Source organism: Mycobacterium sp. DHQP2018-32-09 (assembly GCF_058148405.1).
In genome coordinates this window covers 1-47,209 of sequence record NZ_JBYVYK010000048.1, presented here as the reverse complement: position 1 = coordinate 47,209, position 47,209 = coordinate 1, and the positions used below count along the sequence as shown (strand labels likewise).

Annotated in this window: 42 protein-coding genes and 1 tRNA gene; 11 read left to right on the top strand and 32 right to left on the bottom strand. The window is 67.2% G+C overall.

Annotation, left to right across the window (positions count from 1 at the left end; genetic code table 11):
- Positions 1-372 precede the first annotated feature (372 nt).
- Positions 373-1,626, bottom strand: coding sequence for a UDP-N-acetylglucosamine 1-carboxyvinyltransferase (gene murA / locus AC30CM_RS21165; RefSeq protein WP_490118875.1), 1,254 nt, complete (start codon positions 1,624-1,626; stop codon positions 373-375).
- A 71-nt stretch (positions 1,627-1,697) separates the two neighbouring features.
- Here murA and AC30CM_RS21160 point away from each other — a divergent pair, with 71 nt between their 5' ends.
- Complete coding sequence (locus tag AC30CM_RS21160) at positions 1,698-2,297, top strand: cob(I)yrinic acid a,c-diamide adenosyltransferase (protein WP_490118874.1); 600 nt, start codon at positions 1,698-1,700, stop codon at positions 2,295-2,297.
- A gap of 3 nt (positions 2,298-2,300) precedes the next feature.
- On the opposite strand, the gene AC30CM_RS21155 is transcribed toward AC30CM_RS21160, so the two are convergent.
- The 16 genes from AC30CM_RS21155 to fadD1 form a co-directional block, all read right to left on the bottom strand.
- Positions 2,301-2,747, bottom strand: coding sequence for a DUF2550 domain-containing protein (locus AC30CM_RS21155; RefSeq protein ID WP_490118873.1), 447 nt, complete (start codon positions 2,745-2,747; stop codon positions 2,301-2,303).
- 6 nt (positions 2,748-2,753) lie between these two features.
- On the bottom strand, positions 2,754-3,119 hold the full coding sequence (locus tag AC30CM_RS21150; protein WP_490118872.1) for a F0F1 ATP synthase subunit epsilon: 366 nt from the start codon (positions 3,117-3,119) through the stop codon (positions 2,754-2,756).
- A gap of 45 nt (positions 3,120-3,164) precedes the next feature.
- The gene (atpD, locus tag AC30CM_RS21145) at positions 3,165-4,595 is read right to left on the bottom strand and encodes a F0F1 ATP synthase subunit beta (RefSeq protein ID WP_490118871.1); all 1,431 of its coding nucleotides are present in this window, start codon (positions 4,593-4,595) and stop codon (positions 3,165-3,167) included.
- A gap of 41 nt (positions 4,596-4,636) precedes the next feature.
- Entirely contained in the window at positions 4,637-5,566 is a 930-nt protein-coding gene (locus AC30CM_RS21140; protein WP_490118870.1) for a F0F1 ATP synthase subunit gamma, read from the bottom strand.
- 26 nt (positions 5,567-5,592) lie between these two features.
- Entirely contained in the window at positions 5,593-7,239 is a 1,647-nt protein-coding gene (atpA, locus tag AC30CM_RS21135) for a F0F1 ATP synthase subunit alpha (RefSeq protein WP_490118869.1), read from the bottom strand.
- Positions 7,240-7,309: 70 nt separating this feature from the next.
- Complete coding sequence (locus AC30CM_RS21130) at positions 7,310-8,641, bottom strand: F0F1 ATP synthase subunit B/delta (protein WP_490118868.1); 1,332 nt, start codon at positions 8,639-8,641, stop codon at positions 7,310-7,312.
- Positions 8,642-9,142, bottom strand: coding sequence for a F0F1 ATP synthase subunit B (locus AC30CM_RS21125; protein ID WP_490118867.1), 501 nt, complete (start codon positions 9,140-9,142; stop codon positions 8,642-8,644). It lies immediately after the preceding gene.
- Between the two features lie 9 nt (positions 9,143-9,151).
- Positions 9,152-9,406: a F0F1 ATP synthase subunit C gene (locus AC30CM_RS21120; protein WP_163924093.1), complete on the bottom strand. Its 255-nt coding sequence runs from the start codon at positions 9,404-9,406 to the stop codon at positions 9,152-9,154.
- Positions 9,407-9,486: 80 nt separating this feature from the next.
- On the bottom strand, positions 9,487-10,257 hold the full coding sequence (gene atpB / locus AC30CM_RS21115; protein WP_490118866.1) for a F0F1 ATP synthase subunit A: 771 nt from the start codon (positions 10,255-10,257) through the stop codon (positions 9,487-9,489).
- A 22-nt stretch (positions 10,258-10,279) separates the two neighbouring features.
- Entirely contained in the window at positions 10,280-10,726 is a 447-nt protein-coding gene (locus AC30CM_RS21110) for an ATP synthase subunit I (protein WP_490118865.1), read from the bottom strand.
- A 280-nt stretch (positions 10,727-11,006) separates the two neighbouring features.
- Positions 11,007-12,188, bottom strand: coding sequence for a glycosyltransferase family 4 protein (locus AC30CM_RS21105; protein WP_490118864.1), 1,182 nt, complete (start codon positions 12,186-12,188; stop codon positions 11,007-11,009).
- Positions 12,189-12,215: 27 nt separating this feature from the next.
- Positions 12,216-12,878: an L-threonylcarbamoyladenylate synthase gene (locus AC30CM_RS21100; RefSeq protein ID WP_490118863.1), complete on the bottom strand. Its 663-nt coding sequence runs from the start codon at positions 12,876-12,878 to the stop codon at positions 12,216-12,218.
- Between the two features lie 45 nt (positions 12,879-12,923).
- Positions 12,924-13,790, bottom strand: coding sequence for a peptide chain release factor N(5)-glutamine methyltransferase (gene prmC, locus AC30CM_RS21095; protein WP_490118862.1), 867 nt, complete (start codon positions 13,788-13,790; stop codon positions 12,924-12,926).
- Positions 13,787-14,854 (bottom strand): peptide chain release factor 1, encoded by a 1,068-nt coding sequence (gene prfA, locus AC30CM_RS21090; protein ID WP_490118861.1) that lies wholly within the window; start codon positions 14,852-14,854, stop codon positions 13,787-13,789. Before prfA ends, prmC begins: the two co-directional genes overlap by 4 nt.
- A gap of 89 nt (positions 14,855-14,943) precedes the next feature.
- A complete protein-coding gene (gene rpmE, locus AC30CM_RS21085; protein WP_490118860.1) occupies positions 14,944-15,168 on the bottom strand; it encodes a 50S ribosomal protein L31 in 225 nt (74 codons plus the stop codon).
- 165 nt (positions 15,169-15,333) lie between these two features.
- Positions 15,334-16,932: a fatty-acid--CoA ligase FadD1 gene (gene fadD1, locus AC30CM_RS21080; protein WP_490118877.1), complete on the bottom strand. Its 1,599-nt coding sequence runs from the start codon at positions 16,930-16,932 to the stop codon at positions 15,334-15,336.
- Between the two features lie 123 nt (positions 16,933-17,055).
- On the opposite strand from fadD1, the gene AC30CM_RS21075 reads away from it, so the two are divergent.
- On the top strand, positions 17,056-17,679 hold the full coding sequence (locus AC30CM_RS21075) for a TetR/AcrR family transcriptional regulator (RefSeq protein ID WP_490118859.1): 624 nt from the start codon (positions 17,056-17,058) through the stop codon (positions 17,677-17,679).
- Positions 17,680-17,762: 83 nt separating this feature from the next.
- On the opposite strand, the gene rho is transcribed toward AC30CM_RS21075, so the two are convergent.
- From rho to argS, 6 genes are all read right to left on the bottom strand, one after another.
- Entirely contained in the window at positions 17,763-19,862 is a 2,100-nt protein-coding gene (gene rho / locus AC30CM_RS21070; protein ID WP_490118876.1) for a transcription termination factor Rho, read from the bottom strand.
- A gap of 451 nt (positions 19,863-20,313) precedes the next feature.
- Positions 20,314-21,258: a homoserine kinase gene (gene thrB, locus AC30CM_RS21065; RefSeq protein ID WP_490118858.1), complete on the bottom strand. Its 945-nt coding sequence runs from the start codon at positions 21,256-21,258 to the stop codon at positions 20,314-20,316.
- A 43-nt stretch (positions 21,259-21,301) separates the two neighbouring features.
- Positions 21,302-22,393 carry a threonine synthase gene (thrC, locus tag AC30CM_RS21060; protein WP_490118857.1) on the bottom strand — a complete coding sequence of 364 codons (1,092 nt, stop codon included), beginning with the start codon at positions 22,391-22,393 and terminating at the stop codon, positions 21,302-21,304.
- Complete coding sequence (locus AC30CM_RS21055; RefSeq protein ID WP_490118856.1) at positions 22,390-23,712, bottom strand: homoserine dehydrogenase; 1,323 nt, start codon at positions 23,710-23,712, stop codon at positions 22,390-22,392. Before AC30CM_RS21055 ends, thrC begins: the two co-directional genes overlap by 4 nt.
- Positions 23,709-25,130, bottom strand: a complete 1,422-nt coding sequence (gene lysA, locus AC30CM_RS21050) for a diaminopimelate decarboxylase (RefSeq protein ID WP_490118855.1) — start codon at positions 25,128-25,130, stop codon at positions 23,709-23,711. Before lysA ends, AC30CM_RS21055 begins: the two co-directional genes overlap by 4 nt.
- Entirely contained in the window at positions 25,131-26,780 is a 1,650-nt protein-coding gene (gene argS, locus AC30CM_RS21045; RefSeq protein ID WP_490118854.1) for an arginine--tRNA ligase, read from the bottom strand.
- A gap of 157 nt (positions 26,781-26,937) precedes the next feature.
- Between argS and AC30CM_RS21040 the strand changes: the two genes are divergently transcribed.
- Positions 26,938-27,013, top strand: a tRNA-Arg gene (locus AC30CM_RS21040).
- Between the two features lie 1,072 nt (positions 27,014-28,085).
- Here AC30CM_RS21040 and AC30CM_RS21035 read toward each other — a convergent pair.
- From AC30CM_RS21035 to AC30CM_RS21025, 3 genes are all read right to left on the bottom strand, one after another.
- Complete coding sequence (locus AC30CM_RS21035; RefSeq protein WP_490118853.1) at positions 28,086-29,756, bottom strand: AAA family ATPase; 1,671 nt, start codon at positions 29,754-29,756, stop codon at positions 28,086-28,088.
- 879 nt (positions 29,757-30,635) lie between these two features.
- Positions 30,636-30,845, bottom strand: coding sequence for a hypothetical protein (locus tag AC30CM_RS21030; protein ID WP_490118852.1), 210 nt, complete (start codon positions 30,843-30,845; stop codon positions 30,636-30,638).
- A 4-nt stretch (positions 30,846-30,849) separates the two neighbouring features.
- Positions 30,850-32,037 carry a hypothetical protein gene (locus AC30CM_RS21025; RefSeq protein WP_490118851.1) on the bottom strand — a complete coding sequence of 396 codons (1,188 nt, stop codon included), beginning with the start codon at positions 32,035-32,037 and terminating at the stop codon, positions 30,850-30,852.
- Between the two features lie 238 nt (positions 32,038-32,275).
- Between AC30CM_RS21025 and AC30CM_RS21020 the strand changes: the two genes are divergently transcribed.
- From AC30CM_RS21020 to AC30CM_RS20990, 7 genes are all read left to right on the top strand, one after another.
- Positions 32,276-32,509, top strand: coding sequence for a helix-turn-helix domain-containing protein (locus AC30CM_RS21020; protein WP_490118850.1), 234 nt, complete (start codon positions 32,276-32,278; stop codon positions 32,507-32,509).
- Entirely contained in the window at positions 32,506-32,727 is a 222-nt protein-coding gene (locus tag AC30CM_RS21015; RefSeq protein WP_490118849.1) for a hypothetical protein, read from the top strand. Before AC30CM_RS21020 ends, AC30CM_RS21015 begins: the two co-directional genes overlap by 4 nt.
- Positions 32,724-33,491 (top strand): hypothetical protein, encoded by a 768-nt coding sequence (locus tag AC30CM_RS21010; RefSeq protein ID WP_490118848.1) that lies wholly within the window; start codon positions 32,724-32,726, stop codon positions 33,489-33,491. The genes AC30CM_RS21015 and AC30CM_RS21010 overlap by 4 nt, the downstream gene beginning before the upstream one ends.
- A gap of 248 nt (positions 33,492-33,739) precedes the next feature.
- The gene (locus AC30CM_RS21005) at positions 33,740-35,917 is read left to right on the top strand and encodes an AAA family ATPase (RefSeq protein WP_490118847.1); all 2,178 of its coding nucleotides are present in this window, start codon (positions 33,740-33,742) and stop codon (positions 35,915-35,917) included.
- A 313-nt stretch (positions 35,918-36,230) separates the two neighbouring features.
- Complete coding sequence (locus AC30CM_RS21000) at positions 36,231-36,758, top strand: hypothetical protein (protein ID WP_490118846.1); 528 nt, start codon at positions 36,231-36,233, stop codon at positions 36,756-36,758.
- On the top strand, positions 36,751-37,665 hold the full coding sequence (locus AC30CM_RS20995; RefSeq protein WP_490118845.1) for a hypothetical protein: 915 nt from the start codon (positions 36,751-36,753) through the stop codon (positions 37,663-37,665). Before AC30CM_RS21000 ends, AC30CM_RS20995 begins: the two co-directional genes overlap by 8 nt.
- Before the next feature lie 199 nt (positions 37,666-37,864).
- Positions 37,865-38,329, top strand: coding sequence for a hypothetical protein (locus AC30CM_RS20990; protein ID WP_490118844.1), 465 nt, complete (start codon positions 37,865-37,867; stop codon positions 38,327-38,329).
- On the opposite strand, the gene AC30CM_RS20985 is transcribed toward AC30CM_RS20990, so the two are convergent.
- The 5 genes from AC30CM_RS20985 to AC30CM_RS20965 all read right to left on the bottom strand — a co-directional run bounded on the left by AC30CM_RS20985 (position 38,326) and on the right by AC30CM_RS20965 (position 44,516).
- Positions 38,326-39,498 carry a tyrosine-type recombinase/integrase gene (locus tag AC30CM_RS20985; RefSeq protein ID WP_490118843.1) on the bottom strand — a complete coding sequence of 391 codons (1,173 nt, stop codon included), beginning with the start codon at positions 39,496-39,498 and terminating at the stop codon, positions 38,326-38,328. The genes AC30CM_RS20990 and AC30CM_RS20985 overlap by 4 nt on opposite strands.
- 313 nt (positions 39,499-39,811) lie before the next feature.
- Positions 39,812-41,977: a xanthine dehydrogenase family protein molybdopterin-binding subunit gene (locus tag AC30CM_RS20980; protein WP_490118842.1), complete on the bottom strand. Its 2,166-nt coding sequence runs from the start codon at positions 41,975-41,977 to the stop codon at positions 39,812-39,814.
- A complete protein-coding gene (locus tag AC30CM_RS20975; RefSeq protein ID WP_490118841.1) occupies positions 41,974-42,951 on the bottom strand; it encodes an FAD binding domain-containing protein in 978 nt (325 codons plus the stop codon). The genes AC30CM_RS20980 and AC30CM_RS20975 overlap by 4 nt, the downstream gene beginning before the upstream one ends.
- A 3-nt stretch (positions 42,952-42,954) precedes the next feature.
- Positions 42,955-43,581 (bottom strand): (2Fe-2S)-binding protein, encoded by a 627-nt coding sequence (locus AC30CM_RS20970; RefSeq protein WP_490118840.1) that lies wholly within the window; start codon positions 43,579-43,581, stop codon positions 42,955-42,957.
- Between the two features lie 119 nt (positions 43,582-43,700).
- Positions 43,701-44,516: a formate/nitrite transporter family protein gene (locus AC30CM_RS20965; RefSeq protein ID WP_490118839.1), complete on the bottom strand. Its 816-nt coding sequence runs from the start codon at positions 44,514-44,516 to the stop codon at positions 43,701-43,703.
- 137 nt (positions 44,517-44,653) lie between these two features.
- Between AC30CM_RS20965 and ctaD the strand changes: the two genes are divergently transcribed.
- Positions 44,654-46,384, top strand: a complete 1,731-nt coding sequence (gene ctaD / locus AC30CM_RS20960) for an aa3-type cytochrome oxidase subunit I (RefSeq protein WP_490118838.1) — start codon at positions 44,654-44,656, stop codon at positions 46,382-46,384.
- Between the two features lie 15 nt (positions 46,385-46,399).
- Here the strand turns inward: ctaD and AC30CM_RS20955 are convergent.
- Positions 46,400-47,209, bottom strand: an 810-nt coding sequence (locus AC30CM_RS20955; protein WP_490118837.1) for a lytic transglycosylase domain-containing protein, incomplete at its 5' end; no start/stop codon positions are given.

Sequence of the window (47,209 nt, the reverse complement as noted above, 5' to 3'; positions counted from 1 at the left end):
CCAGCGTTCGTCCTGAGCCAGGATCAAACTCTCCAAACAAAAACCCCCAGGCACGAAAACCCAGGCAGAATTCGAATCAGAAAAATCCGATCACAAACAACAGACACCAAAACTGGCATCCAAAAAAGCCACACCCTAAACGGGAAAAAGAGTGCGGCAACAAACAAAAACCACCAAACACACTATTGAGTTCTCAAACAACAGACCTGCTTTTCCCCCTGTTTTGGGGCAACCACTCCAGTTTACTACACGCTCTGGAGAGGAGTCAAGCCCCGGCTCCGTTCCGGAGTGGTCCGGGCCGCTGGGCTTGAAGAGAACATTACATGCAGATGGCGAAAGCTCCAAAACGCCAGCTGAGAGCCCGATTTCGAGCTAGGGCACGCGCTCGATCTCCGCCCCGAGGGCCACCAGGTTCTCCACGAACAACGGATAACCGCGATCGATGTGGAACACGTCGTGCACCTCGGTGTCGCCGTCGGCGACAAGGCCGGCAAGCACCAGCCCCGCCCCCGCGCGGATGTCGGACGCCCACACCGGGGCACTCGACAGCTGCGGCAACCCCCGCACCACGGCGTGATGACCGTCGGTCCTGGCGTCGGCACCCAGCCGGATCATCTCCTCGACGAAGCGGAACCTCGCCTCGAACACGTTCTCGGTGATCATCGACGTACCGTCCGCCACACATGCCAGGCCGATCGCCATCGGCTGCAAATCCGTCGGGAACCCGGGAAACGGCAAGGTCGCCACGTTGACGGCCTTGGGCCGCTCGTACTGCACGATCCGGAACCCGTCGTCGTGCTGGGTCACCGTCGCGCCGGCGTCGTGCAGCTTGTGCAACACCAGCTGCAGGTGCTGCGGATCCACACCCGTCACCGCGATGTCGCCCTGCGTCATCGCCGCGGCGATCCCCCACGTCGCGGCCACGATGCGGTCGCCGATGACGCGGTGCTCGGTGGGATGGAGCTTGTCGACGCCCGTGATCACCATCGTGTGGGAACCCGCCCCGGTGATCTGCGCACCCATCTGGGTCAACATGTCGCACAGGTCTACGACGTCGGGCTCGCGGGCCGCGTTGTGGATCGTCGTCACTCCGTCGGCAAGGACGGCCGCCATCAGGATGTTCTCGGTGGCCCCGACCGACGGGAACTCGAGTTGGATCTCGGCGCCGTGCAAGTGGTCGGCCTCGGCCACCACGCAGCCGTGCTCGATGTTGCATCGTGCCCCGAGCTGGCGCAGCCCCGCCTGATGCATGTCGAGCGGTCGCGACCCGATCGCGTCACCTCCGGGGAGGGCCACCTTGGCCTTCTTGCAGCGCCCCACCAGCGGACCCAGTACGCACACCGACGCACGGAACTGCCGCACGGCGGCGAAGTCGGCGTCGTACTTCAGCTCGTCGGGAGACGTGATGGTCACCGTCGAGCCGTCGAGTTCGACCGTCGCGCCCAGCCCCCGCAGGACCTCGGCCATCAACGGCACGTCGAGGATGTCAGGACAGTTGGTGATGGTGCTGACACCCTCGGCCAACAACGCTGCAGCCATGAGCTTCAACACGCTGTTCTTGGCACCGCCGACGGCCACTTCCCCCGCCAACCGACAGCCGCCGGTCACCACGAAACGCTCGCTCACGCAGGTCAGTTTAAGCCAGCCGGGTACCGGTCGGAGCCCGTCGAGCCCGTGCACGGCGGTACGGTTCAGCCATGGCAGTGCACCTGACCCGCATCTACACCCGCACCGGCGACGACGGCACGACCGGGCTCAGCGACTTCAGCCGAGTGTCGAAGAACGACCCCCGACTCGAGGCGTACGCCGACTGTGACGAGGCGAACGCCGCCATCGGGGTCGCCGTCGCGATGGGGAATCCGAACGTGCGCGTCGCCCACGTGCTGCGCCACGTCCAGAACGACCTGTTCGATGCCGGCGCCGATCTGTCGACACCGGTGGTGGAGAACCCCGAGTACCCCCCACTGCGCGTACGCCAGGAGTACGTCGATCGCCTCGAGCGGTGGTGCGACGAGTTCAACGCGCCGCTGCCCGCACTGAATTCGTTCATCCTTCCGGGCGGGACGGCGCTCTCGGCGCTGCTGCACGTGGCGCGCACCGTCACCCGGCGCGCCGAGCGCTCGGCGTGGCGCGCGGTGGAACACCACGGCGAATCCGTGAGCGTGCTGCCGGCGAAGTACCTCAACCGGCTGTCCGACCTGCTGTTCATCCTGTCGCGGACGGCGAATCCCGACGGCGACGTGCTGTGGCAGCCCGGCGGACCGACCACCGAGACCGCGGACGACGCCGCCGAGTGATCCTCAGTCGGGCCTGCGGCGCGCGCGGGACGACGGGCGCGACTCGAGCCATGACGTGAACGCCGTCAGCGCGGCACGGTCCAACGCGATCTCATAACCCCGACGCCGCTCCGGGCCGGCGTCACGCAACTCCAGGACCACGATCTCGTGGCTCATGATGTCGAATTCGTCGCCGCGCGGCGAACGCCGGGCGATCACCTCCAAGCCGCGGCGCGGCAGGCGCCGATCCGGCCACCAGCGGAAGCTCGACAGCCGGTAGAACCCGGCCTCGCCCCCGCGGTACCGCATCACCCCGTGCCGCCAGCCGTGTCCGCCCACGGCGGGGACGTCTCGCAAGATCGCCGCGGTCCCACCCACCTGCCGGAGCTTCCACAGCCGGTAGAACAGCGCCGCCACGACCAGCAGGAGCACACCGACGAGCGCGACCATGAACAGCATGGACGCGCTCATCGGCGCCTAGTCGATTTGGCCAAGGGCGCGCAGCCGTGCCCTGCCCCATGCCGCCGTGCGCTCGTCGTCGGACTCGGAGTCCTGCTTCGCCGCGTCGGCGTCGATCTCGTTCTCGAACTGGGCGTTCTCGACGAGGATCCGCACGGCTTCCTCCGTCACCGACAGGAAGCCACCGTCGACCGCGATGCGCAGATCGTCCTCGCCCTCGCGTTCGACCCGGACCATCGCGTCGTCGACCAACTGCGCAACCAAGGGGATGTGCCGCGGCAGGATGCCGATCTCGCCGGCGGTGGTTCGGGTGAACACGAACGTCGCGTCACCCGACCACAGCTCGCGCTCCACCGCGACGATCTCCACGTGCAGTTCGGCCATGTCAGACCATCCCTTCCCGCGCTGCTCGCGTCAGCTCGATCCGGATCACAGCTTGGCGCCGAGGCTCTCGGCCTTCTTCGCCAGATCGTCCAGACCACCGATGAGGAAGAACGCCTGCTCGGGCAGATGATCGAACTCGCCCTTGGTGAGCTTGTCGAACGCCTCGATGGTCTCCTTCAGCGGGACCGTCGAACCCGGCTGGCCGGTGAACTGCTCGGCCGCCATCATGTTCTGGCTCAGGAAGCGCTCGATGCGACGGGCGCGCTGCACCAGCTGCTTGTCCTCTTCGGCGAGTTCGTCGATACCGAGGATCGCGATGATGTCCTGCAGGTCCTTGTAGCGCTGCAGCACGCGGATGACTTCCTGCGCCACCCGGTAGTGCTCGTCGCCCACCACGGCGGGGTCGAGGATCGTCGACGACGACGCCAGCGGATCCACGGCCGGGAAGATGCCCTTCGAGAACACCGTACGAGACAGCTCGGTGGTGGCGTCGAGGTGCGCGAACGTGGTCGCGGGAGCCGGGTCGGTGTAGTCGTCGGCGGGCACGTACACGGCCTGCATCGAGGTGATCGACTTGCCGCGGGTCGAGGTGATGCGCTCCTGCAGCTCACCCATCTCGTCGGCCAGCGTGGGCTGGTAGCCCACGGCCGACGGCATGCGGCCGAGCAGCGTCGACACCTCGGAACCGGCCTGCGTGAACCGGAAGATGTTGTCGATGAACAGCAGCACGTCCTGGCCCTGCTCGTCGCGGAAGAACTCCGCCATGGTCAGCGCCGACAGGGCGACGCGCATACGCGTGCCGGGCGGCTCGTCCATCTGGCCGAACACCAGGGCGGTGTCCTTGAGCACGTTGGCGTCGGCGAGCTCGACCCAGAGGTCGTTGCCCTCACGGGTGCGCTCCCCCACGCCGGCGAACACCGAGGTACCACCGAAGTTGCGGGCGATGCGGTTGATCATCTCCTGGATGAGCACCGTCTTGCCCACGCCGGCACCACCGAACAGCGCGATCTTGCCGCCGCGGACGTACGGGGTCAGCAGGTCCACGACCTTCAGACCGGTCTCGAGCATCTCCGTGCGGGGCTCGAGGTCGGCGAATGCCGGCGGCTTGCGGTGGATCGACCAGTGGTCGAAGTCCTTGCCGTAACCGGGCTCGTCGAGGCAGTCACCGAGCGCGTTGAACACGTGCCCCTTGACGCCGTCACCGACGGGCACCGAGATCGACGCACCGGTGTCGCTCACCTCGACGCCGCGGACCAGACCGTCGGTCGGCTGCATCGAGATGGTGCGCACCAGGTTGTCGCCCAGGTGCTGCGCCACCTCGAGGGTCAGGGTCTTCGCCAGGTCGCCGTAGGTGATGTCGGCGTGCAGGGCGTTGAACAGTTCGGGGACGGAGCCGCGGGGGAACTCCACGTCGACCACGGGGCCCGTGATGCGCACCACGCGACCCGTCGTCGTCTTCTCAGCGGTAGCAGTCATTTCCTCTTCGCTTCCTCAAGGGGCCTGTCTGGTTGTTAGGGCTAGCGGGCGTCGGCGAGAGCGTTTGCGCCGCCGACGATCTCGCTGATTTCCTGGGTGATCTGGGCTTGGCGCTCGCGGTTGGCAGCCAGCGTCAGCGCCTTGATCAGATCGTCGGCGTTGTCGGTGGCCGACTTCATGGCGCGGCGTCGCGACGCCGACTCCGAGGCCGCCGCTTCGAGCAGTGCGGCGTAGACGCGGGTCGCCACGTAGCGCGGCAGCAGCGCGTCGAACAGCGACTCGGCGTTCGGCTCGAACGAGAACAACGTCTGCGGACCGTCTTCCGGCTTCTCGTCCTCGACGTACTCGATCACCATCGGCGCGATCCGGCGGGCGACGGCCGACTGCGACAGCATGGACCGGAACTCGGTGAACACGATATGCAGTTCGTCGACGCCGAGGATGCCGTCGGCACCCGCGTCGTCGCCCTCGTCGTCGACGCCGGACATGAACGCCGACACCAGCGTCTCGGCGATCTCGCGCGCGTTCTCGTACGTCGGGCGCTCCGAGAACCCGGTCCACGACTCCACGACGTCGCGGTTGCGGAAGCTGAAGTAACCCAACGCCTTCCGACCCACCACGTAGAGCTGGGGATCCTTGCCCTCTTCCCGCAGGAGCGAGAAGAGTTCCTCCGACTGGCGCAGCACGTTCGCGTTGTAGGCGCCGCACAGCCCGCGGTCCGAGGACACCACCAGCACGCCGGCGCGCTTCGGGTTCTCCCGCTGCACCAGCAGCGGGTGATCGAGCGCGCTGGCGCTTGCCAACTCGGTGAGCATGCTGGTGATCTCGGTCGAGTAGGGCCGAGCCGCTTCGACTCGGGCCTGCGCCTTGGCGATCCGCGACGTGGCGATCAGCTCCTGGGCCTTGGTGATCTTCTTGATCGACCCGGCGGAACGGATGCGCCCGCGTAGCTCGCGCAGTGTTGCAGCCATCTAGCTCTCCAGACCCCTTCGGTGTCTTACTTCTTCGGCGCCGGCTTGCGGACCTTGACGGATTCCTTCTCGACGTCGGCCTCGTCCATCGCCTCGGCCTCGGCCTCGTTGACGGCGACCGAGCTGCCGTCGCTGGCGGCGAAGCCCTTCTTGAACTCGTTGATCACGTCGGCCAACTTGTCGGCGGTCTCGTCCGACAGCTTCTTGGTCTCGCGGATCTCGGAGAGGATGCCGTCGTGCGACGCCTTGACGTGCTCGAGCAGCTCCGCCTCGAACCGGGCGACGTCCTCGACCGGCACCGAGTCCAGGTGACCCTTGGTGCCGAGGAAGATCGCGACGACCTGGTCCTCGACCGGGTACGGGGTGTACTGCGGCTGCTTCAGCAGCTCGACCAGGCGGGCGCCGCGGTCCAGCTGGGCCTTGGAAGCCGCGTCCAGGTCGGAGGCGAAGGCGGCGAACGCCTCCAGCTCGCGGTACTGGGACAGCTCCAGGCGCAGCGAGCCCGCGACCTCCTTCATGGCCTTGATCTGCGCGGCGCCACCGACGCGCGACACCGACACACCGACGTTGATGGCCGGGCGCACACCCTGGTTGAACAGGTCGGACTCCAGGAAGCACTGGCCGTCGGTGATCGAGATGACGTTGGTGGGGATGAACGCCGAGATGTCGTTGGCCTTGGTCTCGATGATCGGCAGCCCGGTCATCGAACCACCACCCAGCTCGTCGGACAGCTTCGCGCAACGCTCCAGGAGCCGCGAGTGCAGGTAGAACACGTCGCCGGGGAACGCCTCGCGGCCCGGCGGGCGACGCAGCAGCAACGAGATGGCGCGGTAGGCGTCGGCCTGCTTGGACAGGTCGTCGAACACGATGAGGACGTGCTTGCCGTCGTACATCCAGTGCTGGCCGATGGCCGAACCGGTGTAGGGCGCCAGCCACTTGAAGCCGGCGGGATCCGACGCGGGGGCCGCGACGATGGTGGTGTACTCCATGGCGCCGCCCTCTTCGAGAGCGCGCTTCACGGAGGCGATCGTGGTGCCCTTCTGGCCGATCGCGACGTAGACGCAGCGCACCTGCTGCTTCGGGTCGCCGGTCGCCCAGGCCTCACGCTGGTTGAGGATGGTGTCCACGCACACCGCGGTCTTGCCGGTCTTGCGGTCACCGATGATGAGCTGACGCTGACCACGGCCGATCGGGGTCTGGCTGTCGATGGCCTTGATGCCGGTCTGCAGCGGCTCGCCGACGCCCTGGCGTTGCACCACCGACGGGGCCTGCAGCTCCAGCGCGCGACGGGTGTCGCTGGCGATGTCGCCCTGGCCGTCGATCGGCTGGCCGAGCGGGTTGACGACGCGGCCCAGGAAGGCGTCGCCCACCGGCACCGACAGCACCTCGCCCGTGCGCTTGACCTGCTGGCCCTCTTCGATCTTCCCGAACTCGCCGAGGATCACGGCGCCGACGCTGTGCTCGTCGAGGTTCAGTGCCACGCCCAGCACGCCGCCGGGGAACTCGAGGAGTTCCTGCGTCATGACCGAGGGCAGGCCCTGGACGTGAGCGATGCCGTCACCTGCGTCGACGACCGTGCCGATCTCTTCGCGCTCGGTATCGGCGGTGAACGAGGATACGTAGTCCTCGATGGCACCTTCGATGTCAGCAGCGGAGATTGTCAACTCTGCCATGGTTCTTCGTCTTCCTTGCTAATCGGGGTCTTGGGGGTCGGTGCGTGCCGGCTCGCCGCGCGAGCGCTCGTCAGTCCGGCAGTTGCGTCTGAGCGGCTGCCAGGCGGGAGGCGATGGAACCGTCGATCACCTCGTCGCCGACGGCGATCGAGAGACCACCGAGCAGCTCCGCGTCGACGTGCAGTTGCACGGAGACGGGGTGACCGTAGATGCGCGACAGCACGTCGGTGAGCCGCGTCCGCTGCGCCTCCGACAGCTCGGCCGCCGCGGCGACGTGCGCCACGACCTCGTCTCGTCGGGCCACGGCCAGCTCGGCGAGGTCGATGACGGCCTCGTCGGCGCGCTCGCCGCGCAGCAACGCGACGGTCTGGCTCAGCAGGGCCTTGGCGACCACGTTGACGTCGGCGCCGAGCACCTTGTGCAACAGCGCAACTCGGCCGTCGGCGGGCGTGGTGTAGTCGCTGAGCAGCGTGCCCAGCTTCGGCTCGGCGTCCAGCGCCCTGCCGAACTGGAACAGCTGGTCTTCCACGGCGTCGATCTCACCGGTGGTCTCGGCCCGCTTCAGCAGGGCGAGGCGCGCGGTGTGCTCGACGCCATCGATCAGATCGGACTCGGCCGACCACCGCTGCGAAGCCGCGGTGCGCACCAGCTTGAGTGCGGCGTCGCCGATCTTGCCCGACAGCAGTCGGTCGACCAGGGCCACCTTGGCCGCCGCGTTGTCCGACGGCTCGGCCAGGTGCCGGTTGAGTACGGGCTCGGCCACCAGCACCTTGACCACCGATGCCAGGTCGTCGGCCAGGGAGGAGAGCCCGTCGGCGTCGAGACTGCCTGCCGTCGAATCGAATTCCGACGTCAGCGCCGCGAGCGACTCCCGGCTGGAGGCACGCAGTCGAGACGACGCGCCGGTCTCGATGACGAAGCTCGACGGCGCCATCTGGTCCAGCTCGTCGAGGAACCGGTCCACGGTGGCCGCCCTGGCCGCGGGATCGGACACGTGGCTGCGGACCAGGTCGCCCGCCTTCTGCACCGACTCGTCGCCCAGACCCATGCGCAGCTCACGGATGAGCTGCTGGCGCATCAGCTGAACCTGCTGTGCTCCCTGTGCCTTGATCCGCTCGGCCTCGACGCCGGCCTGCTCGGCCAACTGTGCGGCGATGCGCTCGGAGTCCTGACGGGCCTCGTCGGTCACCTTGGCCGACTCGGCCCGGGCGTTCTCGAGCGCCTTTGCGTGCATCGCATCGGCATCGGCGAGCTTGCGGCTGGCCTCTGCGCTCTCGGCCAGTGCCGCCCGCACGGCGTCCTGCTGCTTGCGCATCAGATTCCGCACGGGGGGCACCACCCACTTCACGAGGATGAAGACGATGACGGCAAAGCCGATCAGCTGCCCGATGAAGGTCGACATCTAGCGGCTCCCACCTGATTTCACGTCGACGCCCAAGATCCGGCTGGCGAGCTGCTCGGAAAGGCCGTCGACCGACGACTGCAGTTCAGACCGTGCGGTCGAACCCTGTTGTGACAACTGCTCATCCGCGGCACGGACGGTTTCGGCAACCTCGCCGTTGGCTTCGCTGCGCTTTGCCTCGACGACCTGCCGACCCGCGTTGCGGGCCTCGTCACGGATCGCTGAGGCCTCGCTGCGGGCTCCGGCCATCGCCTCGTCGTAGTCCGCCTGTGCGGCGGCCACCTGCTCGGCCGACTTCCGGTTGTCCGCGGCGGTCTTGGCCAGCATGGCCTCGCGCTCGGCGAGGACCTTGCTGACCGGCGGCACTACCCACTTCGCGATCACGCCGAGCGTGATCAAGAAGATGAGCAGGATGACGAAGAAGGTGCCGTTGGGGATCAGGAAGTTACTGGTCCCGCCACCTTCTTCGGCCGCCAAGAGGGATGTGGTTACGTCACCCATGCCGGTGGATTACTGCAGGCCCGGCGTGGCGAAGACGAACAGCGCCATGAACGCCAGGTTGATGAAGTACGCGGCCTCGACCAGACCGACGGTGATGAAGAACGGCGTGAACAGCCGGCCCTGGGCCTCGGGCTGCCGCGCGATGCCGGAGATCAGCGCATTACCGGCGATGCCGTCACCGATACCGGCGCCGATCGCGCCGCCACCCATGATCAGACCGCCGCCGATCAGCGCGCCCGCCGTGATGATGGCGTTGGGATCCATTCCTTTTCCTCCTTGGTTTCTGGTGGCTCAAACCACCAGGTCTGTTGTCCTACTGGGTCGAGCAGGTCTTCGGTTGTGGGCTAGTGCCCGTCGTGTTCGAGTTCCATCGACTGGCTGAAGTACAGGATGGTCAGCAGCGAGAAGATGAACGCCTGGATCAGGCCGACGAAGAGGTCGAACGTCTTCCAGATGGCGTTGGGCAGCCACTGGATGTACCAGGGGAACATCGCGATGAGCGCGACGAGGATGCCACCGGCGAAGATGTTGCCGAAGAGTCGCAGGGCCAGCGAGATCGGCTTGGCGAGTTCCTCGACGATGTTGATGGGCGCCAGGAACGCGACGTGGCCCTTCACGACCTTGACCGGGTGGCCGACGATGCCGCGGCGCCAGATGCCCGCGGCGTGGTAGCAGATGAACACGAACAGCGCGAGCGCCAGCACGAAGTTGATGTCGGAGGCGGGCGGCTTGTACAGCTCGCCCGCGGCCCCGTCGGAGCCGCCGTACTGCAGCGGCAGCACCGCCAGCCAGTTCGAGATGAGGATGAACGCGAACAGCGCGACGGCCAGGGGAAGGACGAACGGCGCGACCTTCATGCCGATCGAGCCCTCGATCTGCTGGCGCATCTGGATGGTCAGGGCCTCCCAGAACAGCTGGATGCCCGACGGCACGCCCGTCGACGTCACCTTGGCCTTCAGGACGAACGCCAGGGCGATGATGATGACGGCGGTGATCGCGGTGGCGAGGATCGTGTCACCGTTGAACGTCATGCCGAACATCTCGAACACCATCGTGTGGTGTCCGACGTGAATGGCGGCGCCACCTTCCTCGGCGGCGAGGACGGTCTCGGTCATGGTCCCTGTCATGTAGGTCAGCTCAATCCTTCGATTCCGTGTCGAGCACGTCGAGACCCTGGCTGCGGATCTTCCGCAGCACCGGGATGCTGGTACTCATCACCAGCAGGGCCTGGAAGATCGCCAGCCCGAAGAGCACGGCGATGCCCCCGTGGGCCTTGAAGACCAATGCGATGGTCAGCGCGACGGCGGTGATGATCAGCAACCGGGTCGCCGAGTTCACCGCCATCTTCTTCTTGAGTGGGTGGTCCTCGGCGGTGATCGACTCGACCGCCCGCCGCACTAGCAGCGCATTGAGCAGGCCCAGCCCCAGGCCCACGCCGAAGAAGACGCCGAACAGGGCGGTGTCGACGAACGCGGAGGCGACCACCGCGACGGCGGTCAGGGCGAGGCAGACGAGGGAGAGCCGCACCGGACGGAACGCGACGGCCGGGAACACGAACGGCGCGTCTGCCGCTGGCGTGGTCATCGCGTCACCTCGTTCCCGCTGGCACGGAGGGCCGTTCCCTGGGTCGAGAAAATGATCCGGTGCCGTGCCCGACGAGCGTATCGAAGGGCGACGGGCGCGCTGGAATCACCCAAGGGGTAGCTCCCTTATGTCGGTCGTGAGTCGGCGCCGATCGGCTTCGCGGAAGTCGATGGGCCGGGCCGGCAACCCGTGAGGCTTCGGGTTCTGCGAGTAACGTACCACACGGTCAGCAGGCCAAACGAGGGTCTACTACTTTTCGTCGTACAACCCCGCGCCGCACCTAGTCTGCGATGTCGCCGGGAACCTCGCGGCCGCGTTTCAGCAGCGGAATGAGGGTGACGACGATGGCCACGACGATGGCGGCGAGCATCACCGCCCCGGTGTAGCGCGGGTCGAAGAAGATGGTGCTGGCCGCACCGAGCGCGACGATTCCCACCCATAGGTAGATGAGCAGGACGACGCGTCGGTGCGAGTGGCCGATCTGCAGCAACCGATGGTGCAGGTGCATCTTGTCGGGACTGAACGGGCTCTGCCCGGCGCGGGTGCGGCGCACGATGGCCAGCAGCATGTCCAGCGCGGGCACGAACATCACGGCGACCACGAGCAGGAACGGTGACAGCAGCGCGAAGACGTCGCGGGCCCCATAGGCGTTCTGCGAGATGGGTCCGGCCGCGGTGGTCGAGGCCGCCGCGAGCATGAGGCCGATGAGCATGGAGCCGGAGTCGCCCATGAAGATGCGGGCGCGGTGGAAGTTGTGCGGCAGGAAGCCCAGGCACGCGCCCGCGAGCACCACCGAGATCACGGCGGGCGGGTAGAACAGCACGTCTCCCCCGTGGTCGCGCAGCAGCCCGACCGAGAAGATGCAGATGGCCGCCGCCGTGATCAACCCGAGGCCGGCGGCGAGCCCGTCCAGGCCGTCGACGAAGTTCATCGCGTTGACGATGGACACCGTCAGCGCGAGCGTGAGCAGGATCGAGGTCACCTGGTCGAGCACGATGGTGCCGACGCCGCCGATCGGGATGTAGAGCACGCTCCAGGCCACGCCCATGGTGACCAGCACGCTCGCGGCCGTGATCTGGCCGGCGAACTTCGTCAGCGCGTCCAGGCCCCACCGGTCGTCGATGAGCCCGATCGCCATGATCAGCCCGCCGGCGACCACGACGGCGGGCATGCCGGACGAGTACACGAAGCCCCGGGTGAGGGCCGGCAGCTGGGAGGCCAGCAATACGGCGCAGGCGACGCCCACGTACATCGCCAGGCCGCCCATGCGCGGCGTGGGCTGCAGGTGGACGTCGCGCTCTCGCGGATAGGCCACCGCGCCCCACCGGGTGGCGAGCGCGCGCACCCAGCCGGTGGCGAAGTAGGTGATGATGGCGGCGGTCAGGCCGACGAGCGCCAGCTCCCGCAGCGGGACGCCGGCACCGCGATCCGACAGTGCGAGCAGCCCTTCCACTTGGTGCACCGTACTCGACGTTCCTGTGGCCGCCGGTCAGTCGGCGCGCGGCGCCAGCGACTCCGCGTCGACGCCGAGGACCGCGGCGACGGCGGCGGCCGAGACGGGTCCCTCGCGCAGCACCCGCGGGGTGGCCGACGTCAGGTCGACGATGGTCGACGCCGCCTGCTTCGCCGACGTCCCGGCTTCGAGGTACACCTCGACGCGCTCGCCGAGCTGGTCGCGGGCCTCCGCTGCGGTGACCGCCGCGGGACGTCCCGAGACGTTCGCGCTCGACACGGCCATGGGCCCGACCTCGCGCAGCAGGTCGATGGCCACCGGGTGCAGCGGCATCCGCAGCATGACGGTGCCGTTGGCGTCGCCGAGGTCCCACTGCAGTGACGGCGCCTGGCGTACCACCAGGCTCAGCGCGCCTGGCCAGAACGCCCGGATGAGTTCTCGCGCGCTGGCGGGCACCGAGTAGACGAGTCCCTCGATGGTGTGCCACGAGCCGACGAGCACGCCGACCGGCATGTCCCGACCGCGCCCCTTGGCGGCCAGCAGCGCGGCCACGGCGGAGCCGTCGAACGCGTCGGCGCCGATGCCGTACACCGTGTCGGTGGGCATGACCACCAGGCGGCCTCCCTTGACCGCGCTCACCGCAGACGCCAGGCCCGCGGCGCGTTGGTCGGGGTCGGTGCAGTCGAAGAGTTCCGTCACGGTTGCTCCTGCAGCAGGCGCTCGTCGATCACGACGTCTAGCTTCTCACTCCGCCCGGACGGCGGTGACGAACCGGGGTCGCCCGGTGAGGTCGTGGCGCGACGTGACTTCGGTGAACGCCCCGGTGCGCTCGAAGATCGCGACGGTCGCCGCGGCGGTGGTGTCGTCGTGTTCGACGCCGATGCGGCCGGTCCCGGGACGCAGCAGTCGCGCGGCGTTGACCGCCATGGGTCCGATGACGCTCGCTCCGTCGGGACCGCCGAACAGCGCGTGGTGCGGATCGTGATCGGCGACCTCGGGTTCCAGGACGGCACCCTCGGGGATGTAGGGCGGGTTGGCCACGATGAGGTCGACGGCGCCGTCGTACTCGGCGAGCAGGTCGGGCGAGGTGACGTCGGCGGCGACGATGCGCACTCCGGTGCCCGCGGCGTTGCGCCGCGCGTACTCCAACGCGCTGGGCCAGTCGTCGACACCGATGATCGTGGCGGCGGGTGTGAGGCCTGTCGATGGGTGGGCCAGCGCGATGGCCAGGGCACCGGACCCCGTGCACAGGTCGACGATCAGCGGTTGCGACGGAAGTGGTTGTGTCAGCGCCCATTCCAGCAGCGCCTCGGTCTCGGGTCGCGGCACGAACACGCCGGGACCGACGTCGAGTTCGACCGGGCCGAACGCCGCCGAGGCGACGAGGTGCTGCAGCGGGATGCGGCGCGCCCTGGCCGCGACGATCTCGGAGAAGCGCGCCTCGAATCCGGCGTCGGGCACGGTGAGGAACAGCCGGCCGCGGTCGACGCCCGCCACGTGCGCGGCGAGCGACTCGGCATCGTGGCGGGCGCTGTCGATGCCGGCGTCGGCCAGCGTCCGGGTGGCCGACGCCACCCACCGCCGCAGCGCCGTCGCGTCGGGCGTGGTCACGCTTCCTGCAGGCGGGCCTGCTTGTCGGCGGCGGCCAGCGCGTCGAACAGCGGGTCCAGGTCGCCGTCAAGCACCTGGTCGAGGTTGTGCGCCTTGAAGTTGATGCGGTGATCGGCGATGCGGTTCTCGGGGAAGTTGTAGGTGCGGATGCGCTCGCTGCGGTCGACGGTGCGGATCTGGCTCGCCCGGTCGGCGGACGCGTCGGCCTGCGCCTGCTCCTCGGCGAGCGCCTGCAGCCGGGCGGCGAGCACCTGCATGGCGCGGGCCTTGTTCTGCAGCTGCGAGCGCTCGTTCTGGCACGTGACGACGATGTTGGTGGGCAGGTGCGTGATGCGCACGGCGGAGTCGGTGGTGTTGACGCCCTGCCCGCCCTTGCCGGAGGACCGGTAGACGTCGATGCGCAGGTCGGACTCGTCGATCTGCACCTGCTCGACCTCGTCGGGCTCGGGGTAGACCAGGACGCCTGCCGCGGAGGTGTGCACGCGGCCCTGCGATTCGGTGACCGGCACCCGCTGTACGCGGTGCACGCCACCCTCGAACTTCAGCCGCGACCAGACGCCGTCGGCCGAGTCGCCCTTGCTGGCGATGGTGATCGTCGCGTCCTTGTAGCCGCCGAGGTCGGACGTGGTCTCGTCGAGCACGGTCACGGTCCAGCCGTGACGCTCGGCGTAGCGGATGTACATGCGGGCGAGGTCGGCGGCGAACAGCGCGGACTCCTCGCCGCCTTCGCCGGACTTCACCTCGAGGACCACGTCGTCGGCGTCGTGCGGGTCGCGCGGCGCCAGCAGGTCGGTGAGCTGACGGTCGAGTTCGGCGACCCGACTCTCGAGGTCGGGCACCTCCTCGGCGAACGACGCGTCGTCGGCCGCCAGTTCCTTGGCGGCGTCGAGGTCGCCGCGGGCGGCCTCGAGCTTGCGGTAGGTGGCGACGATGGGTGACAGCTGCGCGAAGCGGCGACCGACCCGGCGCGCGGCTGCGGCGTCGGCGTGCAGCGCAGGGTCGGCGAGCTGGCTCTCCAGGCTGGCGTGCTCGTCGAGGAGCACGTCGATCTTGTTGTCACTCATGGAAATGCCTCCGTGCGTCGCGTCCGATGCCAACGAGAACGGCGCCCGTACCCAACGCGGAGCGTCGGGAGCGGGCGCCGTCGTCGGGACTAGCTACCGGAGCCGGCCTTGCGCTTGCCGTAGCGCTTCTCGAACCGGGCCACGCGGCCGCCGGTGTCGAGGATCTTCTGCTTGCCGGTGTAGAAGGGGTGGCACTGCGAGCACACCTCGACCACGATGTGGCCGCTCTCCTTGGTGCTGCGCGTCTGGAACGTGTTGCCGCAACCGCATACGACGGTGGTGTCGGCGTAGCTGGGGTGAATACCCGATTTCATGTGTAGTCCTCTTCGTTGGTTGGTCGCCGGGTCGCCCGTTCCTCCACAGGAGGCGTCGGACGTGAACCGGTACCGAGGGGCGACGGCCCATTATGCCAGGTCAGCCGTCAGAGTCCTAAACGTGCACGGACCGGTCGCTATTCCTGGGCCGTCGCGGGCGACGGGTCAGCGATCCGTGCCGCTGACGGCGGGCTCCCCCGCGACCTGGAATGCCCTGCCGTGCCGCGTCCACACCACCCCGCCCGCCGGGTCGGCGCCCATCGCGATCAGCTCGCGTTTGAGGATCTTGTTGGTCGCGGTGCTGGGCAGATCGTCGGCCACCCACACGTGCCGGGGCCACGCCTTCGGGGACAGGTCGGGCTGGTCCGCGAGGAACGCGGCGAACTCCTCCGGCGTCACCGTGGCGTCGTCACGCAGGACGAGCGCCGCCATCACCTGGTCGCCGACGAGGTCGTCGGGGACCGGGTACACCGCGACGCGACTGACCGCGGCCAGCCGCAGCAGGATGCGTTCGATGGGCGCCGTGGTCATGTTCTCGCCGTCGACGCGCATCCAGTCGGCGGTGCGGCCCGCGAGGTAGATCCACCCGTCGGCGTCGCGGTAGGCGAGGTCGCCCGACCAGTACATGCCGTGGCGCAGCCGCTGGTCGGTCGCGCCCTGGTCGTTGTAGTAGCCCCGGAACAGGCCGCTGCCGGAGGTGTTGACCAACTCCCCGGTGGCGGCGTCGGCGTTCAGCAGTGCCCCCTGCCCGTCGAACCGCGCGATCTCGCATTCGGTGACGGTCTCCGGGTCGTAGATCGCCACGCCGGGGAAACCCTTGCCGATGGACCCCGGCGGAGTGTCGTCGGGACGCGTGATGATGACGGCGGTCTCGGTGGAGCCGAAGCCGTCCCAGACCGCGCAGCCGAAGCGCCTGCCGAACTCCTCGATGTCACGGTCGGTGGCCTCGTTGCCGAACGCGATGCGCAAGGGGTTCTCGGCGTCGTCGGGCTGCTCCGGGGTGGCCAGGACGTAGGCGAGTGGCTTGCCGACGTAGTTCATGTAGGTGACGCCGTACCGGCGCACGTCGGGCAGGAACCGCGACGCCGAGAAGGTGGCGGGAACCATGGCCGCCCCGGCGTTGAGGGCCACGCTCCACCCCGCGTAGACGGCGTTCGAGTGGAACAGCGGCATGGCGAGGTAACAGACGTCGGAGGCGTCGAGGCCGTACCGCTGCACCAGCGCGGTACCGGCGAACAGCACCATGGCGTGCGGTACCTCGACGGCCTTGGGTTCACCGCTGGTGCCCGAGGTGAAGATCAGCATGAACGTGTCGTCGGGCACGACCTCGCGATGGGGCACGAGCTGCGGCGCGGCGCTGGTGCGGGCGTGCCAGTCGGCCTGCGAGACGTCCACGACCTCGACTCCGGGCAGCTCGACTCCCCGCAGCAGTCCGCGATGTTCGCCGTCGGTGAGCAGCAACTGGCAGTCGACGCGGGCGACGTCGCGGGCCAGCGCCTCGCCCCGGCGAGTGGTGTTCACCCCGCACAGCACGTACCCGCCGAGCGCCGCGGCGGCGAGTGCGGTGAGCATGTCGGGGCCGTTGCCCAGCAATGCGCCGACGTGCAGCGGGCGGCCGGGATCGGCCGCCGCGATCACCGCCGCGGCCTGCGCCCGCGCCTGCGCGACGTGCTCGCGCCACGTCCACGTGCGGTCGCCGTACCTGATGGCGACGCCGTCGTCGGCCGCGCGACTGCGCATCAGGCTCTGCAGCGTGTCGGTCATCCATGCCCTTTCGGCAGTGAACACGATTCCGAATGTGTCCACCATTGTCGGGTCGTGACCCCCGCCCCGTCCGGCCATTGGCAGAATGCATGGACCCGCTCCCCCGCAGCTCGAAGAGGATCGTTGACCGACACTTCCGTGACCGTGGCCCCCTCCGGCACCCCGACGGTTCGTGACCGTCTGATCGATGCCGCCGAGGTGTGTCTGCGCGCCAAGGGAATCCGCGCCACGACGGTCTCGGAGGTGGCCGAGGTCGCCGCGGTGTCCCGCGGCTGGCTGTACCGCCACTTCCCCGACAAGGCGACCCTGCTGGGCGCGGCCCTGGTTCGACTCAACGACGCGTACTGGTCGGATTCGCACGCGTTGCTCGGTCAGGTACGGGGACTGGACCGCCAGATCGCGGCGGGGGTGAGTCACGCGCGCACCGCATACGACGATCCGGGGGCGCTGCTGATGAAGCTGCGCACCGAGGAGCCCGAGGAGTTCGCGTTGTGTGCGGGGGCGGGCGTGTCCGGCCTGGTGCCCGATCTCGCCGACTTCTGGCGGCGTTACGTCGTCGCGGCGCGCGACGCCGGCGAGGTGCACCCCGACATCGTGGTCGACGAGGCATCGGAGTGGGTGGCGCGGGCCATCCTGTCGTTGACCACGGTGCCGGGTCGCCAGCTCGACGTCAACGATCCCGAGGCCGTCCTCTCCCACGTGCGGCGCTACGTGATGACGGCGCTGCGCGCCGATCCCGCGGTCTGACCGCCCGCCCCCTGACACCGAAAGGGCCCTGCCTCCGTGGAGACAGGGCCCTTTCGCGGTGCTCAGAACGTGGCGTTCGGGGCCTAGTCGTTGTCCATGCTGGCCGGCGTGGTCTTGGAGACCTGAACCAGGAACTCGTAGTTGTTCTTGGTCTTGCGCAGCTGGCTCATGAGCAGGTCGATGGCCTGATGGCTGTCCAGGCCACTGAGCACGCGCCGCAGCTTGTGCACGATGGCGAACTCGTCGGCCCCGAGCAGCAGCTCGTCCTTGCGGGTGCCCGACGGGTTGACGTCCACGGCCGGGAACACGCGACGCTCCGCGATCTTGCGGTCGAGCTTGAGTTCGGCGTTGCCGGTGCCCTTGAACTCCTCGAAGATCACGGTGTCACCGGTGGACCCGGTCTCCACCATCGCCGTGGCGATGATGGTCAGCGACCCGCCGTGCTCGATGTTGCGCGCCGCGCCGAGGAACCGCTTGGGCGGGTAGAGCGCGGTCGAGTCGACACCGCCGGACAGGATGCGACCCGACGCCGGCGACGCGTTGTTGTACGCGCGGCCGAGGCGGGTGATCGAGTCGAGCAGCACGACGACGTCCTTGCCCTGCTCCACCAGGCGCTTGGCCCGCTCGATGGCGAGTTCGGCGGCCTGGGTGTGGTCTGACGGCGGCCGGTCGAAGGTGGAGGCGATGACCTCACCCACGACGGAGCGCTGCATGTCCGTGACCTCTTCGGGACGCTCGTCGACGAGGACGACCATCAGGTGGCACTCGGGGTTGTTCTTCGTGATCGCGTTCGCGATGTCCTGCATGATCGTGGTCTTGCCCGCCTTGGGCGGGGACACGATAAGGGCGCGCTGGCCCTTGCCGATCGGCATGATCAGGTCGATCACGCGCGTGGTGAGCCGCTCCGGCGTGGTCTCGAGGCGCAGGCGCTGATTCGGGTACAGCGGCGTCAGCTTGCCGAACTCGGGACGCTTCTTGGCGTCCTCCACCGAGCCACCGTTGACGCTGTCGAGGCGCACCAGCGGATTGAACTTCTGCCGCGGGTTGTTGCCGCCGGTGCTCTCGCCCTCGCGGGGCACGCGCACCGCACCGGTGACGGCGTCACCGCGGCGCAGCCCGTTCTTGCGGACCATGTTCATCGACACGTAGACGTCGTTGGGTCCGGCCAGGTAGCCCGACGTGCGGACGAAGGCGTAGTTGTCGAGGACGTCGAGGATGCCGGCGACGGGCTGGACCACGTCGTCGTCGCGCAGTTCGGTGTCGCCGCCCTCGCCGCCGCCGCCACCGCGCTCGCGGCGCCTGCGGTCGCGGAACCGCCGACCGCGACGACCGCCGCGGCCCTCGTCGTCATCGTCGTCGTTGTTGTTCGACCGGTTCTCGTTGTTCCGGTTCTCGTTGTTCCGGGTCTCGCCGCCGCGGTTGCCACCGTCGTTGCGGTTCTCGTTGTTGCCCCGGTTCTCGTTGTTGCCCCGGTTCTCGTTGTTGCCCCGGTTCTCGTTGTTGCCCCGGTCGTCGTTGTTGGACCGGTTGTTGTTGCGGTCGTTGTTGTTGCGGTTGCGATTCCCGCCCGCGGTGTCGTCCTGGTCGGCCTTCTCGGCGCGGTTGCCCTCGCCGCGGTTGTCGCCGCCCCGGTCGTTGTTGTTGCGGTCGTCGTTGTTGGACCGATTGTTGTTGCGGTTCTCGCGGTTGCGTCGACGGGAGCCGCCTTCGTCACCGGCGCTCTTGGTGTCGTCGCCGGCCTCCACGGGGGCGGCCGATTCGCCGGCGTCGGCCTTGGCCGGCGCCTGTGCCTTCTCGGCCTTGGGCGCGGAGGCGGGCTTGTCGGACTGCTCCGGCTTGTCGGGGGCCTTGTCGGGGGCAGCGTCGGTCGCGACCTCGGTCGCCGGCTGCGTGGTGGGCGCCTCGGCGGCGGCGCTGGGCGCACCCGTCTGGCGGGAGGCGCTGCGGCGCTCGCGTCGCGGCGGGGCCTGCACCGAGGCCTCGGCGGCCGTCTCGTTGGGCTGTTCCTTGACCGACTCTGCGGCCTGAACGGCCTGCCCAGCGGGCTCGTCGGCGGTTGGGGACGCCCCGTTGGTCTCGCCGCGGTGTGCCCGGATGGCGGCGATCAGATCGCTCTTGCGCATGCCGGAGGACGTCTTGACGCCGAGCTGGCTGGCCAGGGCACGCAGGTCCGGCAGCACCATCGCGGTCAGTGAGCCACCCTTGCCGGACGACGCGGCGTTCGAGCCGCTCTCGGCGGAGTTCGTGGGGGGCGTGGTCACGGCGTTCGGCGCGGCGACGTCGTCGCTCGAGCCCTCAGCCGTGAAGAGGTCCGTATCAGTCACGGATTTCCTTTCCTTACCCTCGCTCATCTGGTCGTACGAGGGTTGTTCGCAGTCAGCCGATCCGCTGAATGTCGAGGTCCCACCGCCGCATCGGCAACGGTGATCGCGTGGATTCGCCGTCGTGCGGCGAACCGTCAGTACACGGGTTGAACACCAAAGAAAAGAGTGGTCGTCCTAGTGTCGGCGCAGGCACAGACGCTGCGATTGCTGGACGATTGCGAGGATAACTCGCATCCGAGTGGGAAGCAAGAATGCCGCCACCGCGCGTCTGGCACCCTGCGCCGTCGACGTCACGCGCTCCTCGGGTCGATCAGCGCGAGACGTCGGCGCCGGTCGTCCAGCGCACACGCTCTCCCACGGCCATCTCCTGGACGGTGAACCCGTGCGCGGCGCCGAACTCCAGGGCCTCGGCCGGCAGTTCCGGCTCGGTACTCAGTGCGATAACCGCTGGTCCGGCCCCGGACAGCACCGCTGCCACCCCACAACGCCGCAGGATCTCGATGTATTCCGCAGAGGCCGGCATGGCGGGTCCGCGCTGGGACTGGTGCAGCCGGTCGGCGGTCGCGGCCATCAACAGGTCCGGCCGTTCGGTGAGCGCGACGACCAACAGGGCGGCGCGGCTCAGGTTGAAGCGGGCATCGACGTGGCTGACGGTGTCCGGCAGCAGGATGCGGGTCTCGGCAGTCGACGACCGCACCTGCGGGATGGCCGGGAACAGGTGCACGTCGGAGTGCAGCCGCAGCGGCGCCGCCGCGTAGGTGGCCAGCGGCCCCTCCCCCTCGGTCCAGGACACCACGGCCCCGCCGAGCACGGCCGCCGATGCGTTGTCCGGATGACCCTCGAACTCCGAGGACAGTTGCACCAGGCGGTCGTCGGTCAACACGGGCGAATCAGTCTGCGCCACAAGGCCGTTGGCGACGGCCAAACCGCCCACGACGGCCGCGGCGGACGATCCCAACCCACGCGAGTGCGGAATGGCGTTGCGACAGCGGATGTTCAAGCCGGCAGCGCCGAAGCCGGCCGCGGTGAGGCCGGCGTCGATGGCACGTACCACGAGATGGGACGCGTCCAGGGGAACCTGGCCGGCGCCCTCCCCTTCGACGTGGATCGTCAGCCCAAAATCCGCAGTGGTGACCTCGATCTCGTCGTACAGGCCCAACGCCAACCCGAGGCTGTCGAAGCCGGGACCCAGGTTGGCGCTCGACGCCGCGACCACCGCGGTAGTGCTCAGGCCGGCCGGGAGCACCTGCGTCACGGCAGCCGCCCTTCCACCATCGTCAACCCGCACGCTCATCCGATCAGGCCAGACCCAGCTGGTCCACCACGGCAGACGGATCGACGGGGATGGCCGTCACCTCCGGCATGCCCTTGAGCGCGGTGTCGGGGTCCTTGAGACCGTTACCGGTGACGGTGCAGACCACCGTGGACCCCTTGGTCACCCAACCGTCCTCGACCGACTTCAGCAGGCCGGCGATGCTGGCGGCCGACGCCGGCTCGACGAACACGCCCTCGGACCGCGCCACCAGGTGGTAGGCCGCCAGGATCTCCTCGTCGGTGGCGGCGAGGAACTTGCCACCGGACTGCTGCTGCGCCTCGACGGCCGGGTTCCACGACGCGGGGGCTCCGATGCGGATGGCCGTGGCGATGGTCTCGGGGTTCTTCACCGGCTGGCCGGACACCAGCGGGGCGGCGCCCGCGGCCTGGGTGCCGAGCATCTTCGGCAGCCGGTCCGACAGCCCGTCGCGGTGGTACTCCGAGTAGCCCTTCCAGTAGGCCGTGATGTTGCCCGCGTTGCCGACGGGCAGCGAGTGCACGTCGGGAGCCGTCCCCAAGGCGTCGACGATCTCGAACGCGGCGGTCTTCTGGCCCTCGATGCGGTAGGAGTTGACGGAGTTCACCAGCGCCACGGTCGGGTAGTCGGCCGTCAGCTTGCGGGCCAGTTCCAGGCAGTCGTCGAAGTTGCCGTCGATCTGAATGATCTTGGCGCCGTGCATGACTGCCTGCGCGAGCTTGCCCATCGCGATCTTGCCCTGGGGAATCAGCACCGCGCACGTGATGCCCGCGCGGGCGGCGTACGCCGCGGCCGACGCCGACGTGTTGCCGGTGGACGCGCACAGCACGGCCTGCTGCCCCCTGGCCACCGCCTCGGTGACGGCGACGGTCATCCCGCGGTCCTTGAAGGAGCCCGTGGGGTTGAGTCCCTCGACCTTCAGGTGCACGGTGCAGCCGGTGATCTCGCTGATGTGCGTGGCATGGATCAGCGGCGTGCCGCCTTCGAGCAGCGTGACGTTGCGCCAGTGGTCCTCGACGGGCAGCCGGTCGCGGTACGCGCCGATCAGGCCCGGCCACGGCCGGTGGACGGCACGGGAATCGGATCCGGCGGAGATCATTCGGGGGTTCCTTCCAGGCGCAGCACGCTGTTGATGCCCTGCACGACGTCGAGATCTGACAGCGCGGCCACGGTGTCCGACAGTGCGGCATCGGTGGCGCGGTGGGTGACGACGACGATGCGAGCCCCGCACGGCTGCCCACCCTCGTCGACGATGCCCTCCTGGCGCACCTCGGCGATGCTCACCTCGCGCCTGCCGAACTCCGCGGCGACCGACGACAGTACGCCCGGTCGGTCGGCGACGCTCATCGACACGTAGTAGCGGGTGGGGATCAATCCGATAGGGGCGATGGGCAACTGGGCGTACTTCGACTCACGCGGCCCGCGGCCGCCCTGCACGCGGTTGCGGGCCGCCATCACGACGTCGCCCATCACCGCGGACGCCGTCGGGGAGCCGCCGGCGCCCTGGCCGTAGAACATCAGCCGGCCGGCCGCCTCGGCTTCGACCACCACGGCGTTGAACGCACCGCCGACCGACGCCAGCGGGTGCTCCAACGGCACCAGTGCGGGGTACACGCGGGCCGAGACCCGCTGCTGCCCGTCGGCGTCGGTGAGCCGCTCGCAGATGGCCAGCAGCTTGATGTTGCAGCCCAGGGCCTTGGCCGACTGGAAGTCCTCGGCGGAGACCTTGGTGATGCCCTCGCGGTAGACGTCGTCGGCGGTGACGCGGGTGTGGAAGGCGATGGAGGCCAGGATCGCCGCCTTGGCGGCGGCGTCGTACCCCTCGACGTCGGCGGTGGGATCGGCCTCGGCGTAGCCGAGCGCGCTGGCGTCGGCGAGGGCCCCCGCGTAGTCGGCGCCGGTGTCGTTCATCGCCGAGAGGATGTAGTTGGTGGTGCCGTTGACGATGCCCGCGACGCGCAGCACGGAGTCACCGGCCAGCGACTGCGTCAGCGGCCGGATCACCGGGATGGCGCCGGCGACGGCCGCCTCGAAGTACAGGTCCACGCGGGCGTTCTCGGCCGCCTGGGCCAGTTCGCCGGTGGATTGCGCCATGAGCGCCTTGTTGGCGGTGACCACCGACTTGCCCTGCTCCAGCGCGGTGAGGATCGCCTTGCGGGCGGGTTCCACCGGCCCCATGAGCTCGACGACGATGTCGACGTCCTCACGGGCGGCGAGCGCCTCGATGTCGTCGGTCAGCAGCGCGCTGGGCACGCCGCGGTCGTCGGCCACCCGTCGCACGCCGATGCCGCGCAGCTCCAGCGGGGCGCCGATGCGGGCGGCGAGGTCGGCAGCACTGTCCTCGATGATGCGCACCACCTCGGTGCCCACGTTGCCCAGGCCCAATACCGCTACGCCGATGGGCTTCTGCTCTGTCATTCGTCGCTTACCTCCAGGCTCAGCAGATCGTCGGTGGTCTCGCGGCGCAGCACCAGGCGGGCCACGCCATCCTTGACGGCCACCACCGCGGGCCGGCCGAGCAGGTTGTACCGGCTCGACATCGAATAGCAATAGGCGCCGGTCGCGGCGACGCCGATCAGGTCACCGGGGGCGACGTCCTCGGACACCCAGGTGTCGCGCACCACGATGTCACCGCTCTCGCAGTGCTTTCCGACGATGCGCGACAGCACGGGTGCGGCGGTGCTGGTGCGCGAGACCAGCCGGGCGTCGTATTCGGCGTCGTACAGCGAGGTGCGGATGTTGTCGCTCATGCCGCCGTCGACGCTGACGTAGCGTCGCTGCGCGGTGGGGCTGATCGCGACGTCCTTCACGGTGCCCACCTGGTACAGGGTGACGGTCCCCGGGCCTGCGATGGCCCGGCCGGGCTCCACGACCAGGTTGGGCGTGGGCAGACCGACGGCGGCGGACTCGCTGCGCACGATGGCCCACAGCTTGTCGGCCAGCTCGGACATCGGTGGCGGGTCGTCGTGCGGCAGGTAGGAGATGCCGAGGCCGCCACCCAGGTCCACGATCGAGATCTGGGAGGTCTTGGCGACGCCGAATTCGGCGATCACGTCGCGCAGGAACCCGATGACGCGGTGCGCGGCGATCTCGAAACCCGCGACGTCGAAGATCTGCGAGCCGATGTGGCTGTGCAGCCCCACCAGTCGCAGGTTGTCGGCGGCGAAGACGCGGCGGACTGCGTCCATCGCGGCGCCGCTGGCCAGCGACAGCCCGAACTTCTGGTCCTCGTGTGCCGTCGAGATGAACTCGTGGGTGTGGGCCTCGACGCCCACGGTGACGCGCACCAGGACGTCCTGCACGATGCCCGCCGCGCCGGCGATGGCGTCGAGCCGCTCGATCTCGACGAGCGAGTCCAGCACGACGTGGCCGACACCGGCCGTGACGGCGGCCTCGAGTTCGACGACGGACTTGTTGTTGCCGTGCAATGCGATTCGTTCGGCAGGGAACCCGGCGTGCAGCGCCACGGCCAACTCGCCGCCGCTGCAGACGTCCAGGCCCAGGCCCTCCTGGTCGATCCAGCGGGCGACCTCGCTGCACAGGAATGCCTTCGCGGCGTAGCGCACGTGTTCTCCCCCGCCGAACGCGGCGGCGATGTCGCGGCAGCGGGTGCGGAAGTCGTCCTCGTCGATGACGAACAGCGGGGTGCCGTAGTCGGCGGCCAGCGTGCTCACGGGGATGCCCGCGATGCGCACCTCGCCGTCTTCGCCGCGAACGGCGTTGCGCGGCCACACGTTCGGGGCGATCACCAGCACGTCGTCGACCGATGCGGGGCGCGCAGGCGCGCCACCGTGGTGGCGCTCCTCGGCGTGCCGGGGACCTGCGGGGTGCGCCATCTACATCCGCTCCGGTGCGCTGACGCCGAGGATCCGAAGCCCGTTGGCGATCACCTGCCGCGTCGCCGCGCACAGCGCCAGGCGCGCCGCGTGCAGGTCACCCGGTTCCTCGTCGCCCTGTGGCAGCACGCGGCAGGAGTCGTAGAACCGGTGGTAGTCCCCGGCCAGGTCCTCCAGGTAGCGGCAGACGCGGTGCGGTTCGCGCAGCGAGACGGCGGTGTTCAGGATGCGGGGGAACTCGCCGATGGTGCGCATCAGCGCGCCCTCGCGGTCGTGCACCAGCAGGCCGAGGTTCTCGGTGCTGGCGGCGATGCCGAGGTCGGCGGCGCTGCGGGCCAGGGCCGAGAGCCGCGCGTGCGCGTATTGCACGTAGTAGACCGGGTTTTCACTCGACTGGCTGGACCACAGCTGCAGGTCGATGTCGATGGGGGTGTCCACCGAGCTGCGGATCAGCACGTAGCGGGCGGCGTCCACCCCGATGGCGTCGACGAGGTCGTCGAGCGTGATCACGGTGCCCGCCCGCTTGCTCATCCGCACCGGCTGGCCGTCGCGGACCAGGTTCACCATCTGGCCGATGAGCACTTCGACGGTGTCGGGGTCGTCGCCGAGGGCGGCCGCGGCGGCCTTGAGCCGGGCGATGTAGCCGTGGTGGTCCGCGCCGAGCATGTAGATGCACAGGTCGAAGCCGCGCTGGCGCTTGTCCAGGAAGTAGGCGAGGTCACCGGCGATGTAGGCGGCGTTGCCGTCGCTCTTGATGACGACGCGGTCCTTGTCGTCGCCGAACTCGGTGGTGCGCAACCAGGTTGCGCCGTCCTTCTCGTAGATGTTGCCGGTCTCGCGGAGCCGGGCGATGGCCTGGTCGACGCGGCCGGAGGTGTGCATCGAGTCTTCGTGGGTGTACACGTCGAAGTCGGTGCCGAAGTCGTGCAGGGAGGCCTTGATGTGGGCGAACATCAAGTCGACGCCGACGGCACGGAAGGTCTCCTGCCGCTCGTCGGCGGGCTGGGCCATGACGTCGGGCACCTTGGCCTGGACCTGGTTGGCGATGTCGACGATGTAGCCGCCGGCATAGCCGTCCTCGGGGGCGGGTTCACCCTTGGCGGCGGCGACCAGCGAGCGGGCGAACCGGTCGATCTGGGCGCCGTGATCGTTGAAGTAGTACTCGCGGGTGACGCGGGCGCCCTGGGTGGTCATGAGGCGGCCGAGCGCGTCGCCGACCGCGGCCCAGCGGGTGCCGCCGATGTGGATGGGGCCGGTGGGGTTGGCGGAGACGAACTCGAGGTTGACGTTGATGTTCAGCGCGTCGGAGTGGCCGAACGTGTCACCGGCGGCCAGCACGTTGGCCACCACGATGCTCTGGGCGGAGGTCTCGATGCGCAGGTTGACGAAGCCGGGCCCGGCGACGTCGGCGCCGGCGATGCCGTCCTGGCTGGTCAGCGCCTCGGCGAGCCAACCGGCGAGGTCACGAGGGTTGGTGCCGACCTTCTTGCCCAGCTGCAGCGCGAGGTTGGTGGCGTAGTCGCCGTGCTCGGGATTGCGGGGACGCTCGACCGTGACGGTCGCCGGCAGGGCGGCGGCGTCGAGGCCGCGCTCGGCCAGTACCGCCGCGGCAGTGGTCTTGAGCAGCTCGGCCAGATCGGCGGGGGTCACGGGGGACCATCCTATGGTCTCCGGTGGTCAGCCCTCGAATCGGTTTCCCGCCGGGACCGCGGGACGGTGTCGGCCCGGACGGACTCGCCGGGTTTCGGCGATCGGGTGCGCATGCGTTAGGCTGTCGAACGCCCAATGGCGCAGCTCGTCTGCCTGCGCCCCCGTAGCTCAGGGGATAGAGCGTCTGCCTCCGGAGCAGAAGGCCGCAGGTTCGAATCCTGCCGGGGGCACCACACCAGAAACCTGCTCTTAACAGCATGTTTAGGTCGATTCACCCACCCGCCCCGGCAGGGCTCAACGATGACTCAACGATCCGGTGCGTTCGCTGGTGGCGCGGATTCGTTAGCTGGCGCACGGGATCCGGTGTTGCACGACCGCATCACAAGTGGTCAGTGATGGCACCGACGTACACACGCCCACCCTCGACCGCAAAATATATTCTGTCGCGGTGCCTCTGCAATTTGGTGTGCCATTCACAGCAGATCTCACCTCCTTCGAAACTGAACATGCGGGCCCTCATCGCACTCTTTGATCGGTGCGTATTCGCATTCTCCGGAGAAGCCTCCACACTTAAACTGGCCAAGTGTGACTGCCTATCAGTGGTAGATGGGTATGTACTCCAAATTTCACGCGCTTGGTCGTTGAGCACGCCCAGGTGATGGACTAGCTTTCGAGTCACCTCATGCACTTCTCCGCGGATCAAGTTCACTCCATTCCACGCAGAGTCGGCGAAAGTCAAACTCGGGAACATCTCAGAGGAATATGCCCGTAGTACATCGGTACTGTCAGAAGCAGATTCCAAGTAAAGATCTCGCCACATACCCTCTAGGCTCATGAGCGGCCGGGTGTACAATTCGATCAATCTGCTTTGACACAATTCGCACTTGGGTCGACGAATGTGACTAGCCCAGCACCGCGAGTCAGTTGCAATCGCAGTTCCACCTTCACACGGCGAATATCCGAGCGCGTCTATCAGCTTCTCTATGTTTTGGTCGTGACCCCAGAACGGCGTGTACGCATCGCCAATATGGTTGCTACAGACGGTCTCGCTCGCGTCCGGATATGCTTCCACTCGGCTGACCAATTTTCCCACAATTTTCCAGAACTCTGCAGGTGGCAGGCCCTCGACAGCTGGGGGCTGCGACATGAGTTCTTGTAGCGCTAGAGAAGTGCTCGGCCCTAATCGCGGACGTGGATCCTCAGTCCACTCTTGCAACCGCATCCAGAACTCCAGCATATGGATGGACGAGGCGGAGGGAACTATCAACTCAGGATCAAAGAAGGCATGTAGCTTTAGTTCTCCCATCACGGCTTCCTGATGCGGGCGATATTGGCTGATAGGATCGCCTTCGCATCCTCGTCCTCACCCGATATGAAGCCAGCGGGCCAGTCCGACAGATCGCCCGATTCTGACAAGGCCAAGTGTCGCATTGTTGAACCGGACTCGCCCGGCTCGACAAAGATGATGTTGACGCGGTCTGTAGGTATCAATCCTTCAGCCACTCGTCGCCGTATTCGAGTAACGAAGGCCTCGCTGTGGGTCTCCACTAAGCATGTAAGCGCCGGACGGGCGACCACAATGAAGTCTGCAAGCCTCGCCTGCACTGCCGGGTGCAAGTGCAATTCTGGCTGTTCGACGATGAATATGGAGTCGGTGTCAACTGCAAGCATGGCGACAACGAGCGGGAGCGCCTGACTCACGCCGACTCCCACTGCGGTCAAGTCCCTACCATGTCCTGCGAGTTCAAGTTCCAACCGGACACCTAACTTGCCCTCGCTAGTGGCCGACACAGATTCCCCTATTTGCAAATAGCCAAGCCACTCATTAACAGCTTGACCTAAAGGTGCCACTGTCGCCTCGCCGTTCGGCCGGCAGTAACTGATATCGCGATCTGCACTCTGCGACAGTCGGACCGCACTAAACTCGCCGCGAGTCCCCACGGGCAGTCCTCGCGCGAGCTCATTCCACTGATTCCAAACCACGCGTGGTTCATCTCGAAGCGGGCCTAGGTATTCAACGCGCGACGAAATCGAATTCAAGGCCTCGGCTAGTGACACTAATGCGGATAGGCTTTCGCTGTAAGTTCGCATAAACTGGCGTTCAAGCACACCGACTTGCAGCCATGATGATCTTGGCCGATAGAGGTACTGTGATTCGACCCAAACCCTTATGTACGGGCGCGCACTCCGCTCCTCAACTGCTAAATCAATTACCCTATTTCGTAAAATCTCGTCCTGCTTATTCCAGTCGCGCGCGAACAAAAATGGATTACTACGTGGCACGTCGAGAATCTCTCGTATCTCAGGCCCTTCAACGCTATTCGATTCGAGCGCACTGTCTATGAGTTCAATGAACTCGCTTACTACACGGTAAGCGGTAAATTCGTCAGCGTTTCGGCCAGAAATTCGTTGCGGTACATCGTACTTTCCTGCACTTACATCGTCTAGAAATGTTGTGATCGCCTTGCGATACTTCGTCCTGATACCGTCAGGGCTAGATAACTGGATGACCTCTACAGGCTCAAGCCCCTCCATCCGGACATAAGTACGTAGCGCCTGTTTGTCGTTGGAAAACGTATCTTTGACGTGAAGGAATTCTTCGCCACCTGTTGCAATGGCGAGTGCCGCTTCCAAGTCGGCACCGCGCGACCGAGAACGGTCCAGAATCAGCGAGCCTGCACCATCTTCTGTTGGGCGACTTAGTTCAAGGCGGACAGCGTGTAGAGTGCCGTTGTCCGAACTAGGGCTGAGATTGGCATGAATGGCGAAAACTTGAGCCGACTCCGCGTCTTCATCGGTTTTCGCATAACTAAGATCAAGTCCGATCCGCCCGAAGGCTGAATCGGTCCTCACCAGATCCGCCGCTTCGCCCAGACGGACTAGCGGTCCGTTTAGCACGATGCCTCCAGAGTGATAGAGACTTTGCGTAAGCATCAAAATCGATTGAAGGATGCTGGATTTTCCGCTGCTGTTCACGCCCGTTAAGACAGACAGTCTCCCCGGCGAAAGATCGATTGCCCCTGAGCGCAGGCCCTTGAAGTCTCGAATCTCCCAGTGCACTGAACCCTCCCGAGGAAGCTGTGGATGAGCGGTCGGCCGAGGCGGCGATGCACGCTAAGCTATCAATCGCAGCTCGGGTGGTCCGGTCATTCCACCTTGAGCAGCAGGCGCACCGGCAGTGCGCCTCGGAGACGTCGGGGCCAGACGGCGGAGGAGGCAGTCGGACAGATGTCCAGCGGGAGTCAGGCTGCCGACCATCAACGTCGAGTCGACGAACACAATCGACGTGTTCAACGCGAAAATCAACGTCGCGTTGACGACTACAACCGTCGAGTGCAACGCGAGAACCGGCGTCGAATCGAGGAGTACAACCGGCGCCTGCAGCGTGCTAGCGAGCAGCTACGGCGCAAGTCGAAGTAGCCTGGCCAAACGTGCTCGATAGGTAGCAGGCGGTCAAACCCGCCAAGGCGGGTGGGCATTCAGTAGGACACCCGTCGACCTGCGCTCACGCCGACGTAGTACCGCGACCGTCCGCGTTTGGGTTTGAGTTCAATTCCGGCGCGCACGCCGACATACTCCCCGCCTGGGCCGACCCGACCGGCGCTCACCTTGCGCGACACGATGTTGGTCGGCACGGCGCGTTTGGCTCGCGCGGTGCGCGAACCGGTCTTGGCGAACCGGCCTCGTTTGTCGCGCTTAATGTTTCGACGCTTCGCCACGGTCAGCGCCTCTTCTTGAAACGGCCGGACTTGCTGCGTGGCCGGCGTTTGCCTTGGCCCTTATTCGCCATCTCGGCTATCCCCTCGTTTCGTCGATTGAGCGCGGCCATGTCAACGACCGCCCCGCCTTGGCGGGCTACTCGGGCTCGAAAACCTGCGGCCCGAGAATCGCCGAATCGCGCGTGATCCCGTCACGGTGGCGACGGTTGACCAACGGAGCGACATCGGCGCGGTTGCGGGACGGACCCGGCCCGAACTCGGACGCCCCCGCCCGGTTGGGCTTAAGCTTGGCGTCGGCCATCGCGTCGAGAACGTGTTGCGGCACGCTGGCCGATCCGGCGACCATCGGCCTAGGTCGCAATCGTCGGCGCGGCGTAGACCGAGCCGGTGCCGATCTGGATCGCGGCTACTGCGCCGCGCTGGCGCACGCCGACGCCGAACGATCGGATGTAGGTCGAATCGGTGATCGGGTAGGCGGTCACGCCGGGAACGGCGAGCAGACCCCGATAGGACTCAATCGGATGTTCGCGCACCCCAACGACGTTGGCGAGGGAATTCGGCCCGCCGGAGGCGACGACGGCGATCCAGCCGAGCGGGATGAACGGCGTTTCGACCAGCCACGCGGGACCGTAGGAACCGAGGCATTCGACGCCGTTGTAAACGCCGTCGATGGCTTCGCCGATGATGTTGTCGGCTTGCAGGTATGCGGGTGCGCGCTTCGACGGGATGAACGAGTGCCGCGCAATCGGACCGCCTGGGCGCGACTCCTCACCCTGACGGAACGTCTGGATGTACTCGGATTCGTTCGGGTTGGCGAGAATGAGCAACTGGCTCGTTGCGTCGAGACCGTAACCCTTGGCGCGAATCGCCCTGATCGCGTCTTCCAGATCGCCGGAATCGACAACCGCCGCACCGGATTTCCAGTAGTGCGTGGTCGTGGCAGGGTCGAACGAATTGCCCGGATAGTCTGGCACTCCCATGCCGTCCGCGTTCCACAGGCCACGGCAGGCGATGCCTTCATCGTTGGTGCGCTGCGCCGGGTCGAACAGCCGATTCAGAATCGTCCCGGTGACCAGACGATTGTCCGAATGCATGATCGTGTTGACGTGCGCGTACACCTGTTCGGCGGTCATCTTGCGAAGCGCCTGCCAAGTGAACGCCGACCGCAACCCGAAGTCGCCGAAGTCATACCCGAGCATCAGAACGTTGGACGGCACGTTCGCCGCGTTGGGAACGCCGTATTCGGTCAGCTTCTCCATCGGTGGCGATGAAACGCCCTGCGGCACAGCTTCGCCGGGCAGTGTCGTTCGGAACGCCAGCAGGTCGGCAATGGAGTTGCGGTGTTCGTTGTGCGCGTTGAATCCCTCAACTACCGATTCCCAGATCTCGTTGAGATCCACACCGTCAACCGTGTGAGTGACGAGAGCGTCGCCGGTCGACGCGATGCCCATCTGTGACGGTGCGGTTCCGCCGAAAATCGGGTTCGCGAGCAGTGTTGCAAGCGTCGCTTCAGTATCGGGCGTCATTGTCGCGGTCACCGAAAATCCTCAAGTTTCGTGGGTCTCGGCGCGCTGCGCCGTGCCCGCGATCCTACGCCTTGGTCCTATGAAATCCGTTGTGCAGCATACGAGCACGGTACACGTTGATACCAAGACGCGCACTTGGGCTAGGTGACCCTGACGGTGCCATGCGATATGATTCGTTGCGTAACGGACCCTCCCCCCGCGAGGCCAGCGGGGTCGCCCTCACCGGGCGAGCTTGATGAAAGGTGTTCCGTTGACCCCCGATCCCATGCCGCGCCCCGCGCGGTCCCGCACCGCTGGCGCACGCCTAGCCGCACCGGTGCTGATCTCCACGACCCAAGCCGCCGAACGGCTCGGCGTATCCCCCAACACGCTGCGCAGCTACGTCGCAAGCGGCCTGATCTCGTGCCGCCGAGTCGGGCCCAAGCTACTCAAGTTCGACGCCGACGAAGTAGACCTGTTCGCCCATCGGGTGAGCAACGCATGACGCCGCGTCAACGCGCCGACGCGCTTCGGCGGGAACGCGTTCAGCACAACATCGCCGCAATGCAGGTCGCGCACGCGCAGCGCCGCGCCAACGAACTGTCGCGGCTGGTGTTCATCCACGGTGCCAAGCCTGTGGCGAAGGCCCTTGCGGCGTATCCAGTTCTACTCGACCCCGACAATCTCACCGATCTGAACGGCCCGAAAGAGATGCACTTATGACCAGCCACCAGCCCGACGACCTCCAACCCGACGACGTTGAGCGCGCGCAACAGCGGATCGCCGAAGTCTCGGAGCGGATCAACGGGCCGGTGCAGCGGTCGTGGAAACGCGATGATCAACGTCTATTCGAGCGATTCGGCCACGACACCCGATTGCTTGCGCTGGCGCGGCGGATGTCGGGCGGTGAACAGTCAACCGGCGCTGAAGCCGACGCCGATCAGATCATCGCCGCCTACGATCACGCACGCGCTTTGGTCGAACCGATTTATCAGCGTTGGCCGCAGATACGCCAGATGGCCGAGATCTTCGGTTTCGAGTACGGCGGCGATCACGGTGACGGCACGCTGTACCGCTTGGTTGACGCTGCGATCACCGCTTACCAGTCCGAGCCGTTCACCGATCTGCGCTATGACGGTCGCGAAGGCATCACGCGGAATCCCGAACCCGGCGGTTGTGACCCCGATTCGGGCGTCGTCGTTTTGATCACATCGTCGCCGAACCACCGTTGGCCGATCCATGAGAATCAGACTCTTGAGCAGGTTCTCGAAACTGCGCGAAATGAGCAATGGTGCGAACTGCATTTGTCCGGCGCAACGTGCATCAACAAAATGACAGAGAACAAGCGCTCCGCCGAAATCTGCGGAATGCCGGAATTGCACAAAAAGCCAATTCCGGTTCCGCTGACTTTCGGCAATCTGATCATCGTTGTTGTCGCCTGCTCGGCGTGTTTGGCGGAATTCATCGGAAGCGGCGCGCAACCCTAGCTTCACTGTTTTTCTCTCTGCTGCAACGACTTCGGACTGCGAGCCCCCGAGCTTGACGGCGCGGAAGCGACTCGGGGACTCGCGGTCGGGCCATCCAGCCGACCACCCGAAGAGGCACCATCAGATTTCCGCGCGCCGTGCGCCGATAAGAGCTGACACCCGGCGTAAATTCGTACCTAACTAAATGGCGGGCCGACCTCCACCAGGTCGACCCGCCGACAGTTCCCAAGCTCTAGAAACTAGGCCACATGTTATCAGCGATTAACGACGAATTCGACGGCTCGCGGTCGGTGTCGGAATTCGAGTCATTCGACGTTGTGCGCGTGCTTCAACTGTTCGCCGACCGACCCATCTTCGGCGGGACCGCGGACGCCGACGACGACCGGCCACCGTGGGCCAACGCCGCACCGACGATCCCCGGCGTTGCGGGATTGTCGGCGCATGACGCGGCGTCGGCTTATGCGGATGCGGGTCTGTTCGTGCTGCCGGTCGCCACCGGCAAGCATCCCGGCTCGGTCGTGGGTGACGACTGGCCCGCGTTGAGCACACGCGGGCCCGAGCTGATCGAGCACTACTGGGACCGCCCAGACCCGCCGGGGGTCGCGATCCACCTCGGACGGTCCAAATTGCTTGCGATTGACCTCGACATCGACTTGATACCCGACGAAATGGCGTGGCTGCGTAAAGGTCTGTTTCAGTCGTCGCGCGGCGGTCGTGGCGAGCGCGGTCATTACGTCTTCGCGACCGGCGAAGTGTTGCGAAACGTCAACGTCCTGTTGAGCGACGGAACGCACGTCGGCGAAATCAAGACCGGCAATGCGGTGATCCTGGTCGAACCGTCGCCGCATCCGAAAGCCGACGACGGCGGAAAGTACGTTTGGCAGGCGGTCGGCGACGTGCCCGAGCTACCCGACGAAGGCCGCACCGCTCTGGCGGCACAATCCACCAGGGCGGGAGGGGCTGACAGCGGGCCGATCACCGACGAAACGGTCGCCGCGTGGTGTGAACGCCACACCGACGAAAGCCAACCGTGGCGGCGAAAGACGTTACGCAACAATTACACCGAGCGGATCTCGCGCGGCGAAAGCCGACACGACGCGATGTTGCGAATTCTCGGATGGACGGCGCGCGAGATCGCCCCCGGTTTGGTGTCAGCGACGATCGTGGGCGATCTGCACGACGACTGGATCGAGTCTTATCGCGCCACCGGTAGCGCACCCGAACGCGGTGACTTCGCGGCGATGCTGCGCCGAGCCGTTCGCGACGTGATCGCCGCCGACGACGATCCGAAGATCATGGCCGATCTTTCGGCGCGCGGTCATCGCGAGTTCGGCACCGATCACCGCGACACCCGTCCCGAATCGGCGGTACTCGACGGCTGGTTCGACCACCTGCGCGTAGTGGGCGACGACGACGAAACCCAAACTGCCGGCCAAACCGGCTCGCGGCGGAACGCCGCGTTGGATCTGCGCCGCCTTCGCACCGAACCGGCCAAGCCGGTGCAATGGCTGTTCCCCGAAGTGCTGGCGCGTGACTCCTACGTGTCGCTGTCGGCGGCACCGGGAACGGGTAAGTCGGTGCTGGCGCGCTCAATCGCCGTTGACGCTTCACTCGGTCGAAATCACATCGACCACACCGAGGAGTTCGACCCGGCGCGCGTGATCTATCTGGACGCCGAGAACGGTGAGGACTGGTGGCGCGACGGACTCGACGCGATGGGCGCCCCGCTGGACTTGCCGAACCTTCACGTCGTCTGTTATCCCGATCTCGGCGCACTCGACATGATCAAAGGTGCGCGCGAACTCCTGGCGCTGATCGAAGAGCATTCCGGCGATCTCGGCGGGTGCGATCTGGTCGTGTTCGACACGATAAGCCGATTCATCGACGGCGGGGAGAACGACGCCGATACGTGGAGCCAGTTCTACCGCAATGCCATTCAACCACTGCGCGACCGCAAGATCGCCGTGTTGCGACTCGACCACCTGGGCAAGAACGCCGATCTCGGGCCGCGCGGAAGCTCGCACAAACTCTCCGATGTCGACGCCGACTTCCGGCTCACCGTGCCGACACCGGGAAGCGACGAGCTGACGTTGACGCTCGGCAAGCGCCGACGCCCGCACTTCGCCCAAACGCTGCGCCTTCGCCGCAGGGACGATCCGCTGCGCCACCATCGGCGCGTGACGACCCCGCTGACGGTGCAGAAGCCCGATGGCAGCGTGGCACCGCTGGACGCCGCAGTCGCCGCGCTGGTGGACGATCTCGACCGGTTCGGCATCGACGCGGCGTTGGGCCGCGATAAAGCGAAGCTCGCTTATGCCGCCGCAGGGGGCGCACGTAAAGCCGACGCGACCAAGTGGTCGGCGGCGCTGAAGTTCCGAAACGAACGCGCCAATGCGACACCGCTGACGACTGGACAACAACCATGACGTGCAACGTTGACCTGTTCGGAAACCTGTTCTCAGAGTGCCGAAATCGGGTGATCTGTTCCGAACAGGTGAATGCGCCACTGACCCGCGCAAACGCTGTCCGGGTCGAGTTTGCTCAGAACAGGACGGGAACAAGCAAAACCTGTTCCGAACAGTTGTTCCGGCTAGCGCGTTCGCGCTGGTCAAGCTGTTCCGAACAGGTCGGAACAGGCCCGGTCCCCGGCTCAAGAGGCACAGCCCTCCCCTCCCCCTATAAGGGGGAGGGCTGTTCCGAGCCCGAGCGCGAGCAGATGACAACGATCACGACCACAGCGTGACGACACCAACGAACACCGTGACGACACCGAAAGTTGATGATATGCCGCCAGATTCGATAACGGTCGAAACCACGAAACCAATTCGGGCCGTGCCGCGCTCGCTGCAATGCCGAGCGCTGCATTGCACGCGGGCCAAAGAGCCAAGCGGATTCTGTCGGGCACATCGGCGAGGACTGGCGCTGACGGCTTCGGTGTCGGATGCGGTGTTCGCATTCCTGGCCGAAACCAAGATGCCCGCCGAAGGCGAGATCGCCGAACGCGCCAGCGAAGCGGGCGAGCATCTGGCGCGCGGTCTGGCGATGTTGGTGTCGACGCAATTCGGCGGGGAGCTGACGTGGAAACCGACGCCGCTTTGGGGCGCGGCTGGAAGGTGGCGCGTCCGTTTCGGATGGGCGGCGACAACTCAGACCGACGAAACCGAAGACGACGGCGAACCCGAAACCGACGACTTCGACGACTTCGACGACTTCGACGACTTCGACGACGACGAAACCGAGAATGACGAAGGACAAGAGGATGACTGACACGGTTGGGCACGACGACCAGGCGCACGCCGAGACCGCAGAACAGGGCACCGATCACCCATCATCATCGGAACGCATCGTCAAGTGGTCTGAGCAGTGGTGGGCCGAAATCGCCAATCCGACCGCCCGACGGTGCACGGCGACCAGCAATAGAACCGGTCAGCGGTGCCAACGCGCCGCGATGGACGGTCAGCGCGTCTGCGGAACGCACGGCGGGCGCGCGCCGCAGGCAAAACGCAAAGCTCAACAGCGCATCGCCGAAGCCGCCGACCGAATGGCGCGCGCGTTACTCAAGATGGCGACCGACGACAACACGCCCGAACACGTCAAGCTCAAAGCGATCACCGAAGCGCTCGACCGCGCAGGCGTGAACTCAAAAACGGCTGTAGAGGTTGAGGTTTCGGTGAAACCATATGAGCAGGTGCTGGAAGGGATCTCGGCTCAAATCGAGATCACTTCGCGCGCCGCGTATCGGCGAAGCGTCGGCACCGACGTTCCCGACGAATCGTCAGACGACGGCGACGGCGATCCGTTGGCAGGTTTGATCGCTGACGATATGCGCCAAGCCGAAGCGCACGCCCAACGCGTCGAACGGATCGGTGAACAGGTTCGGGCGAATCGGTTTGTCGACAACGACGACGTGATCGACGTTTCCGTGGTCGATGTCAGCGGCGACGGCCATCCGGCGACATCCGGCGATCACGACCGTCAGCGAGAAGACGACACAGATGGTCTGGTGCGGCTCTCACCCACCCGCCCTGGCGGGCCGATGGATCAGCCGATGACCGTTGCCGAAGGTGCCGAGCTGATGGCCGAGATGCGCGAGCGTGAGGCGGCACGCCGCCGCGAGCAGGGTCACGCGGTGGTCCGATCCGCGCAGCGCGCACTACCTCGCGGGCGTACGTAACCCGGCAGGTGCTCAACCTGCCGGTAAACGCGCGTTGTCGCAGCTAGGCGCGTTGCGCGGGGCCTACCCAACAATGAGCCAACGATCACCTATAGGCAGGTACTTGAAACGTGTTGCTAGTCAACGTATTTGAGATAGCCATCCATCGGCGTGCACCGGGTCGGCATGATGGTATCGCAGGCCGAAGGGAGACAAAGGAATGACGCAACCGGCGAAGCTCGGGACGCAGGCGATCGGCGCAGCGGGTGAACTCCTTGTGCAGTACCAGTTGCTCAAACACGGCATCGACAGCGCGCGGCTAACGACCGATTCCGGCATCGACTTGGTGATGTACGTTCCCGGCCAAACCCTCGCTGCCACGATTCAGGTAAAGACGAAATGGCGCCCGGTACCCGCAGGCGGAACCGGCAAGCCTTCGTTGAATTGGCCGGTACCGATGAAGGATGCGACGCAATGGCTGGCGTGCGTTGATCTTTCGCGCGATGCGGTATGGCTGTTCACGATGGACGAAGCGCGCAGCTACCAGAAGCAGACGCCGCCGTCGTTGTACTGGTTCATTGACGAAGCGCCGACCGGCGCGCTGCGCGAAGCCGATATGACCACGTATCGGCTCGATACCGTCGCCGCCGAGCTGCGCGCGGCGCAGGCCGAACCACTCCCCTAGCTGGCGAGCGTTTCCGCGCGCAGCGCCGACAGTGCATCGGCAACCGCGATGTCCCGACCCGAGACCTGCTGTTGGTAGATCAGGCTCGCTTTGTGCGTCGAGTGCCGCAACCGCGCCATCGTTTCGACCAGATTGCCGACTTGAGCGGTCATCGTTCCGGCGAAGTGGCGCAGATCGTGAACCCGCATATCGTCGCGACCGATGGCAGCTAGCGCGGGCTTGAAAACGTCTTTCGCGAACACCCGGTCGTTGAGATGGCAACCGCCGCGTTTGGGCGGGAACAACATCGAATCACCCGCCTTGCCAACGTGCTTCGCCAAGTGCGCTTTGATCTCATCGCGGATGTGTGGCGGAACGACCACCTTGGCGGGTTGGCCGTCTTTCGGTGTGTCGATCATGCACGCGCCGCTGCGATGCGTGACACCGCGCGCGACCGTGACGACCGAGCATTCGGCGTCGAAGTCTTTGCGTCGAAGTTCGGAAACCTCGCCGTAGCGCAGGCCGCACCAGGCCGACAACAGCACCAGCGCGCGGAACCGCTCGGTTCGGTCATCGCCGCCTAGCTGGTCGGCTAGCGATTCCAGTTCGGGAATCGTCGGGACGACCGCTTGGCGCTTCGTCTTGGGGTTCATCGCCCGTTCGATCATGCACGGGTTGCGGTCGATCAGTCCGTCGCGCAGGGCGGTATTGCACACCATGCTCAGAAGCGCGTAGGCGTGCGCATTGCGGGTTGGGTGGTCGGTGCCCAGACCGGAGAACCACGAACGGACCAAGGCGGGCGTGAGGTCGCGAATCGCGTATCGACCGAGCTTCGGCTCAATGTAGTTCTTCAGCGATGCTTCGTAGCCGATCCGCGTTCGCGCTTTCAGGTTGCGTTCGCCGATCACCGTCTTGGCGTAGTCACCGACCGTGATCGCTTCGGCCTTCGTTTCGGTGGCGATCAGTTCCGGCGCTTTCCACGACGACAAGCCTTCGTCGCTGGCCGCGCATCGCTCGATGCGGTCGCGCTCTTTGGTCAGCCATCGTTCGGCGGTCATCTTGGATTCGAAGGTGACCGGCGCGAAATGGCGGCGCAGATCGGGACCGACGAACGACGCCTGATAGCGCGCTGACTTGGTTGGTTGCTTCCGAATCGAACCCCACTCGCGCGGATTCTTCTTCGCGACCATTGGCGCCCACTCCCCTGTGATTCGTGGCAGGATCGGTGCCACGATCCTGCGGCCCAATGCGTTAACCAGCATGTTCGCTGGTTCCCAACGATGGTTCAACAATGCCAACGATTATATCCCTCGCGTATGACGCGTGTTGAGCGAACCTAGAATCGCCGAAAGTCGCTGGCTAGAACCATGTTTGCAGGTCGCGGCGCAATTCGTGCTTGGGCTGGACGGCACTTTCGAATCCTGCCGGGGCACCACGTTCTACCTGGCAGGTTCCCGCCGGCACGACGAATCGTCGCCCGGCCCCGGCCCCGTCCCCAACCTCTCACAGCAACCGGTCCAGCGTGATCGGCAGCTCGGTGACCCGCCTGCCGGTCGCGTTGAACACCGCGTTGGCGATGGCGGCGGGGACGCCCACGATCACCAGCTCGCCCAGCCCCTTCACCCCCAGCGGGTCGGCCACCGTGTCCTCGCCCGGCAGGAATTCGGCGTCCAGCGCCGGGACGTCGGCGTTGACCGGTACCAGGTAGTCGGCCATGTTCGCGTTGACGATGCGGCCGTCGCGGTAGTCCAGGTGCGTGCCCTCCAGCAGCGCCATGCCGATGCCGCCGACCATCCCGCCGATCGCCTGGCTGTGCGCCAGCATCGGGTTCACGATGCGGCCCGCGTCGTAGCTGCCGTGCACGCGGCGCACGCGGACCGTTCCCAGCGCCTCGTCCACCGCCACCTCGGCGAAGACCGCGCCGTAGGCGTACATCGAGAAGCTCTTGCCGCCGTCCCCCGGCGCCCAGTCCTGCTCGACCGCCAGCTCGTCGAGGCCCCGTCGGCGCAGCAGGTCCCGGTACCACTCCCCGCGTCCGGCATCGCTGCGCGCGAACATGCGGCCGTCGGCCACGTCGACGTCCTCGGGCCGCAGCCCGTGCAGCGGCGAGCCCGGATCGGCGACCGCCGTCCGGATGAACCGGTCCCGCAGCATCAGGCCCACGTTGCGCACCGACGACCCGACGCTGGCCATGGTGCGCGATCCCGAGTGCGACGGCGCCTTCGGCAATCGACTGTCGCCCAACAGGAACGTGACCCGTCCCAGAGGCAGCCCGAGCGCGTCCGCGGCCACCTGCGTCATCGACGTGTAGGTGCCCGGCCCCATGTCGCTGGTCCCGCTGGCCACCTCGGCGGTGCCGTCGGCCCGGATCCGCGCCGACGCCGCACACGGGCTCACCACGGTGTGATAGCTGGCCGCGGCCACGCCCATCCCGATCAACCGGTCGCCGTCGCGCACCGACCGCGGCACCGGGTTGCGTTGCGCCCAGCCGAAAGTCGACGCCCCCCGTTGGAGGCACTCGGTGAGCCGGCGCGTGGAGAACGGCAGGTCCTCCTCCTGGTCGCGAGTCGGCTCGTTGCGCAGCCGCAGCTCGATGGGGTCCACGCCGAGCCGGTGGGCGAGGTCGTCCATCGCCGACTCCAGCGCGAAGCTCCCGGACGTGGCGCCCGGCCCGCGCATGTACGTGCCGGGGTTGACGTCGAGTTCGACGGCGCGCAGTGTCGAGCGCATCCCCGGCGACTGATACAGGAAGCGCGGGGGCCCGGCGACGCTGTCCTCGTACGGGTCGTACTTCGACACCTCGATGCGGCCCTCGTGCACCGTCGCGGCGATGCGCCCGGACCGGTCGGCCCCGATCGCGAGGCGCTGCCTGCTGGTCGGGCGGTAGCCGGTCACGTAGTAGAGCTGGCGCCGGGTGAGCACCAGCTTCACGGGCCGCTCGACCCGTCGCGCCACGTACGCGGTGAGCAGTTGGTGCGACCACGTCTGGCCGGCGCCGCCGAACGCGCCGCCGACGAACGGCGAGATGACGTGCACGTCGTCGGCAGAGATGCCGAGCGCCTTGGCATAGCCGTCGCGCGCCCCGCTGACCGACTGCACCTTGTCCCACACCGTCAATCGGTCGCCGTCCCAGCGGGCGACGGTGGCGTGCAGTTCCATCGCGTTGTGGTTGTTGCGCTCGATCGCGTAGTCCAGATCGGTGACCACCGCGGCGTCGCGCAGGCCCGCGTCGGGGTCGCCGCGGGTGTAGTCGCGGGTGCGCGCGGCCGGGCGCGCCGTGGCGTCCGGGGAGTCGATGTCGGTGGTCTGCGGACCCGGCGTGTAGCGCACCGACACCAACGACGCGGCGTGGGCGGCCGCCTCGAGCGAGGTGCCCACCGCCACCGCGACCGGCTGCCCGAATGCGGCGATCCGTTTCGGATCGAACGGCAGTGTCAGACCGTCGAAGTCGGAGATGACGTCGATGACGCCCGGCGCCTTGCGCGCATCGCCGGCGTCAACGCCGTCGACGGAGCCGCGCGCGACGGTCGCTCCGACCAGCGCCGCATGGACGACGTCGGCCACGTCCGCGTCGGCGGCGTAGCGCGCCTGGCCGGTGACCTTGAGCCGGCCGTCCACCCGCGCGACCCGCTGCCCGGCGAGCGGGGCTGCCTGCCGGGGCCCGGTCACGGCGCGCTCGCGATCGCGGTCACCTGGCGCGCCACGGTCCGCTTCAGCAGTTCGACCTTGAACCCGTTCTCCGACAGCGGTTTCGCGCCGTCGGCGGAGCGTTCGGCGGCCGCCCGGATCACCTCGGGCGTCGCGGGGCGTCCCGCGAGTGCGCGCTCGACGGCGGGTAACCGCCACGGGACCGTTCCGACCCCGCCCACGGCGACACGCGCCGACCGGATGGTGCGCCCGGCCATGTCGAGTCCGACCGCGGCGGAGGTGATCGCGAACTCGTACGACTCGCGGTCACGGACCTTGAGGTAGCCGGAGCGGCGGGCCTCCGGCACGACCGGCACCTCCAGGCCGACGATCAGCTCACCCGGGGCCAGGTCGTGTTCCCGGTCCGGCGTCGCGCCGGGCATGCGGAAGAAGTCCGCGACGGGCACGTTCCGCTCACCGGCGCCGTCCCGCAGCACCACCCGCGCGTCGAGGGCGACGAGCGCGACGGCGAGGTCCGACGGATGGGTGGCGACGCACTGGTCCGACGTGCCGAGGATGGCATGGGTGCGGTTGCGGCCACCGATCGCCCCGCAGCCGCTGCCGGGGGCGCGGCGATTGCACGCGGCGGTGACGTCGCGGAAGTACAGGCAGCGTGGCCGCTGCAGGAGATTGCCTCCGATCGACGCCATGTTGCGCAGCTGCGCCGACGCGCTCAACTCCAACGCCTGTGCGATCACCGGAAATTGGGCGCGCACACCGGCGTGCGCCGCCAGCTCGGACATCCGCACCAGGGCACCGACGCGCAGCCGGTCGGGTCCAAGGTCGACGTCACGGTAGGGCAGCGCGTTGATGTCGACGACCGCCGACGGCCGTTCGACCGTCTCCTTCATCAGGTCGACCAACGTGGTGCCGCCCGCGACGTAGCGGCCGCCGGCGGCACCCGCACGGAGGGCGTCGGCCTCGTCGGCGGCCTTGGTGAACGTGAACGGGTACATCGACTAGCGGACCCGGGGCGCGCTGGAGGAGACGGCGTCGACGATGTTGGTGTAGGTGCCGCAGCGACAGATGTTGCCGCTCATCCATTCTCGGATCTCTTCCGGAGAGCCGGCATGTCCTTCACGGATGCACCCGATACCCGACATGATCTGGCCGGGCGTGCAGTACCCGCACTGCATCGCGTCGCAATCGATGAACGCCTGCTGCAGCGGATGCAGCCGGCCGTTCGACTCGAGGCCCTCGATGGTGGTGATCTCGGCGCCGTCGTGCATGACCGCGAGCGTCAGACACGACAGCACGCGCGTGCCGTTGACGTGGATGGTGCACGCACCGCACGCCCCCTGATCGCACCCCTTCTTGGTGCCGGGCAACCCGGCCCGCTCCCGGAGCATGTCGAGCAACGACGTCCGGTTGTCCACCTCGATCTCGCGGTCCTGCCCGTTGATGCGCAGCCGCATGGTGGTGGCGGTGGTGGCGGTGGTGGCGGTGTTCGCCCCCGCGTCGTCGCGGTCCTCGGTGGCGCACCCGTTGAGCAGAGGCAGGGCGGCGACGGTCCCGCCCACGGCGACCGAGGCGCCGATGAACGTGCGACGCCGCATCGGCGGCACGGGACGATCGTGTGCGGCCATGGCGACCCCTTCCTGCCGGCCTGGAGATGGTTCCAACCTGGGAGCGTCCTGAAACCTCCGGCCGCAGCCTCATAGAGAACGCACATGTTTGCCGACGCGGTTCGGATCTCGCGGACGCGTTACGACTCCGCCTCGTGCCGCTCTTCCTTCAGCCGCTCCTTGCTGCGAACCAAACGCAGCAGCGTCACCAGCAGCAGGCCGCCCGCGACGTTGCCCACCACCGTGTAGCCGAACCAGCGCAGCCAGTCGAGGTAGCCGAACGGGGCGTCACCGGTGAACAGCGCGCCGAAGATCAACAGCGAGTCCAGGATCGAGTGGAACATCTGCAGCCCGGCGAGCAGGAACGCGCCGGCGACGGCGGCCGCGATCTTGCCCACCATCGCGTCGGTGCCGTGCTGCATCCGCGTCATCAGCGTGATCACCATGCCGCCCAGCAGCGCCAGCGTCGCCGTCTCGGCCGACAGCGGCGCCGTCGCGTAGTGCGTTGCCGCCTCCACCGTCTGCTCCCGCAGCTTGGGGAAGCCCGTCATGATCAGCGCCATGATCACCCAGCCGCCCACCAGGTTGGCCGCCAGCGTTCCGCTCCACAGCTTGAGGAGTTGGCCCACGCTGGCGCGCTTGGCGGCGACGGTGGTGACCGGTACCAGGAACCCCTCGGTGAACAGCTCGCTGCGCCCCAGCAGCAGCGCCAGGAAGCCGATGGAGAACGCCAGGCCCGCCAGCAGTGGCTGGTGGGTGACCTGCAGCACCGACAGGTAGGCCAAGACCCCGACGGCCACCTCGGTGCCGCCGAAGAAGCCCGTCACCAGCACCTCACGCCAGCTGCGGTGGAGTCGCTGCGTGCCCTCGTCGACCATGCGCGAGAACGCGTCCTCCAACTCGTCCTCGATGGGGCTGTCGGAGTCGCCGAGCTGGCGTTGGCTGGTGTTGCTCACGCCCGTGGATACCCCACCCCGCGCACTTCACGCCGACGCCGGTGCAAGAGCGGACCAAAGTCCCTATGGCGTCGACCACCCGTTTGGCCAGGGTCTAGTGGCGAAGGTCGACGCATGCAGACGGGGGATGCACGACGATGACACAGACCGCCGACGCCGCGGGGGCGGCGACCAGTCCGGCCACGGACGCGCTACGCCCCCGCAGGCCCTTCCCGGAACGCACGAGCCCGCGCGGCAGCCTGATCTACAAGCTGATCACCACGACCGATCACAAGCTGATCGGCATCATGTACTGCGTCGTCTGCTTCGTGTTCTTCTTCGTCGGCGGCCTGATGGCCCTGCTCATTCGTGCCGAACTCGCGGCGCCCGGCATGCAGTTCCTGTCCAATGAGCAGTACAACCAGCTGTTCACCATGCACGGCACGGCGATGCTGCTGTTCTACGCGACGCCCATCGTGTTCGGGTTCGCCAACCTGGTGCTGCCGTTGCAGATCGGTGCTCCCGACGTGGCCTTTCCCCGACTCAACGCACTGTCCTTCTGGCTCTTCCTCTTCGGCGCGCTGATCGCCCTCAGCGGCTTCCTCACCCCCGGAGGCGCCGCCGACTTCGGGTGGACCGCGTACACCCCGCTGAGCCGCGCCGACTTCTCCGCCGGCGTCGGGGCGGACCTGTGGATCTTGGGCCTCGGCGTCGGCGGCCTCGGGACGATTCTGGGCGCGGTCAACATGATCACCACCGTGGTGTGCATGCGCGCCCCCGGCATGACGATGTTCCGGATGCCGATCTTCACCTGGAACATCCTGGTGACGTCGATCCTGGTGCTGTTGATCTTCCCGATCCTCACGGCCGCGCTGTTCGGCCTCGCCGCCGACCGCCACCTCGGCGCCCACGTGTACGACCCCGCCAACGGTGGCGCCATCTTGTTCCAGCACCTGTTCTGGTTCTTCGGCCACCCCGAGGTGTACGTCATCGCGCTGCCGTTCTTCGGCATCATCAGCGAAGTGGTGCCGGTGTTCAGCCGCAAGCCGATCTTCGGCTACACCACGCTGATCTACGCCACGCTGGCCATCGCCGCACTGTCGGTGGCGGTGTGGGCCCACCACATGTACGCGACGGGAGCCGTTCTGCTTCCCTTCTTCTCGTTCCTGACGTTCCTCATCGCCGTGCCGACGGGCATCAAGTTCTTCAACTGGATCGGCACCATGTGGAGAGGACAGCTGAGCTTCGAGACGCCCATGCTGTTCGCCGTCGGGTTCATGGTGACGTTCCTGCTCGGCGGTCTGTCAGGGGTGCTGCTCGCCAGCCCGCCCTTCGACTTCCACGTCACCGACAGCTATTTCGTGGTGGCCCACTTCCACTACGTGCTGTTCGGCACCATCGTGTTCGCCACCTACGCGGGCATCTACTTCTGGTTCCCGAAGATGACGGGCCGACTGCTCGACGAGCGGCTGGGCAAGGCACACTTCTGGCTGACCTTCATCGGCTTCCACGCCACGTTCCTGGTGCAGCACTGGCTCGGCGACGCCGGCATGCCGCGCCGCTACGCCGACTACCTGCCGACGGACCACTTCACCACCCTGAACGTCGTCTCCACCATCGGTTCGTTCGTCCTCGGCGTCTCGACGCTGCCGTTCGTGTGGAACGTGTTCAAGAGCTGGCGTTACGGTGAGCCCGTCGTCGTCGACGATCCCTGGGGCCACGGCAACTCCCTGGAGTGGGCCACCAGCTGCCCGCCGCCGCGGCACAACTTCACCGAGCTGCCCCGCATCCGATCCGAGCGGCCCGCCTTCGAACTGCACTACCCGCACATGGTCGCGCGGATCCGCGCCGAATCGCACGTCGGGCGCGTCCACGAGCCGACCGGCTGACGCGCCCGCCCCGCGTCACTGCGGGTTGGCGGCCAGGTATCCCGCGATGGGCTGCGGCGCGTCCGCGGCATACCCGACCGGCAGTAGCACGTCGCCTGCCACGGTGTTGTAGTAGACGTCCCACCGGTGGTAGGCGCCGAGGGCGGCCGGGTGCTCCCCCAGCACCACCGCGTAGTCGTCGATGGCACGCACGTACTGGCGGGAGTTGTTGTACCGGAACAGCGCACCGTCGCGATCGCGGGCGAAGCCGTGCGCGGCCAGGAAGCGGCCCGCCGCCATGATGCTGTCGCGCGGCGCCCAGATGTCGCCGCCCGCACCGTAACTCGCGAACGTCGACGGCAGGAACTGCATGGGCCCCTGGGCGCCCGCGGTGCTGGTCCCGGAAATCCGGCCGAACGCGGACTCCACGAAGTTGACCGCCGCCAGGTAGTTCCAGTCGACACCGGTGGCCGCCGCGGCCTCGCGGTAGTACCCCAACAGCTCCTCGGCAGGTGCCGGGGCGGTGATGCGCCATGCCGGGAGCGACGACATGCCGCGGCCCATCGCGCCCAGCTGGCGGCGGGCGTCGACGTTGCGGTCGTAGGCCGACAGCAGCGGCTGCGGCACGCGCGGGCGGATCACCGGATCCCACTCCGGGTGGCGTGCCACGAGGCGATAGGCCGCCTGCTGGCGGCGCGCGGCCTCGGCGAGGGCGCCCTCGGGCGCGTCGAGATCACGCAGCGTCGTCTCGTCGGCGATCAGGCCGTCGACCAGTCGCACCGGGTCGGCGGCCAGTCGCGGCTGCGCGGGGCGTGGCCCGGCGGGTTGCGGCGGCGCCGCCGACGG

Excerpts from the sequence above, each read along its gene's own strand:
- AC30CM_RS21160 (WP_490118874.1), top strand. The coding sequence starts at position 1,698 with ATGGCAGTGCACCTGACCCGCATCTACACCCGCACCGGCGACGACGGC.
- AC30CM_RS21155 (WP_490118873.1), bottom strand. The coding sequence starts at position 2,747 with ATGAGCGCGTCCATGCTGTTCATGGTCGCGCTCGTCGGTGTGCTCCTG.
- AC30CM_RS21150 (WP_490118872.1), bottom strand. The coding sequence starts at position 3,119 with ATGGCCGAACTGCACGTGGAGATCGTCGCGGTGGAGCGCGAGCTGTGG.
- atpD (WP_490118871.1), bottom strand. The coding sequence starts at position 4,595 with ATGACTGCTACCGCTGAGAAGACGACGACGGGTCGCGTGGTGCGCATC.
- AC30CM_RS21140 (WP_490118870.1), bottom strand. The coding sequence starts at position 5,566 with ATGGCTGCAACACTGCGCGAGCTACGCGGGCGCATCCGTTCCGCCGGG.
- atpA (WP_490118869.1), bottom strand. The coding sequence starts at position 7,239 with ATGGCAGAGTTGACAATCTCCGCTGCTGACATCGAAGGTGCCATCGAG.
- AC30CM_RS21130 (WP_490118868.1), bottom strand. The coding sequence starts at position 8,641 with ATGTCGACCTTCATCGGGCAGCTGATCGGCTTTGCCGTCATCGTCTTC.
- AC30CM_RS21125 (WP_490118867.1), bottom strand. The coding sequence starts at position 9,142 with ATGGGTGACGTAACCACATCCCTCTTGGCGGCCGAAGAAGGTGGCGGG.
- AC30CM_RS21120 (WP_163924093.1), bottom strand. The coding sequence starts at position 9,406 with ATGGATCCCAACGCCATCATCACGGCGGGCGCGCTGATCGGCGGCGGT.
- atpB (WP_490118866.1), bottom strand. The coding sequence starts at position 10,257 with ATGACCGAGACCGTCCTCGCCGCCGAGGAAGGTGGCGCCGCCATTCAC.
- AC30CM_RS21110 (WP_490118865.1), bottom strand. The coding sequence starts at position 10,726 with ATGACCACGCCAGCGGCAGACGCGCCGTTCGTGTTCCCGGCCGTCGCG.
- prfA (WP_490118861.1), bottom strand. The coding sequence starts at position 14,854 with ATGAGTGACAACAAGATCGACGTGCTCCTCGACGAGCACGCCAGCCTG.
- rpmE (WP_490118860.1), bottom strand. The coding sequence starts at position 15,168 with ATGAAATCGGGTATTCACCCCAGCTACGCCGACACCACCGTCGTATGC.
- fadD1 (WP_490118877.1), bottom strand. The coding sequence starts at position 16,932 with ATGACCGACACGCTGCAGAGCCTGATGCGCAGTCGCGCGGCCGACGAC.
- rho (WP_490118876.1), bottom strand. The coding sequence starts at position 19,862 with ATGGTGCTGCCGGACCTGCGTGCCCTGGCCAGCCAGCTCGGCGTCAAG.
- thrC (WP_490118857.1), bottom strand. The coding sequence starts at position 22,393 with ATGATCTCCGCCGGATCCGATTCCCGTGCCGTCCACCGGCCGTGGCCG.
- AC30CM_RS21055 (WP_490118856.1), bottom strand. The coding sequence starts at position 23,712 with ATGACAGAGCAGAAGCCCATCGGCGTAGCGGTATTGGGCCTGGGCAAC.
- lysA (WP_490118855.1), bottom strand. The coding sequence starts at position 25,130 with ATGGCGCACCCCGCAGGTCCCCGGCACGCCGAGGAGCGCCACCACGGT.
- AC30CM_RS21030 (WP_490118852.1), bottom strand. The coding sequence starts at position 30,845 with ATGGTCGCCGGATCGGCCAGCGTGCCGCAACACGTTCTCGACGCGATG.
- AC30CM_RS21015 (WP_490118849.1), top strand. The coding sequence starts at position 32,506 with ATGACGCCGCGTCAACGCGCCGACGCGCTTCGGCGGGAACGCGTTCAG.
- AC30CM_RS21010 (WP_490118848.1), top strand. The coding sequence starts at position 32,724 with ATGACCAGCCACCAGCCCGACGACCTCCAACCCGACGACGTTGAGCGC.
- AC30CM_RS21005 (WP_490118847.1), top strand. The coding sequence starts at position 33,740 with ATGTTATCAGCGATTAACGACGAATTCGACGGCTCGCGGTCGGTGTCG.
- AC30CM_RS20995 (WP_490118845.1), top strand. The coding sequence starts at position 36,751 with ATGACTGACACGGTTGGGCACGACGACCAGGCGCACGCCGAGACCGCA.
- AC30CM_RS20990 (WP_490118844.1), top strand. The coding sequence starts at position 37,865 with ATGACGCAACCGGCGAAGCTCGGGACGCAGGCGATCGGCGCAGCGGGT.
- AC30CM_RS20985 (WP_490118843.1), bottom strand. The coding sequence starts at position 39,498 with ATGGTCGCGAAGAAGAATCCGCGCGAGTGGGGTTCGATTCGGAAGCAA.
- AC30CM_RS20975 (WP_490118841.1), bottom strand. The coding sequence starts at position 42,951 with ATGTACCCGTTCACGTTCACCAAGGCCGCCGACGAGGCCGACGCCCTC.
- AC30CM_RS20970 (WP_490118840.1), bottom strand. The coding sequence starts at position 43,581 with ATGGCCGCACACGATCGTCCCGTGCCGCCGATGCGGCGTCGCACGTTC.
- ctaD (WP_490118838.1), top strand. The coding sequence starts at position 44,654 with ATGACACAGACCGCCGACGCCGCGGGGGCGGCGACCAGTCCGGCCACG.